Annotated in this window: 57 protein-coding genes and 1 tRNA gene (1 of these 58 only partly in view); 27 read left to right on the top strand and 31 right to left on the bottom strand. The window is 71.2% G+C overall.

Features of this window, described 5'->3' with window-relative positions:
• Positions 1–327, top strand: partial view of a trehalose-6-phosphate synthase gene (locus tag ACFU95_RS31625; RefSeq protein WP_383834438.1) — the 3' portion only. 1,119 nt of this gene lie to the left of the window's left edge; the window shows 327 of its 1,446 coding nt (coding positions 1,120–1,446); its start codon lies beyond the left edge, outside the window; its stop codon occupies positions 325–327.
• Here the strand turns inward: ACFU95_RS31625 and otsB are convergent.
• The 3 genes from otsB to ACFU95_RS31610 form a co-directional block, all read right to left on the bottom strand.
• Positions 315–1,154, bottom strand: a complete 840-nt coding sequence (gene otsB, locus ACFU95_RS31620; RefSeq protein ID WP_383834435.1) for a trehalose-phosphatase — start codon at positions 1,152–1,154, stop codon at positions 315–317. The genes ACFU95_RS31625 and otsB overlap by 13 nt on opposite strands.
• Positions 1,155–1,373: 219 nt before the next feature.
• A complete protein-coding gene (locus ACFU95_RS31615) occupies positions 1,374–1,622 on the bottom strand; it encodes a DUF3263 domain-containing protein (protein WP_383834432.1) in 249 nt (82 codons plus the stop codon).
• Positions 1,623–1,670: 48 nt separating this feature from the next.
• Positions 1,671–2,906, bottom strand: coding sequence for an ABC transporter substrate-binding protein (locus ACFU95_RS31610; protein ID WP_383834429.1), 1,236 nt, complete (start codon positions 2,904–2,906; stop codon positions 1,671–1,673).
• A 175-nt stretch (positions 2,907–3,081) separates the two neighbouring features.
• On the opposite strand from ACFU95_RS31610, the gene ACFU95_RS31605 reads away from it, so the two are divergent.
• The 3 genes from ACFU95_RS31605 (at position 3,082) to ACFU95_RS31595 (ending at position 6,335) form a co-directional block, all read left to right on the top strand.
• Positions 3,082–4,026 carry an ROK family protein gene (locus ACFU95_RS31605; protein ID WP_383834426.1) on the top strand — a complete coding sequence of 315 codons (945 nt, stop codon included), beginning with the start codon at positions 3,082–3,084 and terminating at the stop codon, positions 4,024–4,026.
• Entirely contained in the window at positions 4,026–5,261 is a 1,236-nt protein-coding gene (gene nagA / locus ACFU95_RS31600; RefSeq protein ID WP_383834423.1) for an N-acetylglucosamine-6-phosphate deacetylase, read from the top strand. Before ACFU95_RS31605 ends, nagA begins: the two co-directional genes overlap by 1 nt.
• Positions 5,262–5,405: 144 nt before the next feature.
• Positions 5,406–6,335 (top strand): 1-phosphofructokinase family hexose kinase, encoded by a 930-nt coding sequence (locus ACFU95_RS31595; protein WP_383834420.1) that lies wholly within the window; start codon positions 5,406–5,408, stop codon positions 6,333–6,335.
• A gap of 9 nt (positions 6,336–6,344) precedes the next feature.
• Here ACFU95_RS31595 and ACFU95_RS31590 read toward each other — a convergent pair whose 3' ends face one another.
• A complete protein-coding gene (locus tag ACFU95_RS31590; protein WP_383834417.1) occupies positions 6,345–7,307 on the bottom strand; it encodes a CBM35 domain-containing protein in 963 nt (320 codons plus the stop codon).
• A gap of 119 nt (positions 7,308–7,426) precedes the next feature.
• Positions 7,427–9,124, bottom strand: a complete 1,698-nt coding sequence (gene cdgB / locus ACFU95_RS31585; protein WP_383834414.1) for a diguanylate cyclase CdgB — start codon at positions 9,122–9,124, stop codon at positions 7,427–7,429.
• Between the two features lie 338 nt (positions 9,125–9,462).
• On the opposite strand from cdgB, the gene ACFU95_RS31580 reads away from it, so the two are divergent.
• Together ACFU95_RS31580 and ACFU95_RS31575 are read left to right on the top strand one after the other, a co-directional pair.
• Positions 9,463–10,062 (top strand): flavin reductase family protein, encoded by a 600-nt coding sequence (locus tag ACFU95_RS31580; protein ID WP_383834411.1) that lies wholly within the window; start codon positions 9,463–9,465, stop codon positions 10,060–10,062.
• A gap of 92 nt (positions 10,063–10,154) precedes the next feature.
• A complete protein-coding gene (locus ACFU95_RS31575) occupies positions 10,155–10,703 on the top strand; it encodes a GNAT family N-acetyltransferase (RefSeq protein ID WP_383834408.1) in 549 nt (182 codons plus the stop codon).
• On the opposite strand, the gene ACFU95_RS31570 is transcribed toward ACFU95_RS31575, so the two are convergent.
• Positions 10,700–11,557: a sigma-70 family RNA polymerase sigma factor gene (locus tag ACFU95_RS31570; protein WP_383834405.1), complete on the bottom strand. Its 858-nt coding sequence runs from the start codon at positions 11,555–11,557 to the stop codon at positions 10,700–10,702. The genes ACFU95_RS31575 and ACFU95_RS31570 overlap by 4 nt on opposite strands.
• 102 nt (positions 11,558–11,659) lie before the next feature.
• On the bottom strand, positions 11,660–12,097 hold the full coding sequence (arfB, locus tag ACFU95_RS31565; protein WP_383834402.1) for an alternative ribosome rescue aminoacyl-tRNA hydrolase ArfB: 438 nt from the start codon (positions 12,095–12,097) through the stop codon (positions 11,660–11,662).
• A 191-nt stretch (positions 12,098–12,288) separates the two neighbouring features.
• Here arfB and ACFU95_RS31560 point away from each other — a divergent pair, with 191 nt between their 5' ends.
• The 3 genes from ACFU95_RS31560 (at position 12,289) to ACFU95_RS31550 (ending at position 14,035) form a co-directional block, all read left to right on the top strand.
• On the top strand, positions 12,289–12,864 hold the full coding sequence (locus ACFU95_RS31560; RefSeq protein ID WP_067371740.1) for a TerD family protein: 576 nt from the start codon (positions 12,289–12,291) through the stop codon (positions 12,862–12,864).
• 114 nt (positions 12,865–12,978) lie between these two features.
• Entirely contained in the window at positions 12,979–13,530 is a 552-nt protein-coding gene (locus tag ACFU95_RS31555; protein WP_383834398.1) for a GNAT family N-acetyltransferase, read from the top strand.
• A 7-nt stretch (positions 13,531–13,537) separates the two neighbouring features.
• Entirely contained in the window at positions 13,538–14,035 is a 498-nt protein-coding gene (locus ACFU95_RS31550) for a hypothetical protein (protein WP_383834395.1), read from the top strand.
• A gap of 29 nt (positions 14,036–14,064) precedes the next feature.
• Here the strand turns inward: ACFU95_RS31550 and ACFU95_RS31545 are convergent, their stop codons facing one another.
• Positions 14,065–15,456 carry a M1 family metallopeptidase gene (locus tag ACFU95_RS31545; protein WP_383834392.1) on the bottom strand — a complete coding sequence of 464 codons (1,392 nt, stop codon included), beginning with the start codon at positions 15,454–15,456 and terminating at the stop codon, positions 14,065–14,067.
• Positions 15,457–15,497: 41 nt separating this feature from the next.
• On the opposite strand from ACFU95_RS31545, the gene ACFU95_RS31540 reads away from it, so the two are divergent.
• Positions 15,498–15,998, top strand: a complete 501-nt coding sequence (locus tag ACFU95_RS31540; protein WP_383834389.1) for a hypothetical protein — start codon at positions 15,498–15,500, stop codon at positions 15,996–15,998.
• Between the two features lie 105 nt (positions 15,999–16,103).
• Here the strand turns inward: ACFU95_RS31540 and ACFU95_RS31535 are convergent, their stop codons facing one another.
• Both ACFU95_RS31535 and ACFU95_RS31530 read right to left on the bottom strand, forming a co-directional pair.
• On the bottom strand, positions 16,104–16,313 hold the full coding sequence (locus ACFU95_RS31535) for a hypothetical protein (RefSeq protein WP_383834386.1): 210 nt from the start codon (positions 16,311–16,313) through the stop codon (positions 16,104–16,106).
• Between the two features lie 216 nt (positions 16,314–16,529).
• Positions 16,530–17,225: a pentapeptide repeat-containing protein gene (locus tag ACFU95_RS31530; RefSeq protein WP_383834383.1), complete on the bottom strand. Its 696-nt coding sequence runs from the start codon at positions 17,223–17,225 to the stop codon at positions 16,530–16,532.
• A 140-nt stretch (positions 17,226–17,365) separates the two neighbouring features.
• On the opposite strand from ACFU95_RS31530, the gene ACFU95_RS31525 reads away from it, so the two are divergent.
• The 3 genes from ACFU95_RS31525 to ACFU95_RS31515 all read left to right on the top strand — a co-directional run bounded on the left by ACFU95_RS31525 (position 17,366) and on the right by ACFU95_RS31515 (position 21,291).
• A complete protein-coding gene (locus ACFU95_RS31525; RefSeq protein WP_383834380.1) occupies positions 17,366–18,583 on the top strand; it encodes an FAD-dependent oxidoreductase in 1,218 nt (405 codons plus the stop codon).
• Between the two features lie 120 nt (positions 18,584–18,703).
• Complete coding sequence (locus ACFU95_RS31520) at positions 18,704–19,684, top strand: zinc-binding dehydrogenase (protein WP_383834376.1); 981 nt, start codon at positions 18,704–18,706, stop codon at positions 19,682–19,684.
• Between the two features lie 104 nt (positions 19,685–19,788).
• On the top strand, positions 19,789–21,291 hold the full coding sequence (locus tag ACFU95_RS31515) for an MFS transporter (RefSeq protein WP_383834544.1): 1,503 nt from the start codon (positions 19,789–19,791) through the stop codon (positions 21,289–21,291).
• Positions 21,292–21,350: 59 nt separating this feature from the next.
• Here the strand turns inward: ACFU95_RS31515 and ACFU95_RS31510 are convergent, their stop codons facing one another.
• Both ACFU95_RS31510 and ACFU95_RS31505 read right to left on the bottom strand, forming a co-directional pair.
• Positions 21,351–24,605 (bottom strand): IPT/TIG domain-containing protein, encoded by a 3,255-nt coding sequence (locus ACFU95_RS31510; RefSeq protein ID WP_383834373.1) that lies wholly within the window; start codon positions 24,603–24,605, stop codon positions 21,351–21,353.
• Between the two features lie 113 nt (positions 24,606–24,718).
• Entirely contained in the window at positions 24,719–26,125 is a 1,407-nt protein-coding gene (locus tag ACFU95_RS31505; RefSeq protein WP_383834370.1) for an NAD(P)/FAD-dependent oxidoreductase, read from the bottom strand.
• An 18-nt stretch (positions 26,126–26,143) separates the two neighbouring features.
• Here ACFU95_RS31505 and ACFU95_RS31500 point away from each other — a divergent pair, with 18 nt between their 5' ends.
• From ACFU95_RS31500 to ACFU95_RS31490, 3 genes are all read left to right on the top strand, one after another.
• Positions 26,144–27,067 carry an aminoglycoside phosphotransferase family protein gene (locus ACFU95_RS31500; RefSeq protein WP_383834367.1) on the top strand — a complete coding sequence of 308 codons (924 nt, stop codon included), beginning with the start codon at positions 26,144–26,146 and terminating at the stop codon, positions 27,065–27,067.
• A 9-nt stretch (positions 27,068–27,076) separates the two neighbouring features.
• Positions 27,077–27,580: a GNAT family N-acetyltransferase gene (locus ACFU95_RS31495; RefSeq protein ID WP_383834364.1), complete on the top strand. Its 504-nt coding sequence runs from the start codon at positions 27,077–27,079 to the stop codon at positions 27,578–27,580.
• Positions 27,581–27,650: 70 nt separating this feature from the next.
• The gene (locus ACFU95_RS31490) at positions 27,651–28,784 is read left to right on the top strand and encodes a DUF4037 domain-containing protein (protein WP_383834361.1); all 1,134 of its coding nucleotides are present in this window, start codon (positions 27,651–27,653) and stop codon (positions 28,782–28,784) included.
• Here the strand turns inward: ACFU95_RS31490 and ACFU95_RS31485 are convergent.
• The 6 genes from ACFU95_RS31485 to ACFU95_RS31460 form a co-directional block, all read right to left on the bottom strand.
• Complete coding sequence (locus ACFU95_RS31485; protein WP_383834358.1) at positions 28,781–30,040, bottom strand: wax ester/triacylglycerol synthase domain-containing protein; 1,260 nt, start codon at positions 30,038–30,040, stop codon at positions 28,781–28,783. The genes ACFU95_RS31490 and ACFU95_RS31485 overlap by 4 nt on opposite strands.
• Positions 30,037–31,254 (bottom strand): beta-ketoacyl-[acyl-carrier-protein] synthase family protein, encoded by a 1,218-nt coding sequence (locus tag ACFU95_RS31480; protein ID WP_383834355.1) that lies wholly within the window; start codon positions 31,252–31,254, stop codon positions 30,037–30,039. Before ACFU95_RS31480 ends, ACFU95_RS31485 begins: the two co-directional genes overlap by 4 nt.
• Positions 31,251–31,526, bottom strand: coding sequence for an acyl carrier protein (locus tag ACFU95_RS31475; RefSeq protein WP_383834353.1), 276 nt, complete (start codon positions 31,524–31,526; stop codon positions 31,251–31,253). Before ACFU95_RS31475 ends, ACFU95_RS31480 begins: the two co-directional genes overlap by 4 nt.
• A 26-nt stretch (positions 31,527–31,552) precedes the next feature.
• The gene (locus ACFU95_RS31470) at positions 31,553–32,830 is read right to left on the bottom strand and encodes a WS/DGAT domain-containing protein (RefSeq protein ID WP_383834350.1); all 1,278 of its coding nucleotides are present in this window, start codon (positions 32,828–32,830) and stop codon (positions 31,553–31,555) included.
• Positions 32,831–32,904: 74 nt separating this feature from the next.
• Positions 32,905–33,186 (bottom strand): hypothetical protein, encoded by a 282-nt coding sequence (locus tag ACFU95_RS31465; RefSeq protein ID WP_383834347.1) that lies wholly within the window; start codon positions 33,184–33,186, stop codon positions 32,905–32,907.
• Between the two features lie 75 nt (positions 33,187–33,261).
• Positions 33,262–34,038 carry a hypothetical protein gene (locus ACFU95_RS31460; protein WP_383834344.1) on the bottom strand — a complete coding sequence of 259 codons (777 nt, stop codon included), beginning with the start codon at positions 34,036–34,038 and terminating at the stop codon, positions 33,262–33,264.
• Positions 34,039–34,458: 420 nt separating this feature from the next.
• Between ACFU95_RS31460 and ACFU95_RS31455 the strand changes: the two genes are divergently transcribed.
• From ACFU95_RS31455 to ACFU95_RS31445, 3 genes are all read left to right on the top strand, one after another.
• Positions 34,459–34,947 carry a hypothetical protein gene (locus ACFU95_RS31455; protein WP_383834341.1) on the top strand — a complete coding sequence of 163 codons (489 nt, stop codon included), beginning with the start codon at positions 34,459–34,461 and terminating at the stop codon, positions 34,945–34,947.
• Positions 34,948–35,202: 255 nt separating this feature from the next.
• Complete coding sequence (locus tag ACFU95_RS31450) at positions 35,203–35,487, top strand: hypothetical protein (protein WP_383834339.1); 285 nt, start codon at positions 35,203–35,205, stop codon at positions 35,485–35,487.
• Positions 35,488–35,753: 266 nt separating this feature from the next.
• Positions 35,754–36,047 carry a hypothetical protein gene (locus ACFU95_RS31445; protein ID WP_383834336.1) on the top strand — a complete coding sequence of 98 codons (294 nt, stop codon included), beginning with the start codon at positions 35,754–35,756 and terminating at the stop codon, positions 36,045–36,047.
• A gap of 151 nt (positions 36,048–36,198) precedes the next feature.
• On the opposite strand, the gene ACFU95_RS31440 is transcribed toward ACFU95_RS31445, so the two are convergent.
• The 5 genes from ACFU95_RS31440 to ACFU95_RS31420 form a co-directional block, all read right to left on the bottom strand.
• Positions 36,199–36,546: a hypothetical protein gene (locus ACFU95_RS31440; RefSeq protein WP_383834332.1), complete on the bottom strand. Its 348-nt coding sequence runs from the start codon at positions 36,544–36,546 to the stop codon at positions 36,199–36,201.
• A 332-nt stretch (positions 36,547–36,878) separates the two neighbouring features.
• Positions 36,879–37,199, bottom strand: a complete 321-nt coding sequence (locus ACFU95_RS31435) for a hypothetical protein (RefSeq protein WP_383834329.1) — start codon at positions 37,197–37,199, stop codon at positions 36,879–36,881.
• Positions 37,200–37,464: 265 nt separating this feature from the next.
• Complete coding sequence (locus tag ACFU95_RS31430; protein ID WP_383834326.1) at positions 37,465–37,833, bottom strand: hypothetical protein; 369 nt, start codon at positions 37,831–37,833, stop codon at positions 37,465–37,467.
• A gap of 335 nt (positions 37,834–38,168) precedes the next feature.
• On the bottom strand, positions 38,169–38,405 hold the full coding sequence (locus ACFU95_RS31425) for a hypothetical protein (protein ID WP_062723761.1): 237 nt from the start codon (positions 38,403–38,405) through the stop codon (positions 38,169–38,171).
• Positions 38,406–38,601: 196 nt separating this feature from the next.
• Positions 38,602–38,679 (bottom strand) — tRNA-Thr (locus tag ACFU95_RS31420).
• A 216-nt stretch (positions 38,680–38,895) separates the two neighbouring features.
• Here ACFU95_RS31420 and ACFU95_RS31415 point away from each other — a divergent pair.
• The 3 genes from ACFU95_RS31415 (at position 38,896) to ACFU95_RS31405 (ending at position 41,477) form a co-directional block, all read left to right on the top strand.
• Complete coding sequence (locus tag ACFU95_RS31415; protein WP_383834322.1) at positions 38,896–39,987, top strand: ABC transporter ATP-binding protein; 1,092 nt, start codon at positions 38,896–38,898, stop codon at positions 39,985–39,987.
• 226 nt (positions 39,988–40,213) lie between these two features.
• On the top strand, positions 40,214–40,672 hold the full coding sequence (locus ACFU95_RS31410; RefSeq protein WP_383834318.1) for a hypothetical protein: 459 nt from the start codon (positions 40,214–40,216) through the stop codon (positions 40,670–40,672).
• A gap of 73 nt (positions 40,673–40,745) precedes the next feature.
• Positions 40,746–41,477, top strand: a complete 732-nt coding sequence (locus tag ACFU95_RS31405) for an NDP-sugar synthase (protein WP_383834315.1) — start codon at positions 40,746–40,748, stop codon at positions 41,475–41,477.
• A gap of 200 nt (positions 41,478–41,677) precedes the next feature.
• On the opposite strand, the gene ACFU95_RS31400 is transcribed toward ACFU95_RS31405, so the two are convergent.
• From ACFU95_RS31400 to ACFU95_RS31375, 6 genes are all read right to left on the bottom strand, one after another.
• Entirely contained in the window at positions 41,678–43,312 is a 1,635-nt protein-coding gene (locus ACFU95_RS31400) for a DoxX family protein (protein ID WP_383834541.1), read from the bottom strand.
• Between the two features lie 134 nt (positions 43,313–43,446).
• On the bottom strand, positions 43,447–44,388 hold the full coding sequence (gene rlmB / locus ACFU95_RS31395) for a 23S rRNA (guanosine(2251)-2'-O)-methyltransferase RlmB (RefSeq protein WP_383834312.1): 942 nt from the start codon (positions 44,386–44,388) through the stop codon (positions 43,447–43,449).
• Positions 44,389–44,486: 98 nt separating this feature from the next.
• Positions 44,487–45,884 (bottom strand): cysteine--tRNA ligase, encoded by a 1,398-nt coding sequence (gene cysS, locus ACFU95_RS31390; RefSeq protein WP_383834309.1) that lies wholly within the window; start codon positions 45,882–45,884, stop codon positions 44,487–44,489.
• Positions 45,885–45,971: 87 nt separating this feature from the next.
• On the bottom strand, positions 45,972–46,487 hold the full coding sequence (ispF, locus tag ACFU95_RS31385; RefSeq protein WP_383834306.1) for a 2-C-methyl-D-erythritol 2,4-cyclodiphosphate synthase: 516 nt from the start codon (positions 46,485–46,487) through the stop codon (positions 45,972–45,974).
• Positions 46,477–47,241 (bottom strand): 2-C-methyl-D-erythritol 4-phosphate cytidylyltransferase, encoded by a 765-nt coding sequence (ispD, locus tag ACFU95_RS31380; RefSeq protein WP_383834303.1) that lies wholly within the window; start codon positions 47,239–47,241, stop codon positions 46,477–46,479. Before ispD ends, ispF begins: the two co-directional genes overlap by 11 nt.
• A gap of 285 nt (positions 47,242–47,526) precedes the next feature.
• On the bottom strand, positions 47,527–48,009 hold the full coding sequence (locus ACFU95_RS31375; RefSeq protein WP_003953493.1) for a CarD family transcriptional regulator: 483 nt from the start codon (positions 48,007–48,009) through the stop codon (positions 47,527–47,529).
• 613 nt (positions 48,010–48,622) lie between these two features.
• On the opposite strand from ACFU95_RS31375, the gene ACFU95_RS31370 reads away from it, so the two are divergent.
• Positions 48,623–49,324 (top strand): DUF461 domain-containing protein, encoded by a 702-nt coding sequence (locus ACFU95_RS31370; protein ID WP_383834300.1) that lies wholly within the window; start codon positions 48,623–48,625, stop codon positions 49,322–49,324.
• Positions 49,325–49,422: 98 nt separating this feature from the next.
• On the opposite strand, the gene ACFU95_RS31365 is transcribed toward ACFU95_RS31370, so the two are convergent.
• Together ACFU95_RS31365 and ACFU95_RS31360 are read right to left on the bottom strand one after the other, a co-directional pair.
• On the bottom strand, positions 49,423–50,103 hold the full coding sequence (locus ACFU95_RS31365; protein ID WP_015659563.1) for a response regulator transcription factor: 681 nt from the start codon (positions 50,101–50,103) through the stop codon (positions 49,423–49,425).
• Complete coding sequence (locus ACFU95_RS31360) at positions 50,100–51,443, bottom strand: sensor histidine kinase (RefSeq protein WP_383834297.1); 1,344 nt, start codon at positions 51,441–51,443, stop codon at positions 50,100–50,102. Before ACFU95_RS31360 ends, ACFU95_RS31365 begins: the two co-directional genes overlap by 4 nt.
• Positions 51,444–51,787: 344 nt before the next feature.
• On the opposite strand from ACFU95_RS31360, the gene phoU reads away from it, so the two are divergent.
• From phoU to ACFU95_RS31340, 4 genes are all read left to right on the top strand, one after another.
• Positions 51,788–52,489 carry a phosphate signaling complex protein PhoU gene (phoU, locus tag ACFU95_RS31355; RefSeq protein ID WP_383834294.1) on the top strand — a complete coding sequence of 234 codons (702 nt, stop codon included), beginning with the start codon at positions 51,788–51,790 and terminating at the stop codon, positions 52,487–52,489.
• A gap of 818 nt (positions 52,490–53,307) precedes the next feature.
• Entirely contained in the window at positions 53,308–53,613 is a 306-nt protein-coding gene (locus ACFU95_RS31350) for a hypothetical protein (RefSeq protein WP_383834291.1), read from the top strand.
• 147 nt (positions 53,614–53,760) lie between these two features.
• The gene (locus ACFU95_RS31345) at positions 53,761–54,087 is read left to right on the top strand and encodes a carboxymuconolactone decarboxylase family protein (protein ID WP_383834288.1); all 327 of its coding nucleotides are present in this window, start codon (positions 53,761–53,763) and stop codon (positions 54,085–54,087) included.
• 128 nt (positions 54,088–54,215) lie between these two features.
• Positions 54,216–54,686: a hypothetical protein gene (locus ACFU95_RS31340; RefSeq protein WP_383834285.1), complete on the top strand. Its 471-nt coding sequence runs from the start codon at positions 54,216–54,218 to the stop codon at positions 54,684–54,686.
• Positions 54,687–54,798 lie beyond the last annotated feature (112 nt).

Genomic DNA, 54,798 nt, shown 5'->3' with positions numbered 1-54,798 from the left:
GTGGCCCTGGTCAACCCCATCCGGGACGGCATGAACCTGGTCGCCAAGGAGGTGCCGGTCCTCTCCGACGAGGGCTGCGTGCTGGTGCTGTCACGGGAGGCGGGGGCCTTCGCGGAGCTCGGCGAGGACGCGATCGCCGTGAATCCGTACGACGTGACCGGCACGGCGCGGGCGCTGCACGAGGCGTTGTCCGTGGGGCCGGAGGAGCGGGCTGAGCGGTCGAAGCGGCTGGCCGCGGCCGCGACCGCGCTGCCGCCGGCCCAGTGGTTCCTGGACCAGCTGCACGCGCTGACCGGGGAGTCCGGGGCGGCCGGTCAGCCCGCCTGAGCCGCGATCGCCCGCAGCAGTCGTACGACCCCCTGCGGGCCGTCGACCACGATGTCCGCCTTCTCCGACAGCTCGGTGACCTCCTCGCTGCCGCTGCACACCAGGAGGCCGGGGGTGCCGTCGGAGCGGAGTGCGTCGACGGCGGCGTAGGCGGGGAGGTCGCCGAGGTCGTCGCCGGCGTAGAGGACGGACCCGGCGCCGAGGTCGCGGGCGTAGTCGCGCAGGGCGACGCCCTTGTCCATGCCGGGTGGACGGAGTTCGAGGACCATCCGCCCCGGTTCGACGATGAGGCCGTGGCGGGCGGCGAGGTCGGCGAGCGGGGCTCGGAGGGCGTCGAAGGTGCCCTGGGGGTCGGCCGCGCGGCGGGTGTGCACGGCCAGGGCCCGGCCCTTGTCCTCGGTCCAGGTGCCCTGTGCGATGCCGTCGAGGAGGCCCGGCAGTTCGGCGCGGACGGCTGCGACGCCGGGGTGGGGGGCGGGGGCGGTGACCTCGCCGGTGGCGGCGTCCCAGCGTTCGGCGCCGTAGTGGCCGAGCACGACGAGGTGCTCCAGGCCCGGGGCGTCGGCGAATCCGCCGTACTTCACGGCGATGTCGGCCGGGCGGCCGGTGATCACCGCCACCGCGGCCGCCTTCGGGGCGAGTGCGGTGAGGGCCGGGAGGGCGTCGGGGTGGGGCCTCGCCTTCTCGGGGTCCGGGACGATGGGGGCGAGGGTGCCGTCGAAGTCCAGCGCGATGAGCGCCCGCGCGGGGTTGGCCAGGATGGCGGCGAGGCCGTCGCGGCCGGGTTGGGTGGCGGGGGTCGGCAGGGGTTCCGTGGAGTGGCCCATGCGGCGACCCTATCCAGGAGAGCGCCCCCGCCGCCCCTACCCGTCCCGTCCCTGGGGGCTGCCGCCCCCAGACCCCCGCTTTCGGCCCTGAAGGGACCTCGTCCTCAAACGCCGGACGGGCTGAACAACCCAGCCCCTCCGGCGTTTGAGGAGCGGGGTCTGGGGCGGAGCCCCAGAAGGATGGGACGGGTAGGGGCGGCGGGGGCGAGGAACCGCTCGTCAGCGGTCGCCGCGGCGCCCCTCCCGCACCCGCCGCAACCGGTTCACCGTCACCGGATCATGGGCCAGCGCCCGCGCGTCGTCCAGCAGGGCGTTGAGCAGCTGGTAATAGCGGACCGGGGCCAGCCCCAGCTCCTCGCGGATCGCCCGCTCCTTCGCCCCGGGCCCCGAGAACCCCCGGCGCTCCAGCGCGAGAACGGCCCGCTCGCGCTCGGCGAGGGCATCGGGCTCAGGCGGGTCCTGACTCATGCGTCGCACCCTAGCTCCCGCCACCGACACCCTCGCCGGCGACGACCACTACTCCGCGCTCTCCGCCCTGAACGCGGTCGACTGCAGCTGCCCCAGGACCGCCGACGGACTCCCGCCGGCGGCGACCGTCCCCCCGATCCGCTTCTTGACGTCCGCACTGACCGCCGCCCACGACGTCCGCCCCACCGGGTACAGCTCGGAGAGCGAGAGCTGCTCCAGGAACGGCTTGAGGTCGGCGTCCTGCGGCGCCGCGGTCATCACCGTGGACGCGGAGTTCGTGACGGGCAGCAGGTCGTACTCCCGGGAGAAGTCCAGGACGTTCTGCTTGTCGTAGACGAAGTCGAGGAAGTCGCCCACCTGCTCGGCGTGGCCGTTCTGCTTGAAGGCCATCATCCAGTCGGCCACGCCCATGGAGACCTTGGTCGGCCCCTCCCGCCCGGGCATGGGCACCATGCCGAACTTCACGCCCTTCTTCCCGGCCATCTGCATCAGCGAAGGATGGCCGTTGAGCATGCCGACGTCACCGGCCGCGAACGCGGCGAACGCGTCGGCCCGGTTGAGCTTCCCGGGCGCGACCGGGCCGGTGAGCCCCTTGCCGACCAGGTTGTTCTTGAGCCAGTTGAACGTGGCGACGTTCTCGGTGGAGTCGATGCTGTACGAGCCGACTTCGGCGTCGGTGTAACCGCCCCCGCCGCTGAGCAGCCACTGCATGGTCTCGGCCTGCGCCTCCTCGGCCCCGAGCGGCAGCGCGTACGGGTACTTCACGCCCTCCGCCCTGAGCGCCTCGGCGTCGGCGGCCAGCTGCTTCCAGGTGGTCGGCGGGGTGAGGCCGGCCTTCTGGAAGAGGGTCTTGTTGTAGAAGAGCAGCCGCGTGGAGGAGGCGAAGGGGATGCCGTACTGGACCCCGTTCACCTGTCCCGCGTCCGCGAGCTGCGCGACGAGGTCGGCCTGGACGGGAATGGAGAGCAGGTCGTCGGCCTCGTAGAGGAGGTCCTTGGCGGCGTAGTCGGCGTACGCGCCGATCTGCGCCATGTCCGGCGCCTTCCCGGCGTCGACCATCTCCCTGACCTTGGCGTCGACGTCGTTCCAGGAGTACACCGTGACGTCGACCCGGACGCCGGCGTGCTCCTCCTCGTACTCCTTGACGAGCTTGTCCCAGTACTTCTGGGAACTGTTCGCCTCGTTGTCGCCGTAGTCCGCGGCGACCAGCCTCAGTGTCACCTCGTCCGGACCACCGGTCAGCCCGCAGCCGCCGAGAGCCGCCGTGAGGCCCAGCGCGGACACGGCCGCGATCGCTCCTGTACGCCCTGTACGCCTCGTACACCTACGCCGCTGCACGCTGAACCGCCCCACACCTATCATTCGAAACTTTCGAAACGTCATACATATTGCCCCCAATAGGTCTACACCACGTAAGTGGACTAGACCTCTCGCGGGTGCGCAAGACACACTGTCCTCCGTGAGACACGTCATCGCCCTCGATGTGGGCGGCACCGGGATGAAGGCCGCCCTGGCAGGGGCGAGCGGCGCGTCGCTGCACCAGGCCCGCCGCCCGACCGGGCGCGAGCGCGGGCCGGACGCGGTCGTCGAGGGCATCCTCGACTTCGCCGCCGAACTGCGCGCGTACGGCGAACAGCGCTTCGGCGAGCCCGCGGCCGCCGTCGGCGTCGCCGTCCCCGGCATCGTCGACGAGGCGGAGGGCATCGCCGCCTACGCCGCCAACCTGGGCTGGCGGGACGTACCCCTGCGACAGCTGCTCGTCGAACGGCTCGGCGGCCTTCCCGTCGCCCTCGGCCACGACGTGCGCACCGGCGGTCTCGCGGAGGGCCGGATCGGCGCGGGCAAGGGAGCCGACCGTTTCCTCTTCGTGCCGCTCGGCACCGGGATCGCCGGCGCCATCGGCATCGACGGCCGGGTGGAGGCGGGCGCGCACGGCTTCGCGGGCGAGATCGGCCACATCGTCGTACGGCCCGGCGGGGCCCCCTGTCCGTGCGGGCAGCGCGGCTGCCTGGAGCGGTTCGCGTCCGCGGCGGCGGTGAGCGAGGCGTGGGCCGCCGCCTGCGAAGACCCGCAAGCGGACGCGGCGGACTGCGCGAAGGCCGTCGCGTCCGGTGATCCGAACGCCGTACGGGTGTGGCAGGAGGCCGTGGACGCGCTCGCCGACGGCCTGGTCACCGCGCTCACCCTGCTGGACCCGCGCACCCTGATCATCGGTGGCGGCCTCGCCGAGGCGGGGGAAACCTTGTTCACACCGCTGCGGGACGCCGTCCGGCGGCGGGTCACCTTCCAGAAGCTGCCGGAGATCGTCCCCGCGGCGCTGGGCGACACGGCCGGTTGCCTCGGCGCCGGGCTCCTGGCCTGGGATCTCCTCGACCACACCGACCGTACGGAGGTATCTCCCTGATGGCGAACGCCCTAGGGGCGCGGGACAGCGCCGATAAGCGGCTCCGCCGCGGAGCGCGACCAGCCACGACGAACCCGCACCCCGGATCGGACAAAGCGCCCCTGATCCTCTCCGGCGCCCACGTGGTCTTGCCGACGGGAACCCTCAAAGAGGGCCAAGTGATCGTCGACGGCACCCGAATCACCGGTACGGCCCCGGAGAACGCTCACCACATCGACCTCACCGGGCACTGGCTGGTACCGGGCTTCGTGGACCTCCACAACCACGGCGGCGGTGGAGCTTCGTTCACTTCTGGCACGCCGGACGACGTGGTCAAGGGCATCCACACCCACCGCCTGCACGGCACCACCACCCTCGTCGCCTCCACCGTCACCGGCGACATGGACTTCCTCACCCGGCGCGCGGGCCTGCTCTCGGAACTGGCCGAACAGGGCGACGTCGCCGGCATCCACTTCGAGGGCCCCTTCATCTCCCCCTGCCGCAAGGGCGCGCACTCCGAGGCACTGCTGCGCGACCCGGACCCGGCGGAGGTCCGCAAGCTGATCGACGCGGCGCGCGGGCACGCGACGATGCTCACCCTCGCCACCGAACTGCCGGGCGGCCTCGACTCCGTACGCCTCCTCGCCGAACGCGGCGTCATCGCGGCGATCGGGCACACGGACGCGACGTACGAGCAGACGGTGGAGGCGATCGAGGCGGGCGCGACGGTCGCCACGCACCTGTTCAACGCGATGCCGCCGCTGGGCCACCGCGAGCCCGGCCCGATCGCGGCCCTCCTGGAGGACGAGCGGGTGACCGTCGAGCTGATCAACGACGGCACCCATCTGCACCCGGCGGCGCTGGAGCTGGCGTTCCGGCACGCCGGTGCGGACCGGGTCGCGTTCATCACGGACGCAATGGACGCGGCCGGCTTCGGCGACGGCCGCTACATGCTCGGCCCGCTGGAGGTGGAGGTCGCCGACGGTGTGGCGCGCCTCGTCGAGGGCGGCTCGATCGCGGGGTCCACCCTCACGCTCGACCGCGCCTTCAAGCGAGCCGTGACGATCGACCGGCTGCCGGTCGAGGACGCGGTGGCGGCCCTCTCCGTCAACCCGGCCAAGCTGCTCGGCCGCTACGACCGCATCGGCTCACTGGAGCCCGGCAAGGACGCCGACCTGGTGATTCTGGACGCCGACTTCGAACTCAAGGGCGTGATGCGCCGGGGCGAATGGGTGGTCGATCCCCAACTGGGGTGATCTGTCCTGCTGTTGGGGGCGGCGGTTGTCCTGGGAGACTGGGACGGCCGCCGTCCTTTTGGCATGATCGTGAACCTCCGGACGGCGCGTTGGGCGAACGGACGGCACACACATACTGAACTTCTTCGGGGGAGGTCGGCCCAGGTGATCCTCACGGTCACACTGAACACCGCTCTCGACATCACCTATCGCGTCCGGGCCCTGCGCCCCCACGCCTCCCACCGGGTCTCCGAGGTGACCGAGCGTCCCGGCGGCAAGGGCCTGAACGTGGCCCGGGTGCTGGCGACCCTCGGGCACGAGGTGACGGTCACGGGTTTCGCGGGCGGTGCGACGGGCCGTGTGCTCCAGGAACAGCTCACGGGGATCCCCGGTGTGGTGGACGTGCTGGTCCCGGTGACGGGCGCGACCCGGCGCACGATCGCCGTGGTCGACGAGCACACCGGCGACACGACCCAGCTCAACGAGCCCGGCCCGACGGTGACCCCCGCCGAGTGGTCCGCCTTCCAGGAGGCGTACGAGGTTCTCCTCACCTCAGCCTCCGCGGTGGCCCTGTGCGGCAGTCTGCCGCCGGGCGTGCCGGTGGGGGCGTACGCCGGTCTCGTACGGGCCGCGAAGGCCGCCGGGGTGCCGGTGCTGCTGGACACCAGCGGCGAGGCGCTGCGCCGGGGCGTAGCCGCCCGCCCGGACCTGATCAAGCCGAACGCCGAGGAGCTGGCCGAGCTCACCGGTGCCCACGAGCCGTTGCACGCGACGCAGGACGCCCGTCGACGCGGGGCACGCGCGGTGGTCGCCTCCCTCGGCACGGAGGGCCTCCTCGCCGCGACCCCTGACGGGCGCTGGCGCGCCACCCCGCAGACCCGCCTCCGCGGCAACCCGACCGGCGCGGGCGACGCGGCGGTCGCGGGGCTGCTGTCGGGGCTGGTGGAGCGACTGCCGTGGCCGGACCGACTGGCCCGCGCGGCGGCACTCAGCGCGGCGAGCGTGCTGGCACCGGTGGCGGGCGAGTTCGACCGGGGGGCGTACGAGGAGTTGCTGGGGCGGGTGGCGGTGACCGGGGAGGCCACCGCGGCCTGACGGCTACGGCTACTTGACCCAGCCCTTGACCAGCCACATCTGGTCGATGAGGGCGTCGCACTGGTTGCCCTGCTCGCAGGACACCTTGATCGTGTTCGTGCCCTTGTTGAGCTGGACGTAGTTGTAGGTCTTCGTCCAGCCCTTCTCGTAGTCGCCCTCGGGTCCGCCCGCCCAGTTCTTCAGGTCGACCGGGGAGTCGGACGCCGTGCCGTTGACCGTGAGGGTGGCGGTCTGGTCCTTGCCGGGGACGCTGTAGCCGACGTACACGGTGTACTTCCCGGACTTCGGGATCCCGTTCACGGACCAGGTGACCGACGAGCCGACCTGGTTGAAGCCGGTGACATAGACACCGCCGTCCGCCTGGGCGCCCTTGATGTCGGACGCCGTGGCGGCGCCGCCCGCGAGGGCCAGCGCCTTGGCGTCGATCGTCGGCAGGTCGTCCTCGGCCGCCTGGCTGTTGCTGTTCGACGGGCTCGGCGCGCTGCTCTGCTGGGACTGCGTCGGGGTCGAGTCGGCCTTGTTGTCCTTGTCACCCGGATCGTCGTCGCCGCCCAGCATGGCCACGCTGATGCCGATGACGACCGCCGCGACGACGGCGATCGCGCCGATCAGCAGGCCCTTGGTGTTGGGGCCTGAGCCACGGCCGCTCCCGGACCCGCTGCCGCCGCTGTACGCGGGCTGCTGCTGGGCCGTCGTCGCCCCGCCGGGGTGGGTCTCCGGTGCCGCGTAGTGGGCGTTCGGCTGGTTGTACGCGCCCTGCTGTTGCGGTACCTGGCCGTACGCGGCCGTCGGTGCCTGCTGGCCGTACTGGCGCTGGCCGACCGCTCGCACCCGGTTGACCGAGCCCGGGTAGCCGTAGCCGCCGCCACCGGAGGGCGGCTGGGCGCCGTTGGCCTGCCCGTCGGCGTAGAGGTAGCCGAACGGGTCGTCGTCCTCGGGCGGCGTATTCGCGCCGTTGTTGCCGGACGTCATCCCTTTGGTACTCCTCACCAGGTGCGGGCGGATGCGATGTGGGGTCAGAATGGCGAGCCTACCCGCTCCTGCTGACCCAAACGGGTGACTCGGATCGCATCAGCTCGCTGACCTGGGAGTTACCCGGCGCGTCTGTGTTGTTTGGGACGAGATCGTTTCTCTACGTACATCCGCTCGTCAGCGGACTTCAGCACTTCGTCCGCGGTCATCCCGCAGTGTGCCCACCCGATACCGAAGCTGGCGCCGACCCGCACGGCCCGTCCTTCGGCCCGGATCGGCTGGATGATCTCGTTGCGCAGGCGTACGGCGAGGTCCTGGGCGTCGGCCCGGCCGAGCCCGTCGGCGAGGATCACGAACTCGTCGCCGCCGAGCCGGGCCACGGTGTCGCCGTCACGGACCCCTCGGGTCAGCCGGCGCGCGACCTCGATGAGCACCGTGTCACCCGCGTTGTGCCCGAACCGGTCGTTGATCGACTTGAAGCCGTCGAGGTCGCAGAAGAGGACCGCGAGCCCCTTGGCACCGTCGTCCCGCTCACCCTCGGCCGGGGCCACGGTGTGGACGTGGTGGTCGTAGGCGTCGAACGCCGCCACCGCGGGCCGGAAGTCGAAGCCGTGGCCGTTGGCGTCGTAGGCGGGGTGGCCGTAGGCCGCGTCGACCGACTCCAGGGCGGCGCCGAGGGAGGTGCCCCCGGTGCGGGCGGAGTCGAGTGCCTGTGGCGTCGAGGAGCGCTGGCACAGCCGGGAGGAGAGGCGGGAGCGCAGCTCGGCGGAGTTCGGCAGGCCGGTGAGCGAGTCGTGGGAGGCGCGGTGGGCGAGCTGGAGCTCGCGGCGCTTGCGGTCCTCGATGTCCTCGACGTGGGTGAGCAGGAAGCGGGGGCCGTCGGCGGCGTCGGCGACCACGCTGTTGCGCAGGCTGACCCAGACATACGTACCGTCACGGCGCCCGAGTCGCAGCTCCGCCCGTCCCCCCTCGGCGGACGTCCGCAGCAGGGTGCCGATGTCCTCGGGGTGGACGAGGTCGGAGAAGGCGTAGCGACGCATCGCGGAGGCGGGGCGGCCGAGCAGGCGGCACAGGGCGTCGTTGGTGCGCAGGATCCGGCCGTGCTGGTCGCCGCCCATCTCGGCGATGGCCATGCCGGACGGGGCGTACTCGAAGGCCTGCCTGAAGCTTTCCTCACTCGCGCGCAGGGCCTGCTGCTCGCGCTCCAGCCGGACCAGTGCCCGCTGCATATTCGCGCGTAGACGCGCGTTGCTGATCGCGATGGCGGCCTGGAAGGCGTACATCTGGAGCGCCTCGCGCCCCCAGGCGCCCGGCAGCCGGCCGTTGCGCGGCCGGTCCACGGACAGGACGCCGATCAGCTCGCCGCACGCGCCGCCCTGCACACCGGGCGTGTACATCGGTGCGAAGAGGCGGTCCGAGGGGTGCCACTCGTCCTCGAAGCGGGGCGCGGGGCCGTCGGTGTACCACTGCGGTACGTCGTCGTCGTCGAGGATCCAGCCCTCGGTGTGCGGGATGAAGACCAGGTCGCCCCAGTGCCGGCCCATGCTCAGCCGGCGGTCCCAGGAATCGCGCGAGCCGACCCGGCCGGTGATGAGGGCCTCGGCCGCGGGATTGCCGGAGAAGGCGGCGACGACGAGATCGCCGTCGGGGCGTACGAGGTTGACGCACGCGAGCTCGTAACCGAGGCCGGTGACGACACCATCGGCGACCGTCTGCAGCGTGTCCGCCAGGCTGCGGGCCGTGTTCATGTCAGCCATGACCTGGTGCAGTTGCCGCAGGGTCGCAAGGCGGACATACGGCTCCGACTCGGTCTCCATGCTCGCCCTCCCCCCGAGACCTCGCAGTGAATCAAGGGTGCTCTTCGGCGTATCTTCCTTGCTCGGTTCACCGCCACTGAATCACAGCGCGCTGCCTACTCGGTACACAGGGTCAACAATTAATGCCCCTTGTGACTCAAGTCACAGATAAACGTGAACAATTGAGCGGAGTTTCTGCGATTTTCCTGTGCTTTTACTGAACGCAAACTCGGCGTGCTTGTGGAGATGCCCCGAAACGGTTCCGAACTGGCGCACCGGCCTTCCGTCCGTAGTCCTAGGACCCTTCTCGGGCGAAGGCCCGATGTCGGGTGCGCCAAGCTGACACTAGCGTTTTCCGCGTGCCGAACACTTCCCCGCCCGCGCCGCCCGTGACCGCCGTCCTCCCCGCCGCCCGCGGCGCCTTTGGGCATGCTGAGGGAGTGAGCAACGACGAGTTCCGTGCCGCCATGTCGCGGCTGGCCGCGGGAGTGGTCCTGGTGACCGCGCTCGAACCACCGCTGGACCCGGACGACCCGCACGCGCCGGCCGGCGAGGACGTCGGCATGACGGCCACGGCGTTCATGTCGGTGTCCCTGGACCCGCCATTGGTCCTGGTCAGCCTGCGTGAGGGGTCCCGCATGGACGATCTGCTCGCCGAGCAGCCCCTGTGGGCGGTCTCGGTCCTCACCGAGAGCCAGCGGCACATCGCCGGCCGCTTCGCCATGAAGGGCCGGGTCAGCGACCGCCTGCTGTTCGCCGACATCCCGTACGTCCGCGGCGGGGAGTCCGGCGCCCCGCTGGTGGGCGGCGCCCTGGCCACCCTGGAGTGCCGTACCGAACAGCGCGTCACGGCCGGCGACCACACCCTGGTGATCGGCCGGGTCCTGTCGGCGTCGCTGCCGAGCTCGGACGGAGGGCCGCTGACGTATTTCCGGGGGCGATACCGGCAGTTGGGGTGAAGATCGGCGATCAAGGCGGAAGCCGGGGCCCGGAACGGGAAGCCCGACGAAAATCCGTGGCCGCCGATGACCACGCGGCATACGGTCCCCGGATGACATCGACTCCCTCGGCTGCCGCAACTCCGGCGACTCCCGCACTCCGCCTCGAAAAGATCACACCTGGAAACTTCGAGGCGGCGACCGGCATACGCGTCCGCCCCGAGCAGGAATTCGCCGTCTCCCCGGTGACGCAGTCACTCGCCGAGGCATACGTCCACCCCGCGGGCGTCGCCTGGCCCCGCCTGATCGTCGACGGCGACCGCCCGGTCGGGTTCCTGATGGCCTTTCTCGACGTCGACTGGCGCGGCGACGGCACCCTCTTCCGCTCGGGCCTGTGGCGGCTGAACATCGCCGCCGGGGAACAGGGCCGCGGATACGGCCGGTTCGCGGTCGAGTCCGTGGCCTCGGAGATCCGCCGCCGCGGCGGCAGCCGGCTCTACGTCACCTGGCATCCCGGCCCGAACGGCCCCGAGGGCTTCTACCTCGGGCTCGGCTTCCGCACCAACGGGGAGACCAGCGAGGGCGAGACGGTGGGCGTGCTGGAACTGGAGCCGGAGCGGAAGCCGAAGCCGGGCCAGGCGGGCGATGGGGCGGGTGACTAGACCGGCCTGATGTCGAGCCGGGACACCCGTTCGGGGTCGGTCACGATGTCGATCACGGCGATCCGATCCCGTACGAAAGCAAACTTCAAAGCCCGTTCCACCCGACCCCCGACGACCACCAGCACCCCCGTGGCACCGTCGACGAGCGCGGGTCGCGCGACCGCGGCGAGCGACCCGTAGGTCGCCGCACCCCGCGCCACCGCCGCCGCACCCGTGGCCACCCCGGCCTCGGTGCGCGCGATGACGTCCGGATCCAGGACGTCGAGCAGCCCTTGGAAGTCCCCGTCCCGAGCGGCGGCGAGAAAGGCGCCGACGACCTCCCGCCGCCTGCGCGGCTCCGCCTGGCCGGCCCCGGGCGCCTCGGCGCCGCGCACCCGACGCCGCGCACGGCTGGCGAGCTGCCGCGCGGCGGTCGGCGTACGGTCCACGACGGCCCCGACCTCCTCGTACGGCACCCGGAACAGGTCGTGCAGCACGAACGCCAGCCGCTCGGCGGGCGTCAGGGTGTCCAGTACGACGAGCAGGGCGACGCCCACGGAGTCGGCGAGGAGGGCGTCCTGCTCGGGGTCGCTCACGGCGGCGGAGGCTGTGGGGGCGGCCGGGCCGGCGTCCAGGGGCTCCTCCGCGCGGGACCTGCGCGACCGGAGCATGTCCAGGCAGACCCGCCCGACGACCGTCGTCAGCCAGCCGCCGAGGTTGTCGATCCGGGTGGTGTCCGACCGGCTCACCCGGAACCACGCCTCCTGCACCGCGTCGTCCGCCTCGGCGGTCGACCCGAGCATGCGGTGGGCGACGGCACGCAGGTGAGCGCGGTGCGCCTCGAACCGCTGGGCCAGGAAGTCCTTGTCACTCATCCGTCCGTCACAGCCTCTCGTCGCGATCCGTCGTCAGTTGCCTGACGGACGGCGCGACGCGGATGTGACACGACGGACGAGCACGTCGGTGCGGCGGAGCCGCTACCCCCAGCCGCGCCCTGACCGCCCCCGCTTGGTCTCCGAGCGCTGCTTCTTCACCCGCAGGCGGCGCTCGTTGATCCCCCGGGGAATGCGGGTCGGCTTGCGCGGCTTGGGGGGCGGGGCCGTCGCCTCGGCCAGGAGCGCCGCGAGGCGTACGGCGGCGGTCTCGCGGTTGCGCCACTGGGAGCGGTGCTCGGAGGAGCGGACGGTGATGACGCCGTCGACGAGGCGGGACGCGAGCCGCTCGAGCGCCCGCTGCTTCCACACCTCGGGCAGCGCCTCGGTGCTCGCCAGGTCGAAGCGAAGCTCCACCTGCGAGTCACTGGTGTTGACGTGCTGGCCGCCCGGGCCGCTCGACCGCGAGAAACGCCACATGAGCTCGGCCTCGGGCAGGGAGACGGAGCCGCGGATGACGTGGGGACCAGACATGTCCTCCATGTTCCCTGTCGTGTCCGGTCCACGTCACGTGAATATCGGCTCTTCGTGCTCGCCGTGCTCCCTGTGCTCCCCTACGGGTGCTCTTTGGCAAAGAAAGTAAAGACACCTGGAACTTGAGGTACCCCTCTCTGCGTTCATAGGGGTAGCTGTAGCTTCTAGCCGTACCGCAACGAGGGAAGGGACTCCCAACAATGGCTGTAAGCCTGTCCAAGGGTGGCAACGTCTCGCTCACCAAGGAGGCTCCGGGCCTGACCGCCGTCACCGTGGGCCTCGGCTGGGACGTCCGCACCACCACCGGCACGGACTTCGACCTCGACGCCTCGGCGATCGCGGTCAACCCGCAGGGCAAGGTCTATTCGGACGGTCACTTCGTCTTCTTCAACAACAAGCAGACGCCGGACCAGACCATCGTCCACACCGGTGACAACCGCACCGGCGAGGGCGCGGGCGACGACGAGGCGATCAACGTCAACCTCGCCGGCCTCCCGGCCGACGTCGACAAGATCGTCTTCCCGGTCTCGATCTACGACGCGGAGAACCGCTCGCAGAACTTCGGCCAGGTCCGCAACGCCTACATCCGCATCATCAACCAGGCCGGCGGCGCCGAGATCGCCCGCTACGACCTGTCCGAGGACGCGGCCACCGAGACCGCGATGGTCTTCGGCGAGCTGTACCGCAACGGCGCCGAGTGGAAGTTCCGCGCGGTCGGCCAGGGCTACGCCTCGGGTCTCGTGGGCATCGCGCAGGACTTCGGCGTGAACGTCTGACGGACGCCGCACCGCCCTGCGCGCAGGGCAGCACCGCACTGGAACCCCTGGCTTCGGCCGGGGGTTCCGGGGTTCCCGGGCTGTCGGCCGAGGGCTTCGATTAGGTTGCCCCACATGATCCTTGACCCCCTTCCCCTCACCTCCGACCACGACCTCCCGGCCCCGCTCCTCACCGAACTCACCGCGCTCTACGCCTCCAACCGCGACTTCCACGCACTCAGCGGCGACTTCCCTGACCCCGACGACGTCCGGCCGGAGCAGGTGGCCGCGGCGCTGGCCGAGGAGTTGCGGGCCCCCGGGGCGGAGGTGCTGCTCGCGCGCAGCGCCGGACAGCTGGTCGGGGTCGTGATCACGCTGGCCCGGCATCCGGACCCGTCCGACCCGGACCCCTGGATCGGGCTTCTGATGGTGGACGCGGGCGCGCAACGCCAGGGGCACGGAGGCCGGTTGGCCTCGCTCGTCGAGGACCGCTTCCGCGCGGCGGACCGCACCGCCGTGCGCCTCGCCGTCCTCGACAACAACCCCGCGGCCCTCGCCTTCTGGACGGCCCTCGGCTACGAGACCATCGGCTACGGCAGGGACCGCGAACTCGACCGCCCCTGCACGGTCCTGCGCAAGCCGCTCACCACACCGCCCGCCCCCTCCCCCGGCACCGACGAGACCTGAAACCGGCATGGACTGGACGACCCTGGCCGGCACCGCCCTGGGCGCGCTCGTCGGCGTCGGCTCGACGCTGCTCGCGGACCGGGCCCGCTGGCGCCGCGACCTCACCGACCGGGTCCGGCAGGAACGCCGGGACATCTATGTGACCGTGCTGACGAAGTACCGGCTGGCCTACGAGGCCATGCACGCGGCCGCCGTCGCCGGCCGGGACGAGACGGACGCGGCGCGCTCGGCGCGGGAGACAGCCGTGCGGGAGGCGTTCCGGGCGTCGGGCTGCGACGAGGCCCGTGAGACCGCACTGCTCTGCGCCCCACAGGAGCTGTCGGATCTGCTGGAGGACGTCTACGCGACGCTGCGGGACCTCCAGGACGTCTTCGCCGCCGGTGATCCACCGCTCGGCTCACCCGGGTTGCAGGAGCGGCGGCTCAAGCACGCGGAGGCGGTATGGGCGGTGCGTGCGGCTGTCCGGCGGGACCTCGACCGGGCGGTCCAAGGGCGGGCAGCATGAAGGGCGGGCGGGCCTGAGGGCGGGCGCCGTCACGGGTGGTCGGGCTTGCCGTCCCCGTACAGCCAGTCCGCCCAGATGCCGTCGAAGTCCTCGTCCGGCGCCCTCTTCTCGACGTATGCCGTGAAGTCGGCGGTGGACGCGTTGCCGTGCCGGTGTTCGGCCGCCCAGCCCCGGAGGATGGCGTAGAAGGTGTCGTCGCCGACCGTCTGGCGGATCTTGTGGAGGACCATCGCGCCGCGCTGGTAGACGGGGTCGCCGGAGAGGTGCGCGGCGCTTGTGGGCTTGGCGGGCGGGAAGGACCAGAGGTCCTCGTGGTCGTCCTCGCCGTGCTCGTACAGGGCGTCGAAGGTCTTCTGCGCGCTGTCGCCGCCGTCGTCCTCCCGCCACAGCCACTCCGCGTAGGTCGCGAAGCCCTCGTTCAGCCACATGTCCCGCCAGCTCTTCGGCGTCACGGAGTTGCCGAACCACTGGTGGGCGAGTTCGTGGACGAGCAGCTCGGTGCCGGGGGCGCCGGGGAAGACGGGCCGGTTCTGGGTCTCCAGGGCGTAGCCGGCGGCGTCGGGGCTCTCGATGATCGCGCCCGTGGAGGAGAAGGGGTACGGACCGAAGTCGGTCTCGGCCCAGTCGATGATCCCGGGGATCTCGGCGAGCACCTTCCGGCCGGCCGCGTCCTGGTCCGGCACCACGGCGACGTACACGGGCAGGCCGCTCTTGGTGGTGGAGCGCTCGATGTCGTAGTCGCCGACGGCGAGCGTGGCGACGTAACTGGCCATGGGCTCGGCGGTGCGCCAGCGGAAGGTCGTACGGCCTTCCCGGGTCGACCGGTTGAGCAACTCGCCGTTGGAGACGGCCTCCAGCCCTTCCGGCACGGTCACGTCGATGTCGTACGACGCCTTGTCGGAGGGGTGGTTGTCGGCGGGGAACCACGCCATGGACCCGACGGGTTCCCCGAGCGCGAGTGCCCCGTCCTCGGTCGGCAGCCAGCCCTCCTCGGATCCGTCGGCGTCGGTGATCGTCAGCGGGGTGCCGGAGTAGCGGACGGTGACACGGAACGTCTCGCCGTCGTCGAGGTCGTCGTGGGGGCGGACGGTCAGCTCCTGCCCGGCGCGGTTCCAGCGGGCGCGCTCGCCCTCGACCGTGACGCTCTCGACGTCCAGCCCCTTGAGGTCGAGGTCGAAGGCGGAGAGGTCCTGGGTGGCACGGGCGGTGAGCGTGGCGGTGCCGGTGAGGTGTTCCTCGCCGGGGTCGTAGCCGAGGTCGAGGTCGTAGTGGGTGACGTCGTAGCCGCCGTTGCCGGCCTTGGGAAAGTACGGGTCGCGCACTCCGGAACCGCCGGGGGTGCCCTGGACACCGCCACCGCACGCGGCCAGGACGACCAGGGCGGAGGCGACAGTCAGGGCAACGGGCGCGAAACGGGACACGCCAGTGATCCTATGAGGTCGGGCGTGACACCATCACCTGCGTGCTCGACATCGGCTACGCCCTCTCCACCCGCTTCCCGGACCCCCCGCAGACGGACTACCGGCGCGCGGACGTCCGCGCCCTGCGCCACGACCTGTTCTGCGGAGACGTCTACCTCGCCGACACCAAAGCGGACCGGGAGTTGTCCACAGCCTGGGGATGGGTGCCGGTGCTCGACTTCGCGTGGGCCCTGTGCGACATCGCCGAGCGGCTCGACCAGGACCCGGCCGGCTCCCGCGCCTCCCGCCCCCAGCACGCGGAACTGGACTTCACCGAGTCCACCGACCGCATGCTCTTCGAGCGCCGCTTCGGCTGGGTGGACGTCGAGGCGGACTGGATGCCGGCGGAGGAGGCCCCGCTGACCTTCTCGCACAGCGAACTGCGCCGCGAGGCCCGTGACTTCCTGCACGACCTGATCGCCGACCTGATCGACCTGCACGAGGATCTGGGCGAGAACCCGGCGATCTGGACGCTCCAGGCCCGCTATCCCCGGGTGGCCTGAGCACAACGGCGGCCCTCACGACCCGCAAAGCGGGTCGGAGAGGCCGCCGCCACACGGAAACCCGGCGCGGAACCCGTCGCGCAGGGCTCCGCGCCACCCGCTGTCTCAGCCGGCGATCGGGCCCAGCTCGATGTCGGAGACGGTGAGGCTGAGGGACTTCGCGGAGATGTCGGTCAGGACGGGCAGGCCGTTGGGGCCCTGCTCGAAGTTGGCGGTGAGGCCGTCCACGGAGCCGCCGACGGAGAGGCCACCCGCGACGCCGTCGAGGTCGGCGTCGGCTATCTCACGGGTCTCGATGGGGGAGATGTTGCTCATGCTGATGAGCGTCCTTCTTCTCTGGTGGATGGGTCGCCGAAATGCGTGGCGCACTGCGACGGAAGCCCGTCGGACGACTCCGACGACCCCCGTCATGCCGGGATCGAAGCACGCTCGCGTGGCGGGTGGGCAAGCGAACGCCCATCCCTCTACGGGCCGTTCACAGCATGGACCAAAGCCGTCCTTCAACCCCTCCGACGTTCCACAGTCCTCCCCTCAACCCTCCACGCGGATCCCCAGCTGCGCGGCCAACACCGGTGCCAGATCCAGTAGTTGACCAGAACTGATCACCGCGCCCGACAGTCGGTCCACCCCGCGCGCGATGTCCAGTTCGGCCGCCCCCCGCAGGTCCACGTCCGCCAGCGTCACCCCGGTGAGGTCCGCCCCCTTCACCGCGCAGTCCACGAACTCCACCCGCTCCAGCCGGGCGCCCCCGAAGTCCGGCTCGACCAGGACGCAGCCCTCGAAGACGACGTCTGTGAGCCTGGCCTTGCGCAGGTTCAGGTAGTCGATCTTGCCGCCGCGGATCACGACCCGCTCCAGCGCGGCCCCGTGCAGCTGCACCCCGCCCAGCCGGGCGTCGACCAGCTCCACATCCCGCAGGGTCGACTCGGCGAGGTCGGTGCCGACACCCCGGAGCCCCGTGAGGGCCGAATCGAGGATCCGGGCGTGCTGCAGTCTCGTCCCGTCCAGCGCGCACCCCGTCAGCGCGCAGTCCATGAAGCGGGCGCCCCCGCCGTCCTGCCCGGTGAGGTCCTCCTCCCGGAACTCCAGCCCGTCGTAGTCCCCGTCCGGCTCCAACTCCCCCTCCCGGAACGGCTCCAGCGGCGGCAGCCGCACCTCGGGCCGCCGCGCCGCCTTCACGGCGCCCCGCCCCGGACCGCCGCCCTCACCCATCGCTCTCCTCGCCATGCCCCCATGCTGCACCCCACCACTGACAATTCCCGTGACCTGCGACGACACCCCCGATGTCACATTCCGGGTGCCCAGCACCGTCGTACTCACAGAGAAGGCCAGACAGGCGACCCCGAGTACGAGGGAGACCCCCAGCCATGCACCGCATCACCGTCATCGGCGGCGGCTTCGCCGGACTCACCGCTGCGATCACCGCCGCCGAGGCGGGCGCCAAGGTCACCGTGTACGAAGCCCACCACACCCTCGGCGGACGGGCGCGGACCGCCGAGGGGCCGTACCGGACGAACGAGGGACCGCACGCCCTGTACAGCGGCGGCCCGCACTGGGCCTGGCTCAGGCAGCGGGACCTCATCGGACCGCTCGCGCCGATCCCGCCCCTGGAGGCCGCCCGGCTCCGGCTGCGGCACCGCGGCGTCCTGCGCCGCACCCCGCCCTTCGCCATGCTCAAGCTGCTGCGGCGCGGCCTCCCCCAGGCGCCCGTCGACGTCGACTTCCGGACCTGGGCCACCGGCATCGCGGGCGAGGAGGGCGCCCGCGCCGCCGCGCACTACTCCGCGGTCGCCGTGTTCCACCATGACCCCGGCGCCCTGTCCGCCGCGTTCGTGCGGGAGCGGCTGCGCCGGGCCACCAGGCTGCCGCCGGAGGCGCACTATCCGCAGGGTGGCTGGGCGACCATGATCGACCGGATGGCGGCCCGCGCCTGGAACCTCGGGGTCCGGATGGAGACCCTCTCCCGTGTCGACAGCCTCGACGACCTCGCCGGCCCCGGCAGCCCGGCGGCGGAGGCGCCCGTCATCGTCGCCACCTCCCTCGACGCCGCCCGCCGGCTCCTCAAGGACGACTCCCTGACCTGGACGAGCGGCCGTACGACGCTCATCGACCTCGCCGTACGGACCCGGCGCGGGGACGCCTTCGCCGTCTCCGACCTCGACGAGACCGGCTGGCTGGAGCGCGGGGGTCTGGGGGCGTCCCCCAGAAAACGCAGCACTGCGCAGGACCGGTCCCTCGCGCCCGCCGGTGAACAGCTGATCCAGGGCCAGATCCCGATCGCCCCGCACGAGACCAAGGCCGACGGCATCGCCCGCGCCGAACAGCTCCTCGACCTCGGCTTCCCCGGCTGGCGCGAACGCGTCACCTGGCGGCGCGAGTCGGTGGCGAGCGGCCGCACCGGCGCCGTCGACCTGCCCGGCACCAGCTGGCGCGACCGCCCCGCCGTCGACCGCGGCCACGAAATCTATCTGGCGGGCGATCAGGTCGCCGCCCCCGGCGTCCTGTCCGAGGTCTCCTTCAACAGCGCGCTCACGGCCGTGTCCCTCGCCCTCGGCCGGCACGCCCTTGACCTCAAGCGAGCTTGAGGTTGCAGCATCGGTCAGCCGCCTCCGCTCGCACCCGGCCGCCTCCGGTCACCTCCGGCCGACTCCGGCGACGGGACGGGCGGCGCCCTGACAACCCGAGTTCACCGATGGGGGACCCCGATGCACGCCATCCGCCTGCACACCTTCGGCCCGGCCGAGAACCTCGTGTACGAGGAGACCGGCGACCCGGCACCAGGCCCCGGCCAGGTCCGTATCGCCGTGGCGGCGGCCGGGGTCCACCTCCTCGACACGGCCCTGCGCGAGGGCGTCCAGGGCCCCGCGCCGCAGCCGACCGCGCTGCCCACGATCCCCGGCCGCGAGGTCGCCGGAGTCGTCGAGTCCCTCGGTGAGGGCGTCGCGCAACTCTGGCTCGGCAAGCGCGTCGTGGCCCACCTCGGCTTCGCCCCGGGCGGGTACGCCGAGCTGGCCGTCACCGACGCCGACCGCGTCCACGAGATCCCGGCCAACCTCGACTTCGCCGAGGCCGTCGCCATGATCGGCACGGGCCGTACGACCATGGGGATCCTCCAGTTCGCCGAGCTCGACCCGGACGCGGTGGCCGTGGTCCCGGCGGCCGCGGGCGGCATCGGCACACTGCTCGTGCAGTACGCGAAGAACGCCGGGGCCGTCGTCATCGGCCTCGCGGGCGGTCCGGGAAAGGCTGCCCGCGTACAGGCGAACGGCGCCGATCTCGCCGTCGACTACCAGGACCCCGCGTGGCCCGGGAAGGTCCGCGCCTTCCTCGGCGGGCGGCCCGCCACCGTCGTCCTCGACGGCGTCGGCGGTGACGTGGCCCGCGAGTCCGTCGCCCTGCTCGGCCCGGGCGGCCTGCACCTCGTCTTCGGCTGGTCCGGCGCCGGTCTGCACGACGGCGAGCCCTACCTCGTCGACGGCGTCTCCCAGCAGGTCCTCGGCCCCGTGATGATGCGGAAGGCCGGCGGCCCCCACCCCGTACGGACCCTCGAACTGCGCGCCCTCGCCGAGGCCGCCGCGGGCCGCCTCACCCCCGCCGTGCAGCGCTTTCCGCTCGCGGAGGCCGCGGCAGCCCACCGTGCCCTGGAGACGCGCGCGACCACTGGAAAGGTGGTATTGGAGCCATGAGCAGCAGCAAGCCCCCGCCCGACCGCGTTCCGCGCCAGTCCCGCGACCGGATACCGCACCCCGCTCCGGATGCGATACCTCCCGATTCATGGTCTTCTGGCCGGGTGAACGTCACCCGAACGGGTGAACCTGCCCAGGCCGCCGACCCCGACCCCCGCCGCTGGTGGGGCCTGGTGATCATCGCGCTCGCGCAGCTCATGGTCGTCCTCGACGCGACCATCGTGAACATCGCGCTTCCCTCCGCCCAGGAAGACCTGGGCATGACCGACGGCAACCGCCAGTGGGTGATCACCGCCTACACCCTGGCCTTCGGCGGGCTGCTCCTGCTCGGCGGCCGGATCGCCGACCTGGTGGGCCGCAAGCGCACCTTCGTCATCGGCCTCGTCGGCTTCGCCGCCGCCTCCGCGCTGGGCGGTGCCGCCACCACCTCGGGCATGCTCTTCGGCGCCCGCGCCCTCCAGGGCGTCTTCGCCGCCGTACTGGCCCCGTCGGCCCTGTCGTTGCTGACCACGACCTTCACCGACCCCAAGGAGCGCGGGAAGGCCTTCGGCATCTACGGCGCCCTGGCCGGCAGCGGCAGCGCGATCGGTTTCATCGTCGGCGGTCTGCTCACCGAGTACCTGGACTGGCGCTGGTGCCTGTACGTCAACGTGCCCATCGCCGTCGTCGCCGTGATCGGCGCCCTCGCCCTGCTCCACGACAGCCCCGGCCACGCGGGCGCCCGCCTCGACGTGCCCGGCGTACTGCTCGGCTGCGGCGGTCTGGTCGCCATCGTCTACGGCTTCGCCGAGGCCGAGCCGCGCGGCTGGACCGACCCGATGGTCATCGCCCTCTTCGCGACGGGAGTCGCCCTGCTCGCGGGCTTCGTCTGGTGGCAGACCCGGGCCCCGGTGCCCCTGCTGCCGCTGCACATCGTCAAGGACCGCACGCGCGCCGGCTGCTTCCTCACCATGGCGCTCGCCGTGATCGGCATGTTCGGGCTGTTCCTGTTCATGACCTACTACCTCCAGGTCATCCTCGACTACTCGCCGGTGATGACCGGCCTCGCCTTCCTCCCCCTCACGGCCGCGATCATCATCGGCTCCACCCAGATCGCCGCCCGGCTCCTGGACCATGTGGCGCCGCGCCTGCTGATGGCCCCGGGCGCCCTGCTCGCGGCGGTCGGCATGGTGCTCCTGACCCGGCTGACGGTGCACTCGTCGTACGCGACGGACATCCTGCCCGCCCTGATCCTCATGGGCCTCGGCATGGGCCTGATCTTCATGCCGGTGTTCGCCACGGCCACGGCGGGCGTGGCCCCGCAGGACTCCGGGGTGACCTCCGCGACCATCAACACCTCGCAGCAGGTGGGCGGTTCGATCGGTACGGCCCTGCTGAACACCATCGCCACCACCAGCAGCGCCGCCTACATCACCGCTCACCTCACCGACCCGGCCCAGCGGGACCTGGTCACCAAGGAGGGCATCGTCCACGGCTACACCGTCGCCATCTGGTGGGCCGCCGCCATCATGCTCCTGGCCGGGCTGGTCGCGGCCCTGATGGTGACGGCGAAGCCCCCGAAACACGGCGCCCCGCAGGAGGCACCGGTGCCGGAGAAGGTGGCCTGAGAAACGGGGGGAGGGGCTCCACCGGACCGCGGAACCCCTCCCCCACTCTCCGTCGAGGGTCAGACCGCCACGGCCTTCGTCGCCTTGCTCAGCACCGACCCGTCCTGGTGACCCGTACGGCGCGCGACCACCTTCACGGTGATCTTCTTGCCCTTCTGCGCCGACTTCAGCACCAGCGACGACTTGGTGGCCCCGCTGATCGCCTTGCCGTTCGCGTACCACTGGTACCCGTACGACGTCGCCGCCGGACTCCAGGTCCCCTTGGACGTCTTCAGTGTCCTGCCGACCTTCACCGTGCCGCTGATCACCGGCAGCCCGGTCGCCCTGGGCGCGGCCCCCTTGGCCACGGTCACCGCCGCCGAGGTCGCCGACCCGCCGACCCAGCCGGACCTGACCGCGGTGACGGTCACGGTGAGCTTCTTGCCGACCATCGAGGCGGGGACGGTGTACGTCGACGCCGTCGCCCCGCCGATCGCCGTACCGTTCGCCTTCCACTGGTACTTGTACGACGACGGGGTCGCCGACCAGCTCCCGGGCGCGGCCGTGACCTTGGCGCCCGTCCTGGCCGTGCCGGTCACCTTGGGGGCGGCCGTGTTCTCCAGCCTGGGCTGCGGGGTCACGGTGAACGAACCGCGCTGGAACTCCCAGCCGCGCGTGATCACGCTGATGTTCCAGGTGCCGGTGGCCGCGCCGGTCAGGTCGAGGGTCGCGGTCACCGTCCGGTTGTCCGCGGAGACCGAGTCGGCCGCCGCCGTGATCGTCTTCCCGGCCTGGCCGATCCGGACGGTGACGTCCGGGCCGAGCGCGGTGCCGGTGACCGTGAGCTTCACCTTGCCGCCGGCCGCCCCGGTGTCCGGACTGACGGCGGTGACAGCCGTCTCCTCGGTGCCGCACGGCGCGGAGGTGCAGGTCAGCCTGGCGCTGTAGGCCGTGCTCGGCGCCTTCTCGGGCAGGCCCAGCAGGAACACCGTCGGCGTGCTCTCCGAAGAGGAGCCGAGCGCGTCGCAGTCGTAGCCCTCCGGGATGTAGTGCGTGCAGCCGTTGGCCCACGTCGACGTGTTGTACAGCACCGGCACCGCGGTCGTGGTGGCGCCGGCGGTGTCCTTGATGTCGGTCTCGAAGCGGTCGAACCCGGCGGTCGGCAGCGCCGCGCACACCGCGGTGTGCGACTCGTCCAGCGTGCCGGTGACCGGCCCGTACCCGTACGCCACGGACGGCACCCTGACGCACTCCGGCGCGGGCCCGTCGGCGGTCGCGATCCGCAGGGCGTCCAGGCGGTACTCGGGCGCCGCCTTGAGGTTGGCCGGGGTCTGCACGAGGACCTGGTGGGTGGTGGACCCGGTGACCGCGCAGGAGGTGTTGCGGAAGGAGCACTCCACGCGGCCGTCCCCGGCGACGACCGCGGAGTTGGCGGTGCCGAGGGCGTCGCGCACGTTGACGTGTACGACGTCGGTGTCCGCGGCGGTGGTCACCTGACGGCAGTCGAGGGTGCCGGGAGCGCCGTACGCGCTCTTCACCGAGGGTCCGCCGACCTTCGCGGCCGCGGTCTTCACGCAGCCCGCCGAGGAGGCGCTCGCGGTGACGTCGCGCCGGGTCAGGGTGTAGGTGGCGGCCTCGTCGCGGCCGGTCACCAGCACGGTGTGGGCCTTGTCCGGGGTCAGGGAGCAGATGCTCCAGCCGTTGGTGGTGGCCCCGCGCTGGCAGACCCGCCCGCCGTCGGAGTCCAGCACCGAGAACTGGGCGGAGGCGGTCCCGGAGGTCGCGACCAGTTGGAAGATCTCGGTGTCCGTGTGCGCGTCCGCCGGGATGCCCAGGCAGTGCGAGAAGACGCCGCCGCCGGTGGTCAGGGTGGCCTTGGCGCCGTCCGCGGCGAAGCTGCCGGCGGGCAGGACGGGGCAGCCCTGCGCGACATCGGTGCGGTGGAAGGCCACCGCGTAGGGGCCGGTCGCCGAGTCCCCGCCGTCCTCGGTGTGGACCAGCGCCCGGTAGGGGGCCTCACCGGTGAGCGCGCAGTCCCCGCCCCGCAGCTTCTCCTCGTCGCACTGCGGCGTGCCGGCGCGGTCCAGGACCTCCACCTCAGGGGTCAGCCCGGCCGACGAGAGCGAGGTGAGCGCGGCGATCCGGGCGCCCTGCGGGGCGTCCAGCGCCAGGCAGTCGTACTGCCCGACCGCGCTCAGCTCGCCCTTGTGCAGCCCGGCCCCGGTCGCCACACAGCCGGCGTCGGAGGCACGGTCGAGGACGACCAGCCCGGCGCGGCCGTCGCGGAACGGGTACGTGCCGTCGAGAACGGCCGTGTAGGTGCCCGGCGTCTTGATCCGGCACGGGTCGGCCTCGTACCGGCACACGCTCAGCCCGCCCGCGTCGTACACCCGGGCCACCCCGACCTGCCGGTCCTCGCTCACCGAGTGCACGGTGTACGGTCCCGCCGCACCGGCCGTGAAGGTGAAGCACGGGTTGGCGGTGAGGTCCTGCCCCTCCAGCGGGCCGTAGGCGCGGACCGGGGCGGTGGTGCAGCCCCGCGGGTCGTTGAGCCGGCGCACCTTCACCGCGAACTCGGCCGGGAAGCCGCTCTCCGCGCGCGAGACGGTGGAGATCACCCGGTAGGGGCCGTCCCCGGGCAGGACGCAGCTGTCCTCGTCGTTCTCCGGGAACTGCTCGCAGATCCGTCGGCCGGTCGCGTCGGTGATCCAGGCGAGGGAGTCGCCGTACACCTTCGTGCCGTACGTCAGCCGGACCCGGTCGCCGCGCGCGCCCTCGAAGGGCTGGCAGTCGGCCTCCACCCGGCTCACGGTCCTACGGGTGACGTCCGGCTGGTCCCAGTCGGTGCCGACGGGGTCCGCGCAGCCCTCGGCCGAGCCGAGCGGCACGAAGGTGACCGAGGTGGCCTTGGCGTCCCATTCGGTGTTGAGCACCTTCAGCGTGTAGGTGCCGGCCGCGGGCACCGCGCACATGCCGCGCGTGGCGTACCCGTCGCCGTGGCAGTCCACCTCGCTGCCGTCGGCGGCGAGCAGCTGCCTGGTCATCGTGTTGCCGCTGTCGTCCAGCGCCGGGGCCAGATACAGGCCCGGCGACTCGACGGCGACGGTGTAGCAGACGCTGGAGTCGGGTGCGACGGTCGCCTTGCCGACGGCGTCCCCCGGGTCACCGAACGGGGCGAGCGGGAGCGGCGCGCACCCCTCGTCGGCGGCGACGGCGGGGCTCGCCCCGGTCAGGGTCAGCAGCGAGGCGAGCAGTGAGACGAGAGCGGCGAAGGCGGCCGGAAACACGGCCGCCCGTCTGCGTCCGGGACGCGGACAGGAGTCGACGTCGGACAAGGAATCCCCCTGGATCAGTGGTCGTTGGGGCGATAGTGACACAGGGGTCCGACAACGTACTCATAGTTATCCACAGGCTGGAGAAAGCGCTGTCCCCACCGGGGCGTATCCCCTCAGTGCCGCCCGGCCACCCGGTCGGCGATCCGCGCCAGCCTCGCGGACTCGGCGCTGTTGGTGAGGTGCTCCCGCCGGTCCGCCGCCCGGTAGGTGGCGTACAGCCCGTGCACCCCGAGCCACCGCAAGGGCTCCGGCTCCCACTTGCGCACCTTGTGGCCGACCCACGGCAGGTCGGTCAGCTCGGTCCGCCCGCCCTGCCCCGAGTCCTGCTGCACCAGGTCGCGCAGGGTCCGTGCGGCGAGGTTCGCGGTGGCCACCCCCGATCCGACGTAGCCGCCCGCCCAGCCGAGCCCCGTCGAGCGGTCCAGCGTGACGGTCGCGCACCAGTCGCGCGGCACCCCCAGCACCCCCGACCACGCGTGCTCGATCCGCACCCCGGCCAGCGCCGGGAAGAACCCGACGAGGACGTCCCGCAGTGCCTCGATCGTCTCGGGCCGCGTCCTGCCGTCGTTGTCCGTCCTCGATCCGAAGCGGTACGGCACCCCGCGCCCGCCCAGCGCGATCCGCCCGTCGGCCGTGCGCTGCGCGTACATGTAGGCGTGCGCCATGTCGCCGAGCGTCTCAAGTCCCGCCCAGCCCACCGACGCCCACTGCTCCTCCGTGAGCGGCTCGGTGGCGATCATCGACGAGTTCATGGGCAGCCAGGTCCGCTTCTGACCCTTGAGGCCGGCCGTGAAGCCCTCGGTGCAGCGCAGGACGTAGGGCGCGCGGACGGTGCCGTACGGGGTGACGGCGTGCTTGGGCCGGATCTCCGTGACCGGCGTCAGCTCGTGGACCGTCACGCCCAGCGCCTCGACGGCCGCCGCGAGCCCCTTGACCAGCTTCACCGGGTGCAGGCGGGCGCCGTGCGGCGTCCAGCTCGAACCGACCGCGTCGGCCACCCGGACCCGCTCGGCGGTCTCGCGGGCGCCGTACAGCTCGCGGTCCTTCTCGCCGTACGACAGCTCGTGTGCGTGGAAGGACTTCAGCCGCGCCAACTGAGCGGGTGTACGGGCGACTTCGAGCACCCCGCCCTGGTGGACGTCGGCGTCGATGCCCTCTTCCCCGGCGGCCCGGACGACCTCGTCGACGGTGTCGTTCATCGCCCGCTGGAGGCGTACGGCCGCCTCCTGGCCGTGCAGCCTCGCGTACCGGTCGCGGCCCGCGATGCCGTTGTACAGCCAGCCGCCGTTGCGCCCCGAAGCCCCGTAGCCGCAGAACTTCTGTTCCAGGACGGTGATCCGGAGGAAGGGGACCGCCTTCTTCAGGTAGTACGCGGTCCACAGACCCGTGTACCCCCCGCCCACGATCACCACGTCCGCGGAGGTGTCCCCCGCGAGCGGCTCACGGACCGCGGGGAGGCCGTCGTCCGCGTACCAGAAGGAGATGGCGCCGTTCACGGCACCGTTGACCGAGCTGCTCATGGGAGGACGTTAATTCGCGTGAGCCGATTCCGGCAGCCCCGTAGGGTCCGCAAGGTGATCGACATTCCACGAGAGCTCGCCGCATCACAAGAGGAGTACAACGGGGAGGCGGGACGCGCCTTCATCGCCGCACTCCCCGACCTGACCGCCGGCTTCCTCGACCGCTGGGAACTGACGGTCGAGGGACGGCCGATGCACGGGGTCAGCGCCCTGGTCCTCCCCGTGCTCCGCCGGGACGGCACCCCGGCCGTCCTGAAGCTGCAACTCCTCGACGAGGAGAGCGCGGGCGAACCGGTCGCCCTGCGCGCGTGGGACGGCGACGGAGCGGTCCGCCTCCTGGCCCACGACGAGACCACCGGCACCATGCTGCTGGAACGCCTCGACTCGTCCCGCATGCTCGCGCACCACCCGGACGTCCACGAGTCCGTCCTGGTCATCGCCCGCCTGCTGGCCCACCTCACGTCCTTCCCCGCGCCCGCCGGCCTGCGCGGCCTCGGCGACATCGCGCGGGACATGCTGGAGCAGACGCCTCAGGCCCTGGAACACATCCCGGACCCGCGGGCCCGCCGGATCGTCGCCGACTGCGCGGCCGCCGTACGCGAGGTCGTCGACGACCCCGGCGACCGCCTCCTGCACTGGGACCTCCACGACGAGAACGTCCTCGCCTCCGAGCGCGCCCCCTGGCTCGCCATCGACCCCAAGCCCCTCGCCGGCGACCCCGGCTTCGAGCTGTGGCCGGCCCTCGCCAACCGCTTCGACGCCGACGACGTGCGCTGGCGCTTCGACGCCATGACCGACGTCCTGGGCCTGGACCGGGCACGCGCGCGTGCCTGGACGTACGGCCGGCTCCTGCAGAACTGCCTGTGGGACATCGAGGACGGCCGCGAGGTGGACGAGGAGCAGCTGGAAATCGCCAGGCGGCTGCGCGAGCCGCGCGGCTAACCTCACTCCATGATCCGCTCCGCCACCCCCGCCGACGTGCCCGCCCTGCACGCCCTGATCCGCGAACTCGCCGAGTACGAGAAGGCCCCGGACGAGGCGAAGGCCACTCCGCGGCAGCTCCACGAGGCCCTCTTCGGCGACCGCCCGGCCGCCTACGCGCACATCGCCGCCGACGACACGACCGGCGAGACCGTCGGATACGCGATCTGGTTCCTCAACTTCTCCACCTGGCGCGGCGTCCACGGCATCTATCTGGAGGACCTCTACGTCCGCCCCACCGCCCGGGGCGCCGGCCACGGCAAGGCCCTGCTCACCGAACTGGCCCGGCTGTGCGTGGAGCGCGGCTACGAGCGTCTGGAGTGGTCCGTCCTGGACTGGAACACCCCGTCCATCGCCTTCTACGAGGCGCTCGGCGCCCGCCCCCAGGACGAGTGGACGGTGTACCGCCTGACGGACGAGGCGCTCACGGAGCTGGGCACCGCGCCGGACGGACCCGAGCGGGCGACGCCGTGAATGTCCTCAACCGGCAACAGCGTGAAGGCGGTTCGCATGAGCCCTCACCGAATGGGCACGACTCCTGGGCATGAGCCCCACGCATATGCACCCCCCACACTCCCCCGCGTCCGAGCCCGGCTTCGTCCCCGGCCTCGAACTCTCCCGCCGCTTCTACACCGACGCCGTACGCCCCCTGCTGGAGGAGGCCGCCCCCGGCGTGCCCCACTCCGCCGCCCGCATCGGCAGCGGCTCCGAGGTCCTCGGCTACGACACCCCGCGCTCGGCCGACCACGAGTGGGGCCCACGCCTCCAGGTCTTCCTCCACCGCCACGACGTGCCCCGCCACGCCGCCCGCATCAGACACATACTCGCCGAGCACCTCCCGAAGACCTTCCTGGGCCACCCCACCCACTTCGCCCCCACCGGGGAGAGCCGCGACATCCGCGTCATGCGGCGCACCGACGGCCCCGTCCACCACCGCGTCGAAGTGACCGGCACCTCCACCTGGTTCACCGACACCCTGGGCTTCGACCCGGCCCAGGGCATCACCCCGGCCGACTGGCTGGCCCTGCCCACCCAGCGCCTCGCCGAGGTCACCGCGGGCGCCGTCTTCCACGACGGCCTGCACACCCTCACCCCGTTACGCCGTGCGCTGCGCTGGTACCCCCACGACGTCTGGCTGTACGTCCTGGCCTGCCAGTGGCAGCGCATCGCGCAGGAGGAGGCCTTCGTGGGCCGCTGCGGCGAGGTCGGCGACGAACTGGGCTCCGCCGTCACCGCCGCCCGCCTGGCCCGCGACCTGATGCGGCTGTGCCTGCTGATGGACCGCCGCTACCCGCCGTACGGCAAGTGGCTGGGCAGCGCCTTCGCCCGTACCGCCGCCGGCCCTCGCCTCTCCCCCGTGCTCACGGCCGTGCTCGCCGCCACGGACTGGCACACCCGCGAACGCCACCTGGTCCACGCCTACGAGATCGTCGCGCACCAGCACAACCAGCTGCGCCTGACCGACCGCGTCGACCCCGCCACGCGCGCGTACCACTCCAGACCCTTCCAGGTCCTGCGCGCCGACCGCTTCACCGCGGCGCTGACCGCCCGCATCACCGACCCGTCCCTCAAGGGCCTGCCGCCCGTCGGCGCGGTGGACCAGTTCGTCGACAGTACGGACGTCGTGTCCCGCCCCGAGTCGGCCCGCGCCCTGAGCCACGTCGTGCGAAAGCCCTAGCCGGCCCGCGCGGCAGCCGTGTCGGACACCGCGAGTGCCTCCAGCTCCCGGGCGATCGCCTGGCCGAGCATCCCGGCGTCACCGGCACGCGTGTGGCTGACGACGGTGAGCGTGTAGGCGTCGGCGGTGTGGACGAGGCAGAGGTTCGCCGTACCGGGTGGGGAGAGCTGCGGCAGCGGGACGATCCGCGCGAGGGGACGGCCGTGCAGACGACTGGGGTGGTCCCGCCACTTGAAAGCGGTGCACAGACTGGTGGTGAGCTCGGGCCGGGCCAGCCGCCGTGCCATCGCCCCGGCCAGCCACGGCACGGTCCGTGCGGCGCCCCGCAGCGTCGGAAGGATCGCGCGGTGGGCGTCGCAGCGCCGGTCGAAGCCCGCGACCTGGTCCTGGCATGCTTCCAGGCGTGCCACGGGGGATTCGACGTCGACGGGCAGCGGCACGCGCAGCACGGTGACGCCGTTGCCCAGCTGGTGCGCGGTGCGGCGGGTCCGCAGGTCGACCGGCACCGTGGCGTAGAAAGGGTTGGAGCCCGTCGGCCAGGCCCGCAGCGGCCCGTGGCAGACGCGCAGAGCACCTGCGTACGTACTCAGCAGAAGCTCGTTGAGCGTCGCTCCCCGCCCGCCGGCCGGCTGGCGGCGGGCCGTGCGCATCACCTGCGGATCGAGCTCGACCAGCGCCACCGACGGCCCCACCGAGCCGGGGGAAACCGTGGGGAGGGGCCGGCCGAGGGCCTGGATGCGGCGCAGCTCCCTGGCCACGGTGGCGGCACCGACGGACGGGCGCTGCCGTACCGGCGCGGTCGGGTCGGCCGCGGCCGGCACGCGCGGCGGTGGCGGTGCGGCGTCGTCCATCAGCAGCCGGAAGACGGTCTCCAGGGACCTGCCGTCCAGCAGCGCGTGATGGGCGAAGAGCACGAGGGCGTGCCGCGCGACCAGCAGCCTCCACAGCGGCCGTTCGGACGGCAGCCGATGACTGACACCGTCGCTGAGCAGGGACTCCAGGTCCTGGTCCGTGGCGGTGATGTGCGCGACGGGATCGAAGGGCCGGTCGGTCCTCCACCGGTGGCCGGACAGTGCCGTCGGCCCGGCGGGGGGCTGGAGGACCAGGCTCATCCGCTCCAGCCCGCCCCACCGGTCGCGGACCCGGGACCGCACCTGCGCCAGGTCGAACGGCTCGCCGGGAAACACCCCGGCGATACCGATCGTCCCCGGCAGTCCGTTGCGCAGATGCCCTTCGTCGATGGCCGTCAGCCTCATGTGCCACAGCCGTGGGGCGAGTCGAACACGACGCAGGCGTTGTGGCCGCCGAAGGCGAAGCTGTTGCTGATCACCGGTCCGTCCGGGATCTTGCGTGGCTCGCCGACGACCAGGTCCAGCTCACACCGCGGATCGAGCCGCGTGAGATGGGCGGTCGGCGGCGCGAGCCCCTCCCGCACGGACCAGGCGGTGATCACGGCTTCCAGCGCTCCCGCCAGCCCGAGCCCGTGTCCGGTCACGGCCTTGGGCGCGGTGACCGGCACCGCACGGGGGCCGAACACGGCGCTGATGGCCCGCGCTTCCGCGAGGTCGTTCAGCTCGGTGCCGGTGCCGTGCGCGTTGACATGGGTGACGGCGTCGGCGGTCGTACCGGCGTCGGCGAGCGCCTGCTCCATGCACGCCCGGGCCCCCGCACCGTCGGGATGCGGTGCCGTGAGGTGGTGGGCGTCGGAGGTCCGCCCGTACCCGGTCAGCGTGGCGTAGACACGGGCGCCCCGCGCTCGGGCGTGCTCCAGCCGCTCCAGCACCAGGAACGCCGCCCCTTCGGCGAGGACGAATCCCCGCCGCTTGACGTCGAACGGCCGTGACGCGGAAGCGGGATCCTCGCACTCGGTGACCATCGCCCCGGCCCGCCCGAAGGCCAGCGCGGTCGTCGGGGTCAGGGGGCTGTCATGGCCTCCCGCCACCACCACGTCCGCGCACCCCGCCCGGATCATCTGCATCGCCTCGCCCACGGCATGCGTGCCCGAGGCACAGGCGGTGGAGACCGTCAGGCTGGGCCCGGTGATCCGGAGCTTGGCGCTGACCCAGTACGCCCCCGCGTTGTTCATCAGCCGGGGCGCGTACAGCACATCGGGCTGTCCGATGCCGTTCTCCTGGCTGATCACCCCGCCGTACCCGGTGCCGGTGACCACCGCCCGCCGGCCGGGCTCGACGTGCAGTCCCCCGGCGTCCGCCACGGCGTCCACGGCCGCGCACACGGCCAGCTGCACCGACCGGTCCGCCCGGCGCACCTCCTTCGGCGCGAGATAGCCGGCGGGGTCGAAGGCGGTCATCGCGGACGCGGGGTACACGACCGTGCCCTCGTCGTCGAAGACATGCGCCGCCGTCGCGGAACGGCACTGCGCGAGACTCTCCCAGAGCGCCGCCGGAGTCGCTCCGGCCGCGCAGCGAACTCCCAGGCCGGTGACGGCGACAGCGGGTCGGCCGGTCATCGGGCGAGGGTGCTGTGGGCGCCAGGGGTACGCAGCCGCACGATGAGGTCGGCCACATCACCCACGGTGGACACGGCGGCCTTGTCGGTCCCCCGCAGACTGACCCCGAACAACTCCTCCGAGGCCGCTTCCAGTTCGGTGATGTCCAGGCTGTCGGCTCCCAGGTCGGCGACCAGCCGAGCCTGCGGGACCACCGCCTCCGGCGGCACCGACATCACCCGCGCGCACAGCGGGCGCAGCGCTTCCCATACGTCGCCGTGTTCCGCTTCCATGCAACTGCCTCCATCTCCTGGTGCCGTCAGAGCACCGACGGCGTCGCCATCCGGGCCCATGTCTCGAACTCCGTGACGACCGCGTCGGCGAGCCGTGCCGCGTCGTTCGGGCGCAGGTGGCACACCACGGTGAGCGTGAACGCGTCCCCTGCCTGTGCCAGGGCGAAGCTGGCCGTGCCCGGGTGCTGAAGGGGCGGCAGCCCGACCGTGCGCACGAGCCGACGGCCCTGGAAGGTGCCGGATCCGCCGGGCCACTTCATGGCCGTGGTCGCGGTCGCCGCGAAGCAGGAGTGGCGACCGCGGTCGGCCAGGAGCCTGGTGACCCAGGGACCCGCCCGGCGAACCGCTTCCGCGGCGGGGAACAGCACGCCGGCGTGGGCGGCGGCCCGCTCGGGGACGACGGCCATCGCGTCCTGGCACGCCCGCAGCCGCGCCACCGGACCGTCCACGTCGACGGGCAACGGCACCCGAACGACCGTGACGGTGTTCCCGAGTTCTCCCGTGGTCGCCCCGGTGCGCAGGTCGCACGGTACGGCCGTGTACGCGGGCTCGTCCCGCTGCCGCCACCGCCGCACCGGCCCGTATCGGGCCCGCACCGCCCCGGCCACGGCACCCACCAGCAGTTCGTTCAGCGTCGCACCACGGCCGTCGGCGGGCTGTCGGCGCGCGGACCGGACGGTGTGCGCGGGCAGTTCGCTCACCACGACCGAGGAGCACGGCTCCCCGGACGGCCGCATCGGAAGGGCCTGTCCCGCGGCCGCCATCGTCATGAGCTCCCTGCCCGCCGCCTTCAGCCCGGACCGCGCCGGCGGTGCCGACCGCACCGACTCCCTCGCCGCCGGGCCGTCCATCAGCGAACGCATCAAGGTCGCCAGGGAACGCCCGTCCAGCAGCGCGTGCTGGGCCACGAGCGCCAGGGCGAAGTCACCGCCGTGCGCGGCGTCCGGGAGCACGCGGAGCCGCCAGGGCGGCAGCCCGCCGGCCAGCGGCCGGTCCACGCTCCGCGCCCACAGGTCGTCCAACTCGGTCCCCGCCACGCCGACATGCGCGACGGGATCGAACGGGCCCGGGACGACCCACCGCATACGGCCGCGCCACCCGGACAGCCCCTGCCGCGCCGCCCCGCCGCTGTCCGTCGGGCCGTCGAGCACGCAGTTCATCCGCTCCAGACCCGCCCACCGCTCGGCGACGCGCGCCCGCACCTGCTCCACGTCGGGCTGCTCGCCGGAAAGGACCACCGCCAGGCCGATCACTCCCGGACACCCGTTGAGCAGCAGCATCTCGTCGGCATAGGACAGTCTCATGCGGTCTCTCCGGCTCGCAGTCCAAACGCCCGCCCCGTGATGGAGCGGGCGTCGAACCGAACACTTCCTACGGTCTACTTGAGCGCTCCGCTGTTGCAGCCCATGTCCGAGCCGAGGTGGCTGGGCTGCGCGGCGGGGGAGCCCTCGCCGTTGAGCGCGTTGCCCAGCGCGCCGTTGATGAGACCGAGGCTGCCGAGGACGTCGATGTTCATGTCGTGCGAGCGGCACTCGATGCCCTGCGTGATGTCGACGTCGTGGGCCATCGCCTCGCCGTGGGCGGCGGCGGTGCCGACGCCGAACGAGCCGACACTGCCGAGGACGGCGCCCACGAGGGCGACCTTCTGAAGCTTGCGCATTTCTTCTCCGTTGGTCGAGCGGACGTGCTGTGCAGCAGATCGAGTCAGAACGTTGGTGACGAGGGGTCAGGGCCCTCAGCCGAGCCGGGGCAGACCCAACTGGCCCACCGGAGGCGCCGCGACCTGTCCCAGACCGAGTCCGGGCACCTGCGGTGCGCTGGCCGGCGAGATCAGCGGGTTGATCAGCGGGTTCACCTCGGGGTTCACCTGCGGGTTCACCTGCGGCGCGACCCGCGGCGGGGGCTCCGGGTTGAAGACCTGCGGCGCGGAGACCTGCGGAGCGACCTGCGGCATCACCTGCGGCGCGGCCTGCGGGGTGACCTGCGGCACGACCTGCGGGGCGGCGGGCTGGGGCGCGGCCGCCGGCGAGGAGTGCGGCGCGCCGGAGGCCTCCGCGTACCCGCCCGACGACGCCGAGGCGGAGGCGTAACCGGTCTCCTGCCGCGGGGCGGGCGCCGGGGGCGCGTAGTGCGGCGCCGGGGCCGGCTGCGGGTGCGGACGCACGGCCTGCGCGGCGCCCGTCGAACGGGCCGCCGCCGTCACCTGCGGCTGCTGCGGCGCGTACTGGGGAGCGGGCGCCGGAGCGTACTGGGGAGCCGCGTACTGGGGAGGAGGCGCCGGAGCGTACTGAGGTGCCGCGTACTGGGGAGGAGGCGCCGGAGCGTACTGGGGAGCCGCGTACTGGGGAGGAGGCGCCGGAGCGTACTGAGGTGCCTGATATTCGGGAGCGGGAGCCGGTGCGGCACCGCTGTACCCGACGGGATAGTCGGCGGCCTCGCTGACGCCGGCACCGATGGCGGTCAGACCGCCGGCCGCTGCTACGACGAGCGCGGCCTTGTGAAGCTTGCGCATGGAACCCTCGGCCCTTCATTACCTGTACAGGGAAATCCGTTGTATTCAGTGCAGTCTTGCGTGCGCTCAGTCTGATATTCGTACTGCGCCCTTACAGGGGTAATGCCTGAGCTGTCATGTGGACTTCACGCCGGAGCAGGCAGCGGATCCCGTTGCCTCTCTCTGATTCCGGATCGCTGCCCTCTCTCAGCTGGCAACGACATTTCTCCGGGCAGGTCACGGGATCCGAATTTTCGTCACTCAATTGCCATCGATCGGATAAAAGGCTCTGATGAACACCCTCTGGCAAATGAGTGACGGCATCCGGGCCCACGTGACCGTAATCGCACTTGTCTCGTTCCCCCCAGGGTCAGAGCGATGGTGCATCGCAGCCGCATTTCCATACGTTCCCTGCACAGGTCAATGAAGGGCCGAGGTTCCATGCGCAAGCTTCATCAGGTCGCGCTCGTCGTAGCAGCAGCCAGTGGTCTGTCGGCCATCGGTGCCGGACCCAGCGTCGCCGACGCCCCCGTCGGATACGGCGGCACCGCCTCGCCGCCCGTCGGCCAGCCGGACGTCCAGGCCACCTCGTGGGGCAGCTCGCAGGCTTCCGCCCAGTCCTCCAACTTGCCGGGCGGGCACCGCCAGGCGGCCCCGGCCCCCCAGCGGGGCGCCGAGGTCACCCCGCAGCTGAACCCCCAACTGAGCCCGAAGATCAGCCCGCAGATCAACCAGCAGCCGGCCGCGGCGCCGGCCGGCCCGGTGCAGCAGGCCAACCTGTTCCGCCCGTACCAGGAGTGCAGCCCGCAGTCCCTGGTCAACGCGGCTGTCCCGGTCGCCGTACTCGCCGCCTCCGAGACCCGGGGCATCGACTGCGACCAGGCCAACAGCCAGGCGAACTCCCTCGCCCACGCCCGTTACACGCGCTAGAAGACACGCCGCGAGGAGATCCGGACCTCATCTCCCTCGCGGCGACCGTGCTGGTCGCAGCGCTCAACGAGCGACTGTGACCAGCACTTTCACATCACACCTCGGTACGCGATGCGGCTTTTGGGTGCTTCCGGCACGAGATCGCGAACTCCGGCGTGCCTCCGGGACATATCGGGATACTTCGTATTAATCTTCCGTAACTGTACGAAGTCGATCTCGCACAGATCGCACCCACCTCACTCCACCGGAGATGACATGCACAAGGTTCGCAAGGCCGCCGTCGTGATTGCCGCCATCGGCACCGTCGGACTCCTGGGCGCCGGCACGGCCACCGCCGACGGCCACGGCGGCAAGGACGGGGGCAAGTTCAGCGTCCTCCAGAGCTCCAACTGCAAGTCGCACGACCTGAACGTCGACGTCCTCGGCCAGGTCGGCGTCCTCAACGGCCTGCTGGGCAGCGCGCTCAACGGCGAGGGCAACCCGGGCGCGCAGGACACCCACCTGGGCTCGTCGATGGGCTGCAACAACAGCGCCTTCTAAGGCACTGACGGCCGCACAGCCGGCCGAAGCGGGAACCAGGTCCCGGTACCGAGCCTCAGGCCCGGTACCGGGACTCCTTTTTGCGCCGCGCATTTGCGTCGCGATTCCCGTACCGAACTGAATTTCCCGGCCATCCGCCAAGATGGTGAGACTTTCCCGAATTCGGCGCGCCGCCGTTTGCTCCGGAATATTTCCTATTAGCCTCCGTAACTGTACGAAGTCGATCTGAAATGGATCGCACCCACTCCACTCCACCGGAGATGAACATGCACAAGCTCCGCAAGGCCGCCGTCCTGGTCGCCGCTCTCGGGAGCGTCGGACTCCTGAGCACCGGCGTCGCCCACGCCGACGGAGGCGGCTGGGGCCAGAAGGGCACGAACGTCGACGTTCTCCAGAGCAGCAACTGCAAGTCGCACGACGCCAACGTCAGCGTCCTCGGCCAGGTCGGCATCGCCAACGGCCTGGGCGGCAACCTGCTGAACGGCGAAGGCAACCCGGGCGCGCAGGAGACCGGGCTCGGCTCGGAGATGGGCTGCAGCAACAGCGCCTTCGGCAAGTGACGTAAGCCGCGTCGTTCCCGGTGCCCCGGCCTCAGGCCGGGGCACCGGGCTTTTGTCTGCCCCGCCCCGCCCCGGAGGGCCCGCCTGGAATCCGGAAACCGAAATGCCGGACCGGGATCACTCCCGGTCCGGCATCGGCCGCTCACGCGCCTCAGAAGTGGAACTTGGGGATCTTGATTCCCTTGGGCAGCTTCGCCGTGTTGTTGCACTCCACGACCGGCCCGGACTTCACGGACCCGCCGTTCAGCATGTGGCCCTCGGGCATCGCGACGCGCGGCCGCTCGACCGTCGAGCAGTCCTGCTTCTGCTTGAGGACGTACCCGTTGCGCTTGTCCCTGTGGACGACCTCGCTCTTCTTGACGCAGACGATGTCCCCCTCGGCGGTGAGCGTGCAGGCTCCCTTGGGATCGTCGGCGTACGCCGGCGCGGCACCGCCGTAGATCACGGCGAGAGCTCCCAGGAGCCCCGAGACGGTTGCGATCTTCTGTCGACCGATCATGTACGGCGTCCTTTGCAAAGGTCGAATACGACGGAACTGCTACAGCCCGGCCGCGCACCCTGTACGGGTCTGCCGCGCGGCCGGGCTGCATTTGCTAAGGGTGTTGTCCAGCACACCGTTGAAAACAGCTCGATCCGGTCCAGGAGCTGGGCGTTCAGATCGCGCGATATGCATAACGGTGTTCCGACGGATGTCGATGCGCCTGTCGCGACGCCCCGAGGTGCCGGCCTAGGGGGCCAACTGCCGCTCGGAGTACGGAGCCACCCGCTCCGCGGTCATCGCGACGAAATCACAGTGCCCTGAAATTCGCGCATCGCATCCTCGGTGCCTTCTTACTGAGCGGCGTACGTCGGAGCGGTGTACGACGGAGCGCTGTACTCACCGTAGCCGTACTCCGGCGCGGCGGCCTTGGGAGCAGCCTCCGGCGCGGCCTGCGGAGCCGCAACCGGAGCAGCAACCGGAGCGGCGTGCGCCTTGTCGGTCGGGGCACCCCACGTGGCAACGGCGTTGGCCGTCGAGGTGGAGACCGCGGAGACAACCTGACCGTCGAAGTCGTCGCCCTCGTGAGCGAAAGCGGTGCCGGCACCGACACCGAAGGCGGACAGCCCTGCGACGGCCGCGGCTACGACCGCAACGCGCTGAAACCTGCGCATAGTTAGACCCTTTCTTCCCGGGCACTAGGCCCTGGCTTGACTACTTAATGTGAGCATATACAAGCGAACCGTAGCAATTTGGGACCTTTGACCCTTCTCTGTGTCGTGTCGGCTTATAAGGAAACGACGTTGCCCCGCGGCCGGGTCACGGGCGTCCGGACGCGGTCACCCATTTGCCGAACCGATGTCGATCCGACGGACGCGGACGCGAAACAGCGGATGGCCGGACCGGGTCAACCCGGTCCGGCCATCCGCTGTTTGAGGCTCAGCCCAGGATGCGGGCGAGCAGCGGACTGGTGTCGCCCGCGTCGTTGTCGGTGCTGTTGTCGGGCGCCACAGGCGTCAGGTCGGAGCAGGTGATGTGGGGGCCGATCCGCGTCTGCCCGTTGGACAGCAGACCGGGAGTGGGCAGCGTCAAGGGCTTCGTCGGCTGGCAGTTCACCGACCGGCGGACGGTGAACCCGTCACCCTCGGGCGTCTGCCCCTGGATCTGCTGGGTGCAGACGATGTTGCCCTGGGCGTCGAGCGCGCAGACGCCCGGGCCCGCGGCGTGAGCCTGGCCGGCGCCGAGACAGGTCATGGCGAGGCCACCGAGAAGCCCGGCGGCGGCCGCGATCTTCTTTCCGTTGAACATGTGTTGCGTCTCCTTTTGCGGGGGGTTGCCCGGGCGCAATACACCGCGAACCGGCCGCGCCGGGCCCTGGGGGTGTCGGAGAGACAGGCCCCGCTCCCGGTACATGTCCGGGACGCTCGGGGCCTGTTCGCTTACGAAGTGAAGGACGGACCTGAGGGTCACTGATCCGCGAGGGACCAACCGCTCATCGGTACGCCGGAATTCAGGACCGCAGCGAACGCATACGGGCCGAGGGAGCGGTCTGGCGCTCCGGGCAGCCGCACATGAACGGGCCCCCTCGGGGGTGACCCCGAAGGGGCCCGCGGAAGGCGTCGCGCACGACTATGCCGCCGACCTCAGCCAGTGAAGGCGTTGTTGAACTGGCCGCACGTGGTGTCGAAGGTCTCGGAGAGACCGAGCACGGCGATCGGGATGTCGGCCTCGCCGACCGTCTGCGGGCTGCACTCCTGGTACGGGCGGTACAGGTCGGACACGGTCGGCCCGCTCCCGTACGCGACACCCGTACCGGCACCGATGGCGGACAGGCTGCCGGCCGCCGCCGCGACGATCATGACCTGGTGAAGCTTGCGCATGGAACCCTCGGATTTCATTACATTTACATTGAGGCTGATTGCCTACTGTGACGGAACGAACACTAGCAGTAGCGATCCTATTCCATACCGGCACATGTCCCGTGTCCCAACGGGGAGATGAGATGCGGGCGAATGAAAAGAAGGAATGAAAAACGAACTGCGGGGCGGTTGTCGTCGACAACCGCCCCGCCTGTTTTGGAGCCCCCTGTCGGATTCGAACCGACGACCTGCTGTTTACAAGACAGCCGCTCTGGACCAACTGAGCTAAGGAGGCCTGCGCGCCCTGTCACGCACGCGCCCGTGCAGTGTACCCAGGTTCCGAGTGGGCCCTGTCGAAAATTTCCGCGAAGTTCACATGCCTCCAGGTACTGACATACGGGCGAACGCCGGGTACCGTCCAGATCCAGTCCGCACATGTGGACTAAACCAACCACCTTCCTACAACGGATCGTCCGGCACGTTCCTGCCGGTAGAAGGGGGCCCATTCACCATGGCCACTGTCTCGTTCGACAAGGCGACCCGGATCTACCCGGGCACCGAGAAGCCCGCCGTAGACGCGCTCGACATCCACATCGAGGACGGAGAGTTCCTCGTTCTGGTCGGCCCGTCCGGCTGCGGCAAGTCCACCTCGCTCCGCATGCTGGCGGGGCTCGAGGACGTCAACGGCGGCGCCATCCGCATCGGTGACCGCGACGTCACGCACCTGCCGCCGAAGGACCGGGACATCGCCATGGTGTTCCAGAACTACGCGCTGTACCCGCACATGACCGTCGCCGACAACATGGGCTTCGCGCTCAAGATCGCCGGCGTGCCGAAGGCCGAGATCAAGCAGAAGGTCGAGGACGCGGCGAAGATCCTCGACCTCACCGACTACCTCGGCCGCAAGCCGAAGGCGCTCTCCGGCGGTCAGCGCCAGCGTGTCGCCATGGGTCGCGCCATCGTGCGTGAGCCGCAGGTCTTCCTCATGGACGAGCCGCTGTCCAACCTGGACGCCAAGCTCCGTGTGTCGACCCGTACGCAGATCGCGTCGCTCCAGCGCCGTCTCGGCATCACCACCGTCTACGTCACCCACGACCAGGTCGAGGCCATGACGATGGGTGACCGCGTGGCGGTCCTCAAGGACGGTCTGCTCCAGCAGGTCGACACCCCCCGCAACATGTACGACCGCCCGGCCAACCTCTTCGTCGCCGGCTTCATCGGCTCCCCGGCCATGAACCTGGTCGAGGTCCCGATCACCGACGGCGGTGTGAAGTTCGGCAACTCCGTCGTCCCGGTCGACCGTGACGCGCTCTCCGCCGCCACCGACAAGACCGTCACCGTCGGCGTCCGCCCCGAGCACTTCGACGTGGCCGGCTCCGGCTCGGAGCAGGGCCTCGCCGTCACCGTCAACGTGGTGGAGGAGCTCGGCGCCGACGCGTACGTCTACGGCACCGCCAAGGTCGGCGGCGACGACTCCAAGGACCTGGTCGTCCGCGTCAGCGGCCGTGACGTCCCGGAGAAGGGCAGCACGCTGCACATCGTCCCGCGTTCGGGCGAGACCCACGTGTTCTCGACCTCCACGGGCGAGCGGCTCTCCGACTGAGGGCAGCGGCAAATACAGGCAGTACAACCCCGGGTAATTCACCCAGGTTGACGAAGAGGGCCCCGCAGACGCCTGCGGGGCCCTTCTCGTTGTCGATAAATACCCCGGCATACCGGTCATTTCGAGCACTGTACGTCAACACTCCGCCCGAAATGAGAGACGTCTCCGTCCCCCGAACCGGTGACTAAATGTCGCCATATCAGCACCGAACGCTACCCTCACTCGCGTGAAGCACTCCACCACCCAACAGACACGACACGGCCACCGGGGCCCCGCCCGCCAGCTCGGCCGCACTCTCGCCCTCGTCCTGCCCGTCTTCCTGGTGCTCTCCGGGACGCTCGCGGTCACCCGGGTCAACTGGTCGGGGAACCCCTCGGACTCGGTACTGACCGCGACCGACGTCTCCAGCAAGGGTGACGGGAAGAACGCCGCCGCACGCGCCCCACAGGACGCGCTGCGCGACCAGCTCCTGACCGAGTTGCAGGAGAAGAACCCGGGCGTCGCCCTCACCCACCTCCAGCAGGCCGTCGACGAGCGCCCGTCGCTGGGCCGGCACTGCGCCTCCATCGCCCGCGCCCTGGGCCGTGCGGCGGTCCGTGTGTACGGTCCGACGCGCGCGCAGTCGTATGCCCGACCCGTCTGTGACACCGCGTTCGCGGCGGGTGTGGCAGCGGCACACAGCTAACGGATGGTTTCAGGCGATTCACGAACGGTTGTCGGCCCGATGCCGCGAGCGGGGCGCCGCGTACAGTTCGGTCATGACTGATCCGAACGCCGCGTCCCGCCCCGTTCAAGCCGTCGTCCTGGCCGGGGGCCAGGGTTCCCGACTCCGTCCGTACACCGACGATCGGCCCAAGCCGATGGTCGAGATCCCCGGCACGGGGACGCCGATCATCGGCCACCAGCTCACCTGGCTCGCCGAAGAGGGTGTGACGGACGTCGTGGTCAGCTGCGGCCATCTCGCCGAGGTTCTCCAGGACTGGTTGAAGACGGCCGAGCTGCCGGTCCGCGTCACGACCGTCGTCGAGGAGGAGCCGCTCGGACGGGGCGGCGGCCTGAAGTACGCGGCCGCGCATCTTCCGCACCCGGAACAGTCCTGGTACGCCACCAACGGGGACATCTGGACCCGTTTCTCGCTGCGCGACATGGCCGACTTCCACACCGAGCGCGACGCGGTCGCCACGCTCGCCCTCGCCCGGCCACGCATCCCGTGGGGTGCCGTGAAGACGGACGGCTTCGGGCACATCACCGACTTCATCGAGGCCCCGCCGTCGACGTTCGAGATCAACGCGGGTGTCTACGTCTTCTCGCCCGCCTTCGCCGACCTCCTCCCGGCCCGGGGCGACCACGAACGCACCACGTTCCCCCACCTGGCCCGCGAACGCCGCCTGGCCGGGTTCCCCATCCCCCAGGGCGCGTACTGGCGCGCCATCGACACGGCGAAGGACCTGACGGAGGCCGCGAAGGAACTGGCGGCACTGGGCCGCTAGCCGCTCCGCGGGCGCGCCGGGCCGCTCAGCGGCTTCCCTGCACGGGCTTCGCCCTCCCGCCCCCTTCGCGCTCCGCCGCCCGGGCATCCTCCAGCCCGTCCGGCGTTCGAGGACGAGGAAGTCATGCCGACGGGCCCCGGACGAAATCACGTCCGGGGCCCGTCGGCGTCATGGCGATCGAATCAGACAGGCGCGGGGCGTCAGCCCAGGAGGCCACCCACCAGGCCCGGTTCGTCGTCGGCGGAGCCGCCCGTCGAGCCGCCACCGGAGGACGGCCCCCCGGAGGTCGGACCGGTGCTGGTGCTGGGCACCTCGTCGACCGGAGCGGACTGCTGCGGCGGAGCCTGCCCCGCCGTGCCCTGCGTCTGGCTGGGCCTACCGACACCGGCGGTGCCCGTGTCGCTCGTCGCCCCCGGCGTGGTCGCGGCCCCGGATGGCGTGGCCGCCCCCGACGTGGCGCCCTGGGTGGGCGAGTTGGAGGCCGACGGCGTCCGCTTGTGCCGCTGGCCGGGCTCCTGCGGGAGGGGAGAGCCGGGCAGTTCGTTGCGGGGAGCCTCGCCGGGGCCGGGCACCACGACGCGGTCGGCGTCACGCACCGCACCGCCGAGCAGCGAGCCGATCAGGAGGGTCAGGCCGGCGACGATCGCCGTGACCAGGGCGCCGCGGCGCAGGACGTACTGGCGCAGCTCCCAGATGTCGGAACGCGGTCCGAGGCGGCGCCAGGCCATGCCCGCGAGGCGGCCGTCGATGGAGTAGACCGGGGCACCGGCGATGATCAGCGGCGACCACGCGGCGAGGTAGATGATGTCGGGGGCGTCGTAGACCGGGACGCTCTTCCAGCTGACGGTGAGCAGAAGCGCGGCGGACAGCAGCGCACCGACGACCGCGGCGACCCGCTGCCAGCACCCCAGGACCGTGAGCACACCCACGATGACCTGGAAGAAGGCGATGACGAGGCCGGAGCCGACGGGGTGTGCGAGGGCGAACTGGCGGAGGGGTTCGGCCACTTCCCAGGGGTGCAGGGTGTTGAGCCATGTCACCATCGAGCCGCGCTTGCCGCCGTCGAAGTAGACGGGGTCGCAGAGCTTGCCCATGCCGGCGTAGATGGAGATGAAGCCGAGGAAGACGCGCAGGGGGAGGAGGACGACGCCGAGGTTCATCCGGCGCCCGGGGTAGTACGCGTGCCGCGCGGGGTCGTCGCCGGAGCGCCGCAGGGGCGGGTCGGTCTCGTCCGGACCGTGCCGGTCCTCCGCGAACTCCCCGTCGTCGTAGGGGAGTTCCTCGTCGTACGCGCTCTCCACGGTGCGCATGTTCGGGAGCAGCCGGGTCTCGAGCGATTCGTGGGTGCGCTGCGCGCCCACGATCGGCGTCTCGACGGTCTGCTCCAACACGTCGTCATAGCCGTCGTCGTAGCCACTGCCGACGTCGACGCGCGGGATGACCTGGGTGGCTCCTCCGATACCGGGCATCGGTTCGTCGCCGTGGCGGACGCTGCCGTCCCGTACGGCCTGGAGCAGCCGGTGGGCGCCCGTGTCGTCGGGCGCGGACGTGCCGTTCCAGACGGCGACCCGGCGGCGGGCGGCGGGGGCCGCTCCCGCTCTGCCGGCCGCGCCCATGACGGGGATGCGGGCGGTGTCCTCGGTGGCGCTCAAGTGCCCTGTGATCCGCGGGGATTTGGCCCGCCCGGCCGACGCGCCCAACAGCACGCGGAAACTCGCGTGATTGACGATGATCTGCGCCGGATCACTCGGCACCTTCACCATGCTCAGCGCGGGAGCGTCGTCGTATCCCGACGAGCGGTCCCCCGTGGGTGTGCGGGGTGTTCTGGTGTCCACACTCAACTAACCGAGTGACATGTGGTTAGGACACTGCTTTGACCGGTCCGATCTGTCCGGACCCCGTCAAGGATGCGCAGGTCGCACCACTGTCACCAGAATTAACCCGCACGGGTGACGCCACGGATGCCTGTTCAGACGCGTCGGCGAGCCGCCTCGTAGAGGACGATCCCCGCCGCCACACCGGCGTTGAGCGACTCCGCGCCGCCGGGCATCGGGATGCGCACGCGGAAGTCGCACGTCTCGCCGACCAGGCGGGACAGGCCCTTGCCCTCGCTGCCCACGACGATGACGACCGGGCCGTCCAGGGCCGCCAGGTCGCCGAGTTCGGCCTCGCCGTCGGCGGCGAGGCCGACGACCACGATGCCCGCCTTCTTGTACGCCTCCAGGGCGCGCGTCAGGTTCGTGGCGCGGGCGACCGGGGTGCGGGCCGCCGTGCCGGCGGAGGTCTTCCAGGCACCGGCCGTCATGCCCGCCGCGCGCCGCTCCGGCACGACGACGCCGTGGCCGCCGAAGGCGGAGACCGAGCGGACGACGGCACCGAGGTTGCGCGGGTCGGTCACGCCGTCGAGGGCGACGATGAGCGGGTCCTCGCCGTCGTCGTAGGCGGCGCTGGCCAGGTCCTCGGGATGGGCGTACTCGTACGGCGGGACCTGGAGGACCAGGCCCTGGTGGTTGAGGCCGTTCGTCATACGGTCCAGCTCGGGGCGCGGGGCCTCCATGAGGTTGATGCCGCCCCGCTCGGCGGCGAGCTGGAGGGCCTCACGCACGCGCTCGTCGTTGTCGATGAACTGCTGGACGTAGAGGGTGGAGGCCGGGACGCCCTCGCGCAGCGCCTCGACGACCGGGTTGCGTCCTACGACCATCTCGGACGTGCCCTTGCCGCCGCGGCCGCGCGGCACGGGACGGCGCGCGGCCTGCTTCGCCTTGGCGGTCGCGATGCGGTTCTTCTTGTGCTTCTTGCGCATCTCGGCGGGCGGGGTCGGGCCCTTGCCTTCCAGACCCTTGCGCCGCTGGCCGCCACTGCCGACCTGCGCGCCCTTCTTGCCGGACATGCGGCGGTTGTTCGCGGCCATGACCTACCTGTCTGTCGTGAGCTTTCGTACGTACGTCTATGCAGTGTGCCGCCCGGAGGGCCGGGCGGCACAATCGATCTTCCGGAAGCCGGGTCCGATCAGCGCGGTCCCAGGGTCCAGCGCGGTCCCTGGGGGCCGTCCTCGATGACGAGGCCCGACTGGTTGAGCTGGTCGCGGATGGCGTCCGCGGTGGCCCAGTCCTTGCGGGAGCGGGCCGCCTCACGCTGGTCGAGAACCATACGGACCAGGGTGTCGACGACGCCGTGCAGGTCTTCGCCGCGGTCGGTCTCGCCGGCCCAGTGCGCATCGAGCGGGTCCAGGCCGAGGACGCCGAGCATGGCCCGTACCTCGGCGAGGCGGGCCACCGCGGCTTCCTTGTCGTCGGCGGCGAGGGCGGAGTTGCCCTGGCGAACTGTGGTGTGCACGATCGCCAGCGCCTGCGGGACCCCCAGGTCGTCGTCCATCGCCTCGGCGAAGGCCAGCGGCACCTCGGCGGACGGCTCGACGACGCCCGCCTTCTCCACCACGCGCTGCACGAAGCCCTCGATGCGCGCGAACGCGGACTCGGCCTCGCGCAGGGCCTCCTCGCTGTACTCGATCGTGGAGCGGTAGTGCGGGGTGCCCAGGTAGTAGCGCAGGACGATGGGGCGCCACTGCTTCACCATCTCGCTCACGAGGACGGAGTTGCCCAGCGACTTGGACATCTTCTCGCCGCTCATGGTGACCCAGGCGTTGTGCACCCAGTACCGGGCGAACTCGTCGCCGTACGCCTTGGCCTGGGCGATCTCGTTCTCGTGGTGCGGGAAGATCAGGTCGAGGCCGCCGCCGTGGATGTCGAAGGCGGAGCCCAGGTACTTGTGGGCCATCGCCGAGCACTCCAGGTGCCAGCCCGGGCGGCCCCGGCCCCACGGCGTCTCCCAGTCGGGCTCGCCGGCCTTGGCGGCCTTCCACATCGCGAAGTCGCGCGGGTCCCGCTTGCCGGAGATGCCCTCCTCGGCGGGCTGGCGCATCTCGTCGAGGTCCTGGCGGGACAGCTCCAGGTAAGAAGGCCACGACCGGACGTCGAAGTAGACGCTGCCCTCGGCCTCGTAGGCGTGTCCGCGCTCGATGAGCCCGCGCATCATCTCGACCATCTCGGTGACATGGCCGGTGGCGCGGGGTTCGTACGTGGGCGGGAGGCAGCCGAGAGCGGAGTAGCCGTCGGTGAAGGCGCGCTCGTTCTCGTAGCCGATCGACCACCAGGGGCGGTTCTGTTCGACGGACTTCGTGATGATCTTGTCGTCGATGTCCGTGACGTTCCGGATGAACGTCACCTCATAGCCGCGGTACGCGAACCAGCGGCGCATGATGTCGAAGTTGAGCCCCGAGCGGATGTGCCCGATGTGCGGCGCGGCCTGCACGGTGGCGCCACAGAGGTAGATCGAGACGCAGCCCGGCTGGAGCGGGGTGAAGTCACGGATCTGCCGGGCGCTGGTGTCGTACAGGCGAATCGTCACGACACCTAGGGTAGTGGGCCGCGCGGGGTGCGTGGAGCAGTCCCTCGGTTGTGATGCGTGCCTGTCCGCGCGGCGGGTTCGCCCCCCTCAGCCCACCCGCACCACCAGCGCGGTCGCCACCGCCATCAGGCCCTCGTCCCGGCCGGGGAAACCCAGGCCGTCCGTCGTCGCTCCCGACACCGACACCGGCGCCCCGGCCGCCTCGGAGAGGATCTTCTGGGCCTCGTCCCTGCGCTTGCCGATCCTCGGGCGCGGGCCTACGACCTGTACGGCGACGTTCCCGATACGGAAGCCCGCCTCGCGTACGATCCGGGCCGCCTCGCCGAGGAGTACGACACCCGGGGCGCCCGACCACTCGGGGCGGGCGGTACCGAAGTGCTGTCCCAGGTCGCCGAGGCCGGCCGCCGAGAACAGCGCGTTGCAGGCGGCGTGCGCGACGACGTCCGCGTCGGAGTGGCCGGCGAGACCGGGCCCTTCGCCCTCCCACTTCAGGCCCGCGCACCACAGCTCGCGGCCCTCCTCGAAGGCGTGGATGTCGGTGCCGATGCCCACCTGGGGCAGCGGGATCCCGGCGTTCTCCGTGCCCGGTGCCTCAGAAGCCATCGTTCAGCCTCCGGCGCGCCAGGACCGCCTCCGCCAGGACCAGGTCCAGCGGGCGGGTGACCTTGAAGGCCTCCTCGTGACCGGGCACCACCACGACCGTCAGGCCGAGCTGCTCGACCATGCTCGCGTCGTCGGTGACGTCGTCGGTCACCGTCTCGTGGGCCCGGATCAGCGTGGCGCGGTCGAAACCCTGGGGGGTCTGCACGGCGCGCAGGCGGGCGCGCCGCGGGGTGGCGACCACCGGTTCGGGCTCGCCCGTGGCGGTGGCCGGCTCGACCTCCTTGACCGTGTCCGCGAGCGGCAGCGCGGGCACCACGGCCGACGCCCCGTCCCGTACGGCCTCGATGACGCCGTCGACCGTGTCCACCGGGACCAGCGGGCGCGCCGCGTCGTGCACCAGCACGATGTCGTAGTCGGGCGGCAGGGCGTCGAGACCGAGCTTCACGGACTCCTGGCGGGTCTCGCCGCCGGGGACCACCAGGAAGTCGGTGCGCTCGGGCAGGGCGTGCGCGTCGAGCAGGCTCTTGACCTCGGCGGTGCCGTCGGGCGGGGCCACGACGACCACGAGGGAGACGGCGCGGGACGCGGCCATGGCGCGGACGGCGTGGATGAGCATCGGCGTGCCGTTCAGCGCGCGAAGCGCTTTGGGGGCACCCGGACCGAGGCGTACGCCCTTTCCGGCGGCCGGAATCACGACGGCGGTACGAGTCTCCGCGGGGACACCCGTGGGCGAAGGACGCGAAACGTCAGACATCGGTTCCTGTCAGGTTTGTGTGCTCTGCCTACGTGGGTATGGCCTCAGCGTGCCGGGTGGGACGTCTTGACCGAACCCTTTCCGTGACAACGGTCGAGACAGCTGCCCGGACCCGGCACATCAAGTATCGGGGGCGCCCCCGAGACAAGACGTACGGCGTCGTGAAGCGAACATGCCGCAGCGCCCGGCGACAGCAATTACGTCATCGGGCACCGCGGCACTTCTTTTAAGGCAACACAGCCAAGACACCACAGCGCTGTGCTGAACTGAGGCGGACCAACCGCGTCAGGACGCGAGAACCTCGTCGAGCAGAGCCTCGGCCTTGTCCTCGTTGGTGTTCTCCGCGAGGGCGAGCTCGCTCACCAGAATCTGGCGGGCCTTGGCGAGCATGCGCTTCTCACCGGCGGAGAGTCCACGCTCGCGCTCACGACGCCACAGGTCACGCACGACTTCCGCGACCTTGATGACATCGCCGGAGGCGAGCTTCTCCAGATTTGCCTTGTAACGACGCGACCAGTTCGTGGGCTCCTCGGCGTACGGCGCGCGCAGCACCTCGAAGACCCGGTCCAGCCCGTCCTGACCGACCACATCACGCACGCCGACGAACTCCGCATTGTCCGCTGGCACACGTACCGTCAGGTCACCCTGGGCGACCTTCAGCACCAAGTAGGTCTTGTCCACGCCTTTGATCTGGCGAGTTTCGATGGCCTCGATCAGCGCGGCCCCGTGATGGGGATAGACCACGGTGTCGCCAACCTTGAACGTCATGTGACAGGTACCCCTTCCGTGGCTATCCAGGGTAACACGGAAACTGCGGGTTCTGAATGGCGTTTTCGCAGGTCAGGGCATATCTCGGGGCTTGACAACTCCAACACGAACGTGCTGCGCGGGCCGAACGGAAGAAGGTATTCGCAGGTCGGAGCGGCTCTGCGGGCGGGGTGAAACGTGCACGTTACGCGCATCCAGAAGCCCCTCGAAGTAGCAGAACGTACGCATATGTCCGGTTCCAGGTGTGCGACTTCCGCTACTCCGTTCGGCGTCCCGAGACGGATCCCGGACGAATCCGGAATTGATCACAGGCAGGTCGGCGGCACGGCCGGTGATCAATTTCGGGAAGGTCGCGTATTCCTTCACGGAAATTTTGCGCCGGGATGTGCGGGACGGCTTATGTGAATGACTGACGGGCTCCGGGCAATGTGACGCCCGGATCACTTGTGGGTGAAGGGACGGGGGGTGGAAGAGGTACTTCGACGGCACTTGGGCGCCGAGGGGAGGGTCGGGTGCGGTCGCGCGGGAACGGCTCGGTAACCTAAGGCCGCTGACAGACACTTAGGGCGGCTTTACTCGCCCGCCCCGTTCGAGTCAAGGAGTTGCCGCCGCCGTGAGCAGCAGCCTTCGACGCGGCGCCCTCGCCGCGGCCGCCATCGCGTTCTCCATCACGTCGCTCGGTGCGTGCGCCGCCGGCAACAACAGTCAGACGCTGGAGATCAAGCCGGACAACGCGGCCACCTCGGTCGGCGACATCAAGATCCAGAACGCCGTCGTCATCACCCAGCCCGACCTGGAGTCGACCGGCCCGGCCGTCGTCTCCGCGACGCTGTTCAACTCCGGCAGCACCGCGCAGACGCTGGACTCGATCAAGGTGGACGACACCGACAAGAGCGCCGTCCTCAAGCCCGCCAAGGGCGGCAGCCTGACCATCCCGGCCGGCGGCTCGCTGATCCTCGGCGGCAAGGACAACGCCTCCGCCACGCTGCCCAGCAGCCGTGAAGCCATCCAGGACGGCAACGCCCAGAAGATCACCTTCACCTTCAGCAAGACCGGTGACGTGAGCCTGCGCGCCTTCGTCGTCCCGGCCGAGCACTACTTCGAGAGCTGGGGCCCGAGCCAGGTCCCGGCGGCGCCCGACACGTCGGCCTCCCCGACCGGGTCGCCGGCCGCGGGCACCGGGGCCACCCCGGCCGACAGTGCCTCCCCGAGCGCGACGGCGAACACCGGAGCGGGCGCCGGGACCGGGACCGGCGACGAGGCCGGTGCGGCGACCCCGTCCGACAGCGCCTCGCAGACGGCCGCCGGCCACTGAGCGGTCGTACGGCACCCGCACAGCCGTAGAAGAAGGGCGGGACCCCCGATTCCGGGGGTCCCGCCCTTCTTACGTGCCGAGCTTGTTCCTACGGCGGTTTACGGCTCGAACTTGTAACCGAGACCACGCACCGTCACCAGATAGCGCGGCGCGCCCGGGTCCGGCTCGATCTTGGCGCGCAGGCGCTTCACGTGGACGTCGAGGGTCTTGGTGTCACCGACGTAGTCGGCGCCCCAGACGCGGTCGATGAGCTGCATGCGGGTGAGGACGCGGCCGGCGTTGCGCAGGAGCATCTCCAGGAGGTCGAACTCCTTCAGGGGGAGGTCGACCTTGGAGCCGGAGACCGTGACCACGTGACGGTCCACGTCCATCCGGACCGGGCCCGCCTCCAGGGCGGCCGGGGTGACCTCCTCCGGTTCGCCGCGGCGGCGCAGGACGGCCCGGATACGGGCGACCAGCTCGCGCGAGGAGAACGGCTTGGTGACGTAGTCGTCGGCTCCTATTTCCAGGCCGACCACCTTGTCGATCTCGCTGTCCTTGGCGGTGACCATGATCACCGGGACGTTGGAGCGGCCGCGCAGCTGGCGGCAGACCTCGGTGCCCGGCAGGCCGGGCAGCATCAGGTCGAGGAGGACGAGGTCGGCGCCGTTGCGCTCGAACTCGTCGAGTCCGTCGGGCCCGGTGGTCGCGACGGCGACCTCGAAGCCCTCCTTGCGGAGCATGTACGACAGGGCGTCGGAGAAGGACTCCTCGTCCTCGACGACGAGCACACGGGTCACGGAAGGACCTCCGGGGCGGAAAGCGTTTCGTACGCGGTTGAGTCAGGGGAAGAATCGCGGGATCTGCGGGAATTCGATGCGGCGGAATGCCCGGCCTCGTCGTCGAGATCGGGGTGCTGCTGTGCGCGGTCACGGGCCGCACCCGCCTCCGGCAGCCGGAGGGTGAACGTGGAGCCCTGTCCCTCGGAGCTCCACACCGTGACCTCCCCGCTGTGCGAGGCGGCCACGTGCTTGACGATCGCGAGACCGAGGCCGGTGCCACCGGTGGCACGGGAACGGGCCGGGTCCACGCGGTAGAAGCGCTCGAAGATGCGCTCCTTGTCCTTGTCCGAGATGCCGATGCCCTGGTCGGTCACGGCGATCTCGATGAGGTCTCCGCCCGGGGCACCGACCCGGCGGGCGGCGATGCCGACGCGGGTGCGGGCGGGCGAGTAGTTGACGGCGTTCTCGACGAGGTTGCCGAGCGCGGCGGCGAGCTGGCCGCGGTTGCCCCAGATGCTGAGGTCGTCGCCCACGGCGCCCGCCCGTCGCCCGCCGGCACCCTGCTCGGGACCTTCGGGCGTCCAGACATTCGAGGCCATGGTGATCTGCTTCGTGCCGGCGGCGTGCCGGCAGCGGTCCATGGCCTCCGCGACGAGCTCGTCGACGCGGACGGGCTCGGCGTCCTCCAGCGGGTCGTCGTTCTGCACCCGGGAGAGGTCGATCAGCTCCTGCACCAGGCTGGTGAGCCGGGTCGCCTCGATCTGCATCCGTCCGGCGAACCGCTCCACGGCCTCCGGATCGTCGGAGGCGTCCATGACGGCCTCGGAGAGCAGGGAGAGCGCGCCGACCGGCGTCTTCAGCTCATGGCTCACGTTGGCGACGAAGTCCCGCCGCACCGCCTCTATGCGCCGGGCCTCGGTGAGGTCCTCGACCAGGAGGAGGACGAGGCGGGAGCCCAGGGGCGCAACGCGAGCGGACACGGCGAGGGCGTCGCCGCGTCCGGTACCGCGCCTGGGCAGGTCCAGCTCGACCTGCCGTATCTCCCCGTCCCGTCTCGTGTCCCGGGCCATCTGGAGCATGGGTTCGACGGAGAGCTTGCCACCGCGCACCAGACCGAGGGCGTACGCCGCCGAGCTGGCCTTGACGACGGCGTCCGCCTCGTCGAGGACGACGGCGGAGGAGCGCAGCACCGACAGGACCGTGTCCACGCCGGGCGGCAGGACCGGGTCGGTGTGCAGAGAGGTTCGGGTGGGTCGCTTCAGGTCGCGTTCGCTCCAGCGGAACGCCAGCATGGCGATGACGCCGGTGAGTACCCCGGCGATCGCTGCCGCTGCGGCGACCGCCGCGTTCACGTCCATGCACCCAGGTTAGGCATGACGCGGGCGGTGGCCACAGCCGTCGGAGTGCGAGCTCGAACACTCGTCGCCCAGAGTTCACCTTGGAGCCAGTGGTGGTTCATTTGGGGTGGCGGAAACGGACGCGTAGAGCCCGAATAGTGGACGCGTGGGGTTCGCACAGGCGGTTTAGCGTGGGATCACACTGGCGGTTTCATGACAGTCCTACTGCCGTTTTCACGACGGTCTTACTGTCGGAGGTCCGGACGGTAAGACTTCCGGTTCGATGACAAGACTGCCGGTTCGACGACTCCGACCACAGTCTCCTGACCCGGAACCCCCGAGGCAGACGTAAGAGAGGGACCCTGATGCGGGACGCGTACCACGAGGAACTGGACTCGATCGGCGACGGTCTGGTGGAGATGGCCCGGCTGGTCGGGTCGGCGATCGGGCGCGCCACCGCGGCGATCCTCGACTCCGACCTCAAGCTGGCCGAGAGCGTGATCGAGGCCGACCAGAAGGTCGACGACCTCCAGCACGACCTGGAGGCCCGGGCCATAGCCCTGCTGGCGCGCCAGCAGCCGGTGGCGACGGACCTCCGCATCGTCGTCACGTCGCTGCGCATGTCGGCGGACCTGGAGCGCTCGGGCGACCTGGCCCAGCATGTGGCCAAGCTCACGCGGCTGCGCTACCCGGAGCGGGCCATCCCGCAGGACCTGCACGCCACCATCCTGGAGATGGGCCAGCTCGCCCAGCGCCTGATGGCGAAGGCGGCCGAGGTCATCATCACCAAGGACGTCGACCTCGCGCTCCAGCTGGAGCAGGACGACGACGCGATGGACCTCCTCCACCGCACCCTTTTCCAGCACCTGATGGACGAGCGCTGGAAGCACGGCATCGAGACGGCGGTCGACGTGACGCTGCTCGGCCGCTACTACGAGCGGTACGCCGACCATGCGGTGTCCGTGGCCAAGCGTGTGGTGTACCTGGTGACGGGTGAGCACGCGGACGAGCTGCAGACGGACATCCAGCCGGACATCCAGCCGGCGACGGGTGTGGAAGGGGCGTAAGCCACGGGCCGCGGCCGTAGGCCATGAGCGGGCTCGCGGCGGCTGTTCGGGGCGTGCGCAAGCCTCTGTGCGCCGTTGATGCGCCCAGCGGGGCGGGCATGGAATGGGCACAGGCACCAGCCTCGAGGAGGATCCATGGCCGAATCCCCCAGCACTCCCGGTACCACCCCCGACCCCACCCGGGAACGCCCGTCCGAGCAGCCCGCCGACGTCAGGAGCCTCCCGCTCTTCGGCGCCTGCGGCTGCGGCTCGGGGTGCGGGTGCGGGTGCCAGTCGGGGAACCCCTGCCAGTGCGGGTGAGGGCGTAGGACGCGGAAGGTATGGCACGGCGTACGGCGGTTTCTTACGGCGCCGTGGGTCTCGTACGACCCTGAGGGCTCCGGTGCGGTGGACGCGCCGGGGCCCTTTGCCGTTTGCCGCGGCAGGCGGCTGGCGGCTGGCCGGACGGAGCGCGGAATTTCGCTTGTGCCGCCGTCTGCAGGGGTGTGATTCAGGCACCGCGCGCGCTCTGCGCGCTGCGAGCGGCGAGGTATGGGGCGTCGGCCGGGCCGGAGCAGGAGAGAAGACGAGCAAGGGGGCGGCCATGCGGCTCGGGGTCGGCGTGGCCCTTCGAGCCGCCCGAGGGAACTGAGGCCCCCGCCCGGCCGCTCGCGCTGGGACGGCGGATGACCGCGCGCCCCCGGGACCCTCATGGGCCTGCGGCGACCGGTTCCCGGCCCCGCCCTCCACTCCCCCGCGGCGGGTGCGGGCGCGCAACGGGTCGGCGCGAAAGGCGCATTGCCGCACCTGTCCGGCGGCAGTAGAGCAGGAGCAGGGCAATGACCCGGGGGCGCCGGTGGCCGGCGCCCACGTCGTCTTCACCGCCGGGCCCCGCTGCCGTCACCGACACCGAGGGACGGTTCTCCCTCGATGCGCCCGTGCCGGGCGAGTACGTACTGCTGTGCCGGGCGGACCCCGCGACGGGGCCGCCCGGTACCACGGAGGCCACGGTGCGGGTGGGGGTGCGGGGTGCGGATCTGCCCAGGGGTGGGACTGCGGGCGAGGTGGCGGGCGGGACTGCGGGCGAGGCGGCGGGCGAGGCTGCGGGCGAGGCGGCGGTGCGGGTCGAGCTGACGCTCGGCTGACGTACCCGCTGTCGGGCGCCCCTCGACAGGCGATCCACACAAAACGGACTTACCGTCGAGCGGTGGGCGCAGCACCGGGTGAGGTGCCCTCACACGCCGGTACCGCCCGTCGACTTCCCTCACGACACCAACAGGAGACGACCTGCCATGGCCACAGCATCTGAAACGCCGGTACTGGACACCCTCGCCGCCATGACGGTCGACTCGGTCGAACGGTGCGGGCTGGTCCCGGAGACCTTCATGCTCACCCGCATCGCCGCCCTCGCCGCGTCGGACGCCCCGCCGATCTCGTACGTCGCCCACATCGACCCCGCCATCCAGGCCGGCCTGACCGCCGAGCAGGTGCAGGACGTCCTGGTCGCCATCGCGCCTGTGGTGGGTACGGCACGCGTCATGACGGCCGCCGGGAACATCGCCAAGGCGCTCGGCATGACGATCGCGGTTGCGGAGGCGGAGGCTCAGGGGCGGGCGTGAGGGCGAGGGGGCAGGCGTAGGGGCGGGAGCCAGGGCGCAGGGCTGGCCCCCGGCGCAGGGCGAGGCCCCGGCGCAGGGCGGAGCAAATCTGTGGCGGTCGGGCGGCGTTCTGACCGATGATCGAGCCCATGGACGCAGTCGTACAACGTGTACGCACGTCGTGGACGAAGAAGTCGCGGGGCGGCCCTGAAGCCGCCCGGCGGAACGCCGCCCCGACGGCCTTCCTGCTGCCTGCGGGCCTGAGTTGTGCGCTGCACGAGGTCGCCATGGGCGAGTCCGAGTCCTTCGAGCCTCGTACGTGGGTGACAGATCTGTCGGACCCGGGGACGATCCTCCGCGAGGTCGATGGCCTGCTGCGCGTGGATCCACCGAAGGTGACCATGTTCGGCATGCCTCGACGCGATCGGCGCCCACCTGCTGTTCGGCTGGCCCCCGGCCAGTGGCTCCAGTGGCAGATCAACTACCGGATCGTCGGCAGTTGCAGCGGGGAGTGGTCCTACCGGTTGGAGACGTTCAACGTCGTCCACGGCTCCGCGACGCCCGATGTGTTCCTGGGAGTGCCGACGCGACGTGTGGACGAGCGCCGGTCTCTCCGCTGAATACGCCTGCCGGACTCCCCCGTTACCTTCTAGACGGCCCCGATCTTGGGGCTCCCGGCCTTCTGGCCCGGCATGACTTTTGCCCCCTGTCGACCATGACCCGGGGGGTGGT

It is taken from the genome of Streptomyces sp. NPDC057623 (assembly GCF_042800355.1).
Lineage (GTDB): Bacteria > Actinomycetota > Actinomycetes > Streptomycetales > Streptomycetaceae > Streptomyces.
Note: the sequence above shows the minus strand (reverse complement) of the source record. Positions and strands in the feature narration are given on the sequence as shown.

What these genes read in the sequence shown, in the direction of transcription:
- otsB (WP_383834435.1), bottom strand. Translation starts at nt 1,154, where the DNA reads ATGGGCCACTCCACGGAACCCCTGCCGACCCCCGCCACCCAACCCGGC.
- ACFU95_RS31615 (WP_383834432.1), bottom strand. Translation starts at nt 1,622, where the DNA reads ATGAGTCAGGACCCGCCTGAGCCCGATGCCCTCGCCGAGCGCGAGCGG.
- nagA (WP_383834423.1), top strand. Translation starts at nt 4,026, where the DNA reads ATGGCGAACGCCCTAGGGGCGCGGGACAGCGCCGATAAGCGGCTCCGC.
- ACFU95_RS31590 (WP_383834417.1), bottom strand. Translation starts at nt 7,307, where the DNA reads ATGACGTCCGGCAACAACGGCGCGAATACGCCGCCCGAGGACGACGAC.
- cdgB (WP_383834414.1), bottom strand. Translation starts at nt 9,124, where the DNA reads ATGGAGACCGAGTCGGAGCCGTATGTCCGCCTTGCGACCCTGCGGCAA.
- ACFU95_RS31575 (WP_383834408.1), top strand. Translation starts at nt 10,155, where the DNA reads ATGACATCGACTCCCTCGGCTGCCGCAACTCCGGCGACTCCCGCACTC.
- ACFU95_RS31570 (WP_383834405.1), bottom strand. Translation starts at nt 11,557, where the DNA reads ATGAGTGACAAGGACTTCCTGGCCCAGCGGTTCGAGGCGCACCGCGCT.
- arfB (WP_383834402.1), bottom strand. Translation starts at nt 12,097, where the DNA reads ATGGAGGACATGTCTGGTCCCCACGTCATCCGCGGCTCCGTCTCCCTG.
- ACFU95_RS31560 (WP_067371740.1), top strand. Translation starts at nt 12,289, where the DNA reads ATGGCTGTAAGCCTGTCCAAGGGTGGCAACGTCTCGCTCACCAAGGAG.
- ACFU95_RS31555 (WP_383834398.1), top strand. Translation starts at nt 12,979, where the DNA reads ATGATCCTTGACCCCCTTCCCCTCACCTCCGACCACGACCTCCCGGCC.
- ACFU95_RS31550 (WP_383834395.1), top strand. Translation starts at nt 13,538, where the DNA reads ATGGACTGGACGACCCTGGCCGGCACCGCCCTGGGCGCGCTCGTCGGC.
- ACFU95_RS31535 (WP_383834386.1), bottom strand. Translation starts at nt 16,313, where the DNA reads ATGAGCAACATCTCCCCCATCGAGACCCGTGAGATAGCCGACGCCGAC.
- ACFU95_RS31530 (WP_383834383.1), bottom strand. Translation starts at nt 17,225, where the DNA reads ATGGCGAGGAGAGCGATGGGTGAGGGCGGCGGTCCGGGGCGGGGCGCC.
- ACFU95_RS31525 (WP_383834380.1), top strand. Translation starts at nt 17,366, where the DNA reads ATGCACCGCATCACCGTCATCGGCGGCGGCTTCGCCGGACTCACCGCT.
- ACFU95_RS31520 (WP_383834376.1), top strand. Translation starts at nt 18,704, where the DNA reads ATGCACGCCATCCGCCTGCACACCTTCGGCCCGGCCGAGAACCTCGTG.
- ACFU95_RS31505 (WP_383834370.1), bottom strand. Translation starts at nt 26,125, where the DNA reads ATGAGCAGCTCGGTCAACGGTGCCGTGAACGGCGCCATCTCCTTCTGG.
- ACFU95_RS31495 (WP_383834364.1), top strand. Translation starts at nt 27,077, where the DNA reads ATGATCCGCTCCGCCACCCCCGCCGACGTGCCCGCCCTGCACGCCCTG.
- ACFU95_RS31490 (WP_383834361.1), top strand. Translation starts at nt 27,651, where the DNA reads ATGAGCCCCACGCATATGCACCCCCCACACTCCCCCGCGTCCGAGCCC.
- ACFU95_RS31485 (WP_383834358.1), bottom strand. Translation starts at nt 30,040, where the DNA reads ATGAGGCTGACGGCCATCGACGAAGGGCATCTGCGCAACGGACTGCCG.
- ACFU95_RS31480 (WP_383834355.1), bottom strand. Translation starts at nt 31,254, where the DNA reads ATGACCGGCCGACCCGCTGTCGCCGTCACCGGCCTGGGAGTTCGCTGC.
- ACFU95_RS31475 (WP_383834353.1), bottom strand. Translation starts at nt 31,526, where the DNA reads ATGGAAGCGGAACACGGCGACGTATGGGAAGCGCTGCGCCCGCTGTGC.
- ACFU95_RS31470 (WP_383834350.1), bottom strand. Translation starts at nt 32,830, where the DNA reads ATGAGACTGTCCTATGCCGACGAGATGCTGCTGCTCAACGGGTGTCCG.
- ACFU95_RS31465 (WP_383834347.1), bottom strand. Translation starts at nt 33,186, where the DNA reads ATGCGCAAGCTTCAGAAGGTCGCCCTCGTGGGCGCCGTCCTCGGCAGT.
- ACFU95_RS31460 (WP_383834344.1), bottom strand. Translation starts at nt 34,038, where the DNA reads ATGCGCAAGCTTCACAAGGCCGCGCTCGTCGTAGCAGCGGCCGGCGGT.
- ACFU95_RS31455 (WP_383834341.1), top strand. Translation starts at nt 34,459, where the DNA reads ATGCGCAAGCTTCATCAGGTCGCGCTCGTCGTAGCAGCAGCCAGTGGT.
- ACFU95_RS31450 (WP_383834339.1), top strand. Translation starts at nt 35,203, where the DNA reads ATGCACAAGGTTCGCAAGGCCGCCGTCGTGATTGCCGCCATCGGCACC.
- ACFU95_RS31445 (WP_383834336.1), top strand. Translation starts at nt 35,754, where the DNA reads ATGCACAAGCTCCGCAAGGCCGCCGTCCTGGTCGCCGCTCTCGGGAGC.
- ACFU95_RS31440 (WP_383834332.1), bottom strand. Translation starts at nt 36,546, where the DNA reads ATGATCGGTCGACAGAAGATCGCAACCGTCTCGGGGCTCCTGGGAGCT.
- ACFU95_RS31435 (WP_383834329.1), bottom strand. Translation starts at nt 37,199, where the DNA reads ATGCGCAGGTTTCAGCGCGTTGCGGTCGTAGCCGCGGCCGTCGCAGGG.
- ACFU95_RS31430 (WP_383834326.1), bottom strand. Translation starts at nt 37,833, where the DNA reads ATGTTCAACGGAAAGAAGATCGCGGCCGCCGCCGGGCTTCTCGGTGGC.
- ACFU95_RS31425 (WP_062723761.1), bottom strand. Translation starts at nt 38,405, where the DNA reads ATGCGCAAGCTTCACCAGGTCATGATCGTCGCGGCGGCGGCCGGCAGC.
- ACFU95_RS31415 (WP_383834322.1), top strand. Translation starts at nt 38,896, where the DNA reads ATGGCCACTGTCTCGTTCGACAAGGCGACCCGGATCTACCCGGGCACC.
- ACFU95_RS31405 (WP_383834315.1), top strand. Translation starts at nt 40,746, where the DNA reads ATGACTGATCCGAACGCCGCGTCCCGCCCCGTTCAAGCCGTCGTCCTG.
- rlmB (WP_383834312.1), bottom strand. Translation starts at nt 44,388, where the DNA reads ATGGCCGCGAACAACCGCCGCATGTCCGGCAAGAAGGGCGCGCAGGTC.
- ispF (WP_383834306.1), bottom strand. Translation starts at nt 46,487, where the DNA reads ATGGCTTCTGAGGCACCGGGCACGGAGAACGCCGGGATCCCGCTGCCC.
- ispD (WP_383834303.1), bottom strand. Translation starts at nt 47,241, where the DNA reads ATGTCTGACGTTTCGCGTCCTTCGCCCACGGGTGTCCCCGCGGAGACT.
- ACFU95_RS31375 (WP_003953493.1), bottom strand. Translation starts at nt 48,009, where the DNA reads ATGACGTTCAAGGTTGGCGACACCGTGGTCTATCCCCATCACGGGGCC.
- ACFU95_RS31360 (WP_383834297.1), bottom strand. Translation starts at nt 51,443, where the DNA reads ATGGACGTGAACGCGGCGGTCGCCGCAGCGGCAGCGATCGCCGGGGTA.
- phoU (WP_383834294.1), top strand. Translation starts at nt 51,788, where the DNA reads ATGCGGGACGCGTACCACGAGGAACTGGACTCGATCGGCGACGGTCTG.
- ACFU95_RS31350 (WP_383834291.1), top strand. Translation starts at nt 53,308, where the DNA reads ATGACCCGGGGGCGCCGGTGGCCGGCGCCCACGTCGTCTTCACCGCCG.
- ACFU95_RS31345 (WP_383834288.1), top strand. Translation starts at nt 53,761, where the DNA reads ATGGCCACAGCATCTGAAACGCCGGTACTGGACACCCTCGCCGCCATG.
- ACFU95_RS31340 (WP_383834285.1), top strand. Translation starts at nt 54,216, where the DNA reads ATGGACGCAGTCGTACAACGTGTACGCACGTCGTGGACGAAGAAGTCG.